The organism is Variovorax sp. Soil_C_39 (genome assembly GCF_057656815.1).
This window is the reverse complement of record NZ_JBDGJQ010000008.1, coordinates 56,137-111,464: the sequence shown is the minus strand read 5'-3', so window position 1 is coordinate 111,464 and position 55,328 is coordinate 56,137. Positions and strand designations below refer to the sequence as shown.

The following is a 55,328-nucleotide window of genomic DNA, read 5'->3' as shown; positions in this document are numbered from 1 at the left end:
CGGCGAGAAGAAGTGCAGGCCCACCACGTCCTGAGGGCGCGAGATGCTGGCGGCGATCTCGTCGATGTCGAGGTACGAGGTGTTGGTGGCGAGCACCGCGCCGGGCTTGCAGACGCGGTCGAGTTCGGCGAAGACCGCCTTCTTGACCGCCATGTCCTCGAACACGGCCTCGACCACGATGTCGGCCTGGGCGAGCGCGTCGTAGCTGGTGGAGCCGTTGAAGCGTGCCATCACCGCCGCCTTGGCTTCGTCGGTCATGCGGCCCTTCTTGATGAGGCCGTCGTAGACCTTCTCGACGTTGGCGCGACCGCGCGCGAGCTGCGTGTCGTCGCGCTCGATCATGGTCACCGGCAGGCCGGCGTCGAGCATGGCCACCGCGATGCCCGCGCCCATGGTGCCGCCGCCAACGATGCCGGCAGCGTCGAGCGCGCGCGGCTTGGCGGCCTTGGTCTCCGGCGCCTTGAGCACTTCGCGTTCGGCGAAGAAGGCGTGGATCAGGCCGGCGCGCTGCGGACTGTCGATGCACTGCATGAACAGCTTGCGCTCGAGCGCCATGCCTTCGTCGAAGGGCAGCGTGAGCGCGGCCTCGACGGCTTCGATGATCTTCATCGGCGAGAACAGGCCGCGGCTCTTCTTGGCGGTGTCGGCGCGCGCGGCGTCGAGCGCGGTGCGGCTGGCGTCCTTGTCGACCAGGCCGGCGGCCTCGCGCGTGCGGCGCACCGGCGCGTTCGCGGCGGCCAGTTCCTTCGCATAGGCCAAGCCCTCGGCGCGCGCATCGGCGTCGTTGCCGAGCTTGTCGACCAGGCCGAGCGACAGCGCTTCCTTCGCGCCCGCATGGCGGCCGCTGAGCATCAGGTCGAGCGCGGGCTTCACGCCGATGAGGCGCGGCGCGCGCTGCGTGCCGCCCGAGCCCGGCAGCAGGCCGAGCGCCACTTCGGGCAGGCCCAGCTTGGCGCTGGGCGAGGCGATGCGGTAGTGCGCCGCCAGCGCCACTTCGAGCCCGCCGCCGAGCGCGGCGCCGTGGATGGCGGCCACCACCGGCTTGCTGCAGTTCTCGATCGCCAGGCACACCTCGGGCAGCGAGGGCGGCTGCGGCGTCTTGCCGAATTCGCGGATGTCGGCGCCCGCGATGAAGTTGCGGCCCGCGCCCACGAGCAGCACGGCCTTGGCGGCGCTGTCGGCCTCGGCCGCCGCGATCGCGGCCACCAGGCCGCGGCGTACGTCCACGCCGAGCGCATTGACGGGCGGGTTGTCGATGGTCACGACAAACACATCGCCCTCGCATGCGAAGGTGACGGGACCGGAAGGCGTGGAGGGGCTGGAGGGGGTTTGATTGGCCATTTGCTTTGTCTCTCGCGTGGCGGGCCCGCAGTGCGAAGCCCGAGGCTCTGGGGTGAACCCCGCATTCTTGGTCGGGTGCGGGGCTTTGACAATTGCATAGTCCATTGACAGACTGTCAAAGAATTTTTGACAAAATCGGCGCCATGGACCTTCAATCGCTGTCCCTGCTGGTCGAAATCATCGACGCGGGCAACCTCAGCGCCGCGGCGCGGCGGCTCAAGATGAGCCGCGCCAACGTCAGCTACCACCTCAACCAGCTCGAGCGGTCGGTCGGCGCGCAGCTCGTGCGCCGCACCACGCGCCGGGCCGAGCCGACCGAGATCGGGCTGCGGCTCTACCAGCACGGCATCGTGATCCAGGGCGAGCTGCTGGCCGCGCGCGAATCGGTCACCACGCTCGGCCAGGGGCTGCAGGGCCGCGTGCGGCTCAGCGTGCCGAGCGGCTACGGCCAGCTCGTGATGGCCGGCTGGCTGATCGACTTCAAGCGGCAGTACCCGGGCATCGTGCTCGACGTGGTGTTCGAGAACCGCATCGAGGACCTGCTGCGCGACGAGGTCGACATCGCGATCCGCGTGGTGCCCGAGCCGCCGCAGAACCTGGTGGCGCGCGACCTGGGCGCGGTGCGCTACGTGGCCTGCGCCTCGCGCGGCTATGCGGCGGAACATGCGCTGCCGCAGCAGCTCGACGAACTGCAGAGCGCCCCCGTGGTGACGGCGGCCGTCGTCGGGCGGCAGCTGCGCGTGTCGGCCTACCAGAGCCAGGAGCTGGGCGAAGTGCGGCGCGAAGTGGTGCTCGAGCCGACGCTGATCTCGGAAAACTTCCTGTTCCTGCGCCAGGCCATCCTGGCGGGCCTCGGCATCGGGCTGGTTCCCGACTACGTGGTGGCCGACGACATGCGCCGGGGCGACGTGGTCACCACGCTCGACGACTGGCGCCTGTCGCTCTTCGGCACGCAGATGTTCATGCTCTACATGCCGAACCGGCAGCACACGCGCGCGATCCGGACCTTCATCGACTTCATCCTCGCGTGCGTGCGGGTGCCAGGCGAGGACGCGCCGGCTCAGTCGCAGCGATAGGTCACCTCGGCGCCCGGCGCGCGGGCCGCCGCCTCGGGGTCGAGGTAGCGCATGGGCGCGCCGAAGTTGCGGCAATAGGCCTCGGCGTCCTGGGTGGAGGGCGACTTGAAAACGCCGTCGGCGAGGAAGACCACGCGCGGCGCGGTGCGCGGGGAGGCGCATCCCGCGGCAAGCAGCGCGGCAGCCAGTGCGAGCACGGAGAAGGAAGAGAGGCGGCGCATCGGACACGGCGCATCGCTGCGCATCGGGTGGAAAGAGCCCTGGACTGTAGCGGGCCGCGTGGCGAGCGACCCTGCGCGCAGCCGGTCTTTGTCAACGCCGGCGCCTCGGTGCTGTATATTCATACAGTCTTTTGACGCCCCAAGCCGCCGTGGAACTCCAGCGCAAACTCGCCATCCTTGCCGATGCCGCCAAATACGACGCCTCCTGCGCGTCGAGCGGTTCGCAGCCGCGCGACTCGGTCGGCGGACGCGGCATCGGCTCGACAGAGGGCATGGGCATCTGCCACAGCTACGCGCCCGACGGCCGCTGCATCTCGCTGCTCAAGGTGCTGCTGACCAACCACTGCCAGTACGACTGCCTCTACTGCGTCAACCGCGCCTCGAGCAACGTGCCTCGCGCGCGCTTTCGCATCGACGAGGTGGTGCAGCTCACGCTCGACTTCTACCGGCGCAACTGCATCGAGGGCCTTTTTCTGTCGAGCGGCATCGTCAAGTCGCCCGACCACACGATGGAGCAGGTGGTCGAGGTGGCGCGGGCGCTGCGCGAGGACCACGACTTTCGCGGCTACATCCACCTGAAGACCATTCCCGACGCAAGCGACGAACTTATCGCGCGGGCCGGCCGCTATGCCGACCGGCTCAGCATCAACGTGGAAATGCCGACCACCGAGGGGCTTCAGGCGCTCGCACCCGAGAAGGACGAGAGCGCCATCCGCCGATCGATGGCGCGGCTGCGGCTTGCGATCGACCACACGCGCGAAGAAGCGCGCCGCGTGGTGCCGATTCGCGTGCTGCCCGGCGCCGCCCCCGTGGCCGCCAAGCCGCCGCCCTTCGCGCCCGCGGGGCAGAGCACCCAGATGATCGTGGGCGCCGATGCCACAGACGACCGCGGCATCCTCGCGACCAGCGCCACGCTGTACGGCGCCTACCGGCTGCGCCGCGTCTACTACTCGGCCTTCAGCCCCATTCCCGATGCGGCGCGCGCGCTGCCGCTCACCGCCCCACCGCTCTTGCGCGAGCACCGGCTCTACCAGGCCGACTGGCTGATGCGCTTCTACGGCTTCGGCCACGAGGAGATCGTGGCGGCGCCCGACGGCCTGTTGCGGCTCGACGTCGATCCCAAGATGGCCTGGGCGCTCGCGCATGCCGAGCGCTTCCCGGTCGACCTGAACCAGGCACCGCGCGAGATGCTGCTGCGCGTGCCCGGGCTCGGCGTCAAGGCCGTCGACCGATTGATGCAGGCACGTCGGGTGCGACGCGTGCGTGCCGAAGACCTGCGGCGGCTCCATGTGCCCGCGCGCAAGGTGCTGCCGTTCGTGGTGGCCGACGGGCATCGGCCGGCGCGCGGCGCTCTCGCGGCGCCGCCGCGCACCGCGGTGCAGGCATCGCTGTTCTAGGGGTCGTGCGATGCAGGCGCTGCTCGACGATCCGGTCGACCTCGACGCATTCCGCCGCAGCGCCCGGCAACTGCTGGCCGCTGGCGTGCCGCCGGGCGAAGTCGAATGGCGTGTGCGCGACGCGGCCGGCGGCGATGGCGGCGGCGGCGCAAGCCAAGGCCTGTTCGGCGAGGCAGACACCATGCTGCCCGCGCCGCCCGCCGTGCCTTCGCATCCCGTGCCGGCCGCCTTCGTCGCACTCTGCGCCGACGTGGTCCTGCACCGCGACGACCAGCGCTTTGCCTTGCTCTACCGCCTGCTCTGGCGCCTCGCGCACGAACCCGCGCTGCGGCACGATCCACTCGACGCCGACATGATGCGAGCCCAGCGCATGGCCCGGTCGGTGCGGCGCGACATCCACAAGATGCGCGCCTTCGTGCGCTTCACGCGCGTGGCCGATGAGGTCGACGGGCTCGACCGGCATGTGGCGTGGTTCGAGCCCGAGCACCGCATCGTCGAGGCCAATGCGCCGTTCTTCGCGCGCCGCTTCGCGCAGATGCGCTGGGCCATCCTCACGCCCGACCGCTGCGTCGCGTGGGACGGTGCCGCGCTGGCCTTCCGGCCCGGCGCCGACCGGCGCGAAAAGCCCGCGCCCGACGCCGGCGAGCAGCTCTGGCTCACCTACTACGCGCACATCTTCAACCCCGCGCGGCTCAAGCTCGCGGCCATGCGCAACGAGATGCCGCGCCGCTACTGGCACAACCTGCCCGAGGCCGCGCTGATCCAGCCGCTGGCCGACGCCGCCGCGGCGCGCAGCCAGGCCATGATCGATGCACCGGCCACGCCCGTGCGTCGCATCCGCGCGCCCATCGCGCTGCACCTGCGCCCCGCGGAAGGCGTGGCGCCCGCGAGCCTGGCCGAACTGCAGGCCGCCGCGCACGGCTGCCGCGCCTGTCCGATCGGCGCGCTCGCCACGCAGGCCGTGTGCGGTGAAGGCCCGCTCGCGCCGCACCACATGCTGGTCGGCGAGCAGCCCGGCGACCAGGAAGACTTGGCGGGCCGGCCGTTCGTCGGGCCGGCCGGGCAGCTGCTCGACCGCGCGATGGCGCAGATCGGCTGGCCGCGCGACAGCGTGTACCTGGCCAATGCGGTGAAGCACTTCAAGTACGAGCTGCGCGGCAAGCGCCGCATCCACAAGACCGCCGGCCAGCGCGAGGCCGAAGCCTGCGCCCACTGGCTCGACCACGAGGTCGCGCTGGTGAAGCCGCAGGCGCTGGTCGCGCTCGGTGCCGCTGCGGCGCGTGCGCTGCTCGGGCGCCCGGTGGCGGTGCAGGCCGAACGCGGCATCTGGCTGCACGAACGCGCCGACGGCCGGCCGGTGTTCGTCACGCTGCATCCCTCGGCGCTGCTGCGGCTCGCGGACGGCGAGCGCGCCGCCGCGTATGCGCGCTGGCGCGACGAGCTGGCCGCCGCGCGCGGCACGGTTTCTGCTGCAATGGCGGCATGACGCCCGCCCATGCTTTGCTTGCCATCCGGCCGCTGACCGCCGAAGCCTTCTCGCCCTTCGGCACGGTGATTGCCGCCCCGACCGGCGAAGGCCGGCCCATCAACGGCGGCAGCGCGCAGCGCTTCGACCTCGTGGACGACCTGCAGCTCGACGCCGGCGGCGGCCGGCCGATGCTCGCGCTGTTCCGCGCGCAGGCACGGCGCTTTCCGCACGAGATCGTTGAACTGGAGCGCCATGCGCTCGGCAGCCAGGCCTTCGTGCCGCTCGGCATGCGGCGTTTCGTGATCGTGGTCGCACGTGCAGGTGCAGCGCCCACGTCGGCGGCCGATCTTTCGGCCTTCGTCACCGACGGGCTGCAGGGTGTGCTGCTCGCGCCCGGCACCTGGCACCATGCGCTGCTGGCGCTGGACGCGGGCGATTTCGTGGTGCTGGAGCGCCGCGCCGATGCGCCCGACTGCGCGCTTTGCCGCCTGGCCGCGCCGGCGGTGGTTCAGCCGGACTGAGAAGCTGTGAACGAACCGGCCATGCCCGCTCAGCCCGCCCAGACACGCCCGCTCGTCGTTGCAAATGCTCGCCGTAGCCCGAGCTACGACTGCGCTTTGCGCCTCGATCGGACGCGCCTGGACGACCTGCTCGGGCACGTCCAGTTCATTCACAGCTTCTGAGACGCTGCCGCGAGGCGCTCGGCCAGCGCGACCAGCGAGCGGTCCGAGCCTGCGGGGCCGAGCAGCGAAAGGCCCAGCGGCGCGCCGTCGCGCTGCGCGAGCGGCATCGACAGCTGCGGAAAGCCGCTGAGGCCCGCGATGCAGAGCATCCGGATCGAGCGGTCGCGGTAGTCCTCCAGGCCGGCCTCGGCCTCGCTGCGCAGTGGCGCGATGTCGGGCATCGTCGGCATCAGCAGCACGCCGTCATGGCCGAGCAGCTCGGCGAGGTGGCTGCGGAAGGCGCTGCGAAACGCACGGCCGGCGACGATCTGCGCATCGGTCACGCCGCGCGACCAGGCAAAGCGCTCCGCCACGCCGGGGCCGAGTGGCGGCGCATGGCGCTCGATCAGCGGCCCGTCGGTGAGCCATGCCTCATGGCCCTGCACGTAGCGAAAATTCCAGTACATCGCATCGAAGGAATCGAGCGCGACGTCGACATGTTGCGCGTCGCCGAGCACGGCCTGCACGCGCGCGGCGGCATCGGCCAGCGCCGCGGCCGCGGCCGGCACCGCGAGCGACCAGACATCGTCGGGACGCAGCAGCCGCACGCGCGCCGGCAGGGCCACCGCATCGGCGCCCAGCAGCACGTCGGCCACGCGCGCGAAGGTGGCGGCGTCGCGCGCGAACCAGCCGCAGGTGTCCAGGCTCGGCGCGAGGTCCATCACCCCCTCGAGGCTCACGCGCCCGTGCGTCGGCCGCAGGCCGTAGAGGCCGCAGTGGTTGGCCGGCGCGCGCACCGAACCGCCGGTGTCGGTGCCCAGCGCGAAGTCGCACAGGCCCCACGACACCGCCGAGGCCGAGCCTGACGACGAGCCGCCCGTGATGCGATCCTTCGCGGCGCCGTTGATCGGCGCACCGAAATGCGCGTTGTTGCCGTTCATCGAGAACGCGAGCTCGTCGGTCACGGTCTTGCCGACGAAGCGCGCGCCCGCGTCGAGCAGCTTTTGCACCGCGGGCGCGGTGCGTGTCTTGATGCCCGACATCGCGAGCACGATCGGGCTGCCGCCGCCGGTGGGATGGCCGGCCACGTCGAACAGGTCCTTGGCCGCGAAGCTCAGGTCGGCGAGCGCGCCGGTGGCCGCATGCGGCACCGGAACGTCGGGGTAGGGAACGAAGGCGTGGGCGGGGTCGTGCAATGGCATGGTGGTGCAGGTCGGCAGGGTCAGGCTACCAGGGTGGGGGCGATGGCGGCGGCAGCCTCGGTGCAGATGCAGCGCGCGCGGTGGTTCGGTGCCAGCTCGATGGCGGGCGGCTGTGCAATGCGGCAGGCCTCGGCGGCGAGGCTGCAGCGCTCGGCAAAGGCGCAGCCAGACGGCAGCGCGGAAAGGTCGGGCGGGGCGCCGCCGATGGTCTCTAGCCGCGCGCCGCGCGCGAGCGCGCCATGGGCCCGGCTCTTGAGCAGCGCGATGGTGTACGGGTGGCGCGGTGAACGGATCAACGCGCGCGCGCTCCCTTCCTCGACGATGCGGCCTGCATACATCACGGCGATGCGGTCGGCCACCTCGACGGCCGCGCCGATGTCGTGCGTGACGAAGATCACCGACAGGCCGAGGTCGCGCTGCAGCTCGCGCAGCAGCAGCAGGATCTGGATCTGCACCGTGGCGTCGAGCGCGGTGGTCGGCTCGTCGGCCAGCAGCAGTTGCGGGTTGCAGGCCAGCGCCAACGCGATCATCGCGCGCTGGCGCATGCCGCCCGACATCTCGTGCGGATAGGCCGCCAGGCGGCGCGCGGGGCTCGGGATGCGCACGCGCTCGAACAGCGCGAGCGCGCGCCGCTGCGCCTCGGCCGCACTGACGCCCTTCTCATGGCGCCGGATCGATTCGACGATCTGCGCACCGACCGAATACACCGGGTCGAGCGCCAGCAGCGGCTCCTGGAAGATCATCGACGCGACCTTGCCGCGGAAGCCGTCGAGCTCGCGCGTGGACATCGCCAGCACGTCGCGCCCGGCCACCTGCACCTGGCCGCCGATGCGCGTGCGGCGCTCGGGGTGCAGCCGCAGCAGCGTGCGCAAGGTCACGCTCTTGCCCGAGCCCGATTCGCCGATCAGCGCGACCACTTCGCCGCGGCCCACGTCCAGGCTCACGCCGCTTGCGGCATGCACGGGCTTGCGCCCGCCGGTGAAGGTGACGCTCAGGTCGCGCAGGCGGACCATCGGTTCGGTGACGGGTGGCGGGGCGTGGTTCATGCGGCCAACCTCTGTGCGTGGGTTTGCGCGGGCTGCGCCATCGGGTGTCCGCTGCCCGGTTCGTGAACCAGGCAGCTCACCGCATGCCGTGCGCCGGTGGCGATGCGCTCGGGCACCACCTGGCTGCACACCGGCGCCGCGAGCGCACAGCGCGGATGGAAGCGGCAGCCGCTCGGCGGATCGATCGGGTTCGGCGGGTCGCCCGCGAGCGCGGCGGTCTCGGTGCGGTGGTCGGGGTCCATCGAGGGCATCGACGACAGCAGTGCGCGCGTGTAGGGGTGCGCCGGCGCGTCGTAGAGCGTCTCGGACGGGCCGATCTCGGCGACCTGGCCGAGGTACATCACCATCACGCGGTCGCTCACGTAGCGCACCACGTTCAGGTCGTGGCTGATGAAGACGTAGGTCAGGCCGAACTCGGCCTTCAGGTCGAGCAGCAGGTTGATGACCTGGGCCTCGACCGACTTGTCGAGCGCCGAGACCGCCTCGTCGAGGATCACCATGCGCGGCTGCAGCGCCAGCGCACGCGCGATGTTGACGCGCTGGCGCTGGCCGCCCGACAGCTCGTGCGGATAGCGCTCGGCAAAGCGCCGCGGATCGAGGCCGACGCGCGCGAGCAGGTCGCGTGCGCGCGCCACCGCGTCGCGCCGCGGCAGGCCGTGCACCTGCGGCCCGAAGGCGACGGAGTCCTCGATGGTGAGGCGCGGATTGAGCGAGGCGTAGCTGTCCTGGAACACCATCTGCACCTGGCGCCTGAATTCCTTCAGCGGCAGGTCGCGGCCGCCGACCTCGCGGCCGTCGAACACCACCTCGCCGCGCGTCGGCGCGATGAGCTGCATCAAGAGGCGCGCCGTGGTCGACTTGCCGCAGCCCGATTCGCCGACCACGCCCAGCGTCTCGCCCTTGTGCACCTCGAAGTCCACGCCGTCCACGGCGCGCACCACGCCGCCGCCGCGGCCGAGCGCGTCCTTCTTGAGCGGGAAGTGCTTGACCAGGCCCGAGATGCTGAGCAGCGGCTGCGCCGGGCCGCCGACGTCGTTCAATGGATTCATGCTCACCCCTTGTTGTCCATCGCCGAGCGCAATCCGTCGGACAGCAGGTTGAAGGAGATCGAGGTGACGAAGATCATCAGCCCGGGCAGGGCCGCCACCCACGGCTGCACGTAGATCGCGGTGCGCAGCGTGTTGAGCATCAGCCCCCACTCGGGCTCGGGCGGCTTCACGCCCAGGCCCAGGAACGACAGGCCCGAGGCCAGGATCATCGACACGGCGATCAGGCTCGTGGCGTAGACGAAGATCGGTCCGAGCACATTGCCGAGCACGTGCACCCGCACGATGGTGAAGGGGTTCGCGCCCGAGGCGCGCGCCGCCTCCACGTAGTCGCGCGTGCGCACCTGCGTCGTCACGCTCTCGGCCACGCGCGCGATCTGCGGAATGAACACCACCGTCAGCGAGATCAGCGAATTGACCACGCCCGCGCCCAGCGTGCCCGACAGCGCGATCGCGAGCAGCACCGACGGGAAGGCGTAGAACACGTCGATCGTGCGCATGATCAGCGTGTTGGTGAGACCGCCCGCGTAGCCCGCGACGATGCCGATCACCGTGCCGAGCACGAAGGCGCAGAACACCGGCGTGATGCCGATGAACAGCGACAGCCGGGCGCCCACGATCAGGCGCGAGAGCATGTCGCGCCCCTGTTCGTCGCTGCCGAGCAGCAGCCCCTCGGTGCCGATCGGCTTGAGCCGCTTGAGCATCGAGGAGGCATACGGGTCGGCCGGCGCGAGCCAGGGGCCGAACACCGCCAGCCCGATCAGCAGCAGCACCACCAGCGCGGCACCCATGGCGACCGGATCGCGCACGAAGCGCAGCACCACCGAAGTCCAGTAGCCGCGCGAGCGCTGCGGCGGCAGGGGCTCGGCGGCGATGAGGGGAGCGAGAAGGGCGGACATGGCGATGGGTCTTCAGGCCCGCGCAATGCGCGGATCGAGCAGGGTCTGCAGCACGTCGACCAGCAGGTTGAGCACCACGAAGAACAGCGCGAGCACCAGGATGGTTCCCTGCAGCAGCGGCAGGTCGCGCTGGAAGATGGCGGAGTTCAGCAGAAAACCGGTGCCGGGCCAGGAGAACACCGTCTCGATGAGGATCGAGCCGCCGAGCAGGTAGCCGAGCTGCAGGCCCATCACCGCCAGCGCGGTAGGCGCGGCGTTCTTGACCATGTGGCGGAACACGCCGAAGTGCGTGAGGCCCTTGGCGCGCAGGCCGATGATGAACTCCTGGTCGAGGATCTCGGCCACCAGCGCGCGCACCGTGCGCGCGATGATGCCCATCGGGATCACCGACATCGTGAGCGCCGGCAGCACCAGAAACTGCAGGTGCGCCCAGTCCCAGGCCCAGTCGCTCGAGCCGCCCGGGCCGGCGCCCGTGGCGGGCAGCCACATGAGCTGCGACGAGAACACGATGACCATCACCATGCCGAGCCAGTAGTGGGGCACGCTCACGCCGAGCACCGAGAACATCGAGGCTGCGCGGTCGATCCACGAGCCGCGGAAGTAGCCCGCCACGAAGCCGAAGAGCGAACCCAGCACGAAGCCGATGAAGGTGGCCACCACCGCGAGGCGCAGCGTGTTGCCGACGGCGGTGAACACCTCGCCGGCCACCGCGCGGTTGCTTGCGATCGACATGCCCAGGTCGCCGTGCAGCGCGCGCCAGAGCCACATCGCGAACTGCTCGGGCAGCGAGCGGTTGAAGCCGTAGAGCTCGCGCAACTGCGCCTGCAGCTCGGCCGACGCGTCGGGCGGCAGGATCGACACCAGCGGGTCGCCCGGCGCGATGTGCACCAGCAGGAAGCACACCAGCGCCACGCCGACCATGATCGGCAGGGCGTAGACGATGCGGCGCAGCAGGTAGGCGAGCATCGCGCGCTCAGTCCATGGTCATCGTGGCGATGTCGATGAACCAGCTTTTCGGCTGCACCACGTTCTTGACCTTCGCCGACATGGCGCGTGGGCCCACGTCGTGCGCGATCCAGACGAAGGGCGCGTCGTCGACCACGTGCGCATGCAGCTTTGCCAGTGCCGCGTCGCGCGCCTTGTCGTCGAAGCTGGTGCGCGCATCGGCCACGAGCTTGTCGACCTCGGCATTGCCGTAGTAGCCCCAGTTGTTCGACACCGGCGGGAACGCCTTGGTGCTCACGAAGCGCACCATCGCGAAGAACGGGTCCATGGCGGCGAAGCTCACGTTGGTGGCATTGGCGCCGTTGGCCGACGGGTCCTTAGCGCCCTTGCGCCAGTTGGTGAAGAGCGTGTTCCATTCGATCACGTCGAATTCCACGTCGAAGAAGCACTGCTTGAGCGACTGCTGCGCGTACTCGTTCATCGGCAGCGGCTGCATCTGGCCCGAGCCCGAGGCCGAGATCTGCACCTTCACCTTGATCGGCTTGGCGGCCGAATAGCCGGCCTGCGTCATCAGTGCCTGCGCGGCCTTCACGTCGTAGCGGATGTCGAACTTGGGGTTGCCCCACCACGGATGGCCGGGCGGCACGGTGCCCTTGGGCTCGGCCATCATGCCGCCGAGCAGCTGCTTCATGCCGCCGCGGTCGACGCACAGGTTGGCCGCCTGGCGCACGCGCTTGTCGAGCCAGGGCGAGCCTTCGGCGAACGACAGCTGCCAGGGCCACACGTGCGGCTGCGCATTCGAATAGATCTTGAAGCCGCGCTGCGTGATCTGCGGCATCGCGTCGGGCGCGGGCGCCTCGATCCAGTCGACCTGCCCGCCCAGCAGCGCGGCAGTGCGCGCGTTGGCCTCGGGCATCGGCAGCATGACGACCTTGTCGATCTTGGGCACGCGCTTCGCGTCCCAGTAGGACTTGTTGGCGGCCAGTTCGAGCCGCTCGCGCGCCACGAAGCGCGTGACCCGGAACGGGCCCGAGCCGGCCGGGTCGGCGGCGAAGGCCGTCCACGCGGCCCTGGCCTTGTCGGCCGGCGCGGCGCCGCTGGCGGCGTCGAACTTCTTCTGCCAATGGGCCGGGGAGGCCATGAACAGGTTCGACAGGTTGATCGGCAGGAAGGCATCGGGTTCGCTGGTGGTCAGCTCGACCGTCATGTCGTCGATCTTGCGTGCGGTGCGCAGCGTCGGCATGCGAGAAGCGGTCACGCCGACCTGGCTCGCGTCGAACTGCGGCGCGTCCTTGTCGAGCACCTTCTGCACGTTCCAGACCACGGCATCGGCGTTGAAGGCCGAGCCGTCGTGGAACTTGACGCCGGGACGCAGCTTGAACACCCACCGCGTCTTGTCCTTCGCGTCGACGGCCCACGATGTGGCCAGGCCGGGGATCAGCACGCTCGGCGCATCGGCCTTCGACAGGTCCCAGTGCGTGAGCGCGTCGTAGATCGGGATGCCGGTGAATCGGTTGCCCTCGAAGCCCTGGTCGGGCTGGCCCAGCGTGCGCGGAATGTCGGCCGCGGTCATCGCGATGCGCAAGGTCTTCTCCTGCGCCAGCGCCGGCGCGGCGGTGAGGGCCAGAACGGCGAGCGCCGCGCAGGCGACGAGGGACTTCGACAGGACGATCGGGGCGGGGGCGGCACGCTTCACATGGAACTCCGTGGGGTGGGGACGGACATCACAAGCACGACGTGTGCCAGCACGTGCCGCGGGCGGGCCGATGCGACAATTGCGCTCCCATGACCGACACCCTCACCCTCACCCGCCCCGACGACTGGCACCTTCATGTGCGCGACGGCGCCGCCCTCGAAGCCGTGGTGCCGCACAGCGCCCGCCAGGTCGGCCGCGCGCTGATCATGCCCAACCTGCGCCCGCCCGTGACGACCGCCGCGCAGGCCGTGGCATACCGCGACCGCATCCGCGCGGCTGTGCCCGCGGGCGCCGCCTTCGAGCCCGTGATGTCGCTCTACCTGACCGACAAGCTGCCGCCCGAAGAGATCGCCCAGGCCGCCGCGGCCGGCGTGCGCGCGCTCAAGCTCTACCCGGCCGGTGCGACCACCAACAGCGATGCCGGCGTGACCGACATCCGCCACACCACCAAGACGCTCGAGGCGATGCAGAAGCATGGCCTGCTGCTGCTGGTGCACGGCGAAGTGACCGACCCGGCGGTCGACCTGTTCGACCGCGAGGCCGTCTTCATCGACCGCGTGATGATCCCGCTGCGGCGCGACTTTCCCGAACTCAAGGTGGTGTTCGAGCACCTCACCACGAAGGAGGGCGCGCACTACGTGCGCGATGCGGGGCGCTTCACGGCGGCCACCATCACGGCGCACCACCTGCTCTACAACCGCAACGCGATCTTCACCGGCGGCATCCGCCCCCACTACTACTGCCTGCCGGTGCTCAAGCGCGAGACGCACCGCGTCGCGCTGGTCGAAGCCGCCACCAGCGGCAGCGACCGCTTCTTCCTCGGTACCGACAGCGCACCGCATCCGGCGCACTTGAAGGAGCATGCGCTCGGCTGCGCCGGTTGCTATACCGCGCTGACCGCCATCGAGCTCTATGCCGAGGCTTTCGACAACGTAGGCGCGCTCGACAAGCTCGAGGGCTTCGCGAGCTTCCACGGCGCCGACTTCTACGGCCTGCCGCGCAACAGCGACACCATCACGCTGAAGCGCGAAACCTGGACCGTGCCCGAGACCGTGCCCTACGGCGAGGCCACGCTGAAGCCGCTGCGCGGCGGCGAGACCGTGGCTTGGAGGCTCGCATGACGCCCCCGCTGCGGGTGATGCTGCTGATCGATGCCGACAACGTCTCGGCCGACGTCATCGAGCAGGCCGTGCAGCGCACGCTGGCCGAGTACGGCGCGGTGCATGTGCGCCGCGCCTACTGCAATGCCGAGACGGCACTCAAGCAGCAGGCGCTCTTCAAGCGGCTGTCGGTGCGCCCGATGGTCAATCTCTCGGCCGGCAAGAACAGCACCGACATCGCACTCGCGGTCGACGCGATCGACCTTGCGATGGCCGAGCGGCCCGACGTGGCGGTGCTGGTGTCGTCCGATTCCGATTTCGCGCCGCTCGTGATCCGGCTGCGCGAGAAGGGCTGCCGCGTCTGCGGCCTCGGCCAGCAGGGCAAGACGGGCGAAGAAACGGTGGCGGTCTACGACGACTTCACCGACCTGCAGCACCAGGGTGCACCGGTTGCGCCGCGCGCCGCGCCGGCCCGCAAGGCGGCGGCGAAGCGTGCGCCTGCTGCCAAGTCCGCCGCCGCGCCGGCAGCGAAGGTTGCTGCTGCCAAGGCGCCCGCCAAGACGGCGCGCAAGGTCGCCAAGGCCGTCGCGCCCAAGCCGGTGCCGAGGCCGCCGGTGTCCGAGGCCGCCGAGTTCATCCTGCGGGCCGCGCCGGCGCTGCTCAGCGGTGTCGACGTGCCGCTCAACGACGTGGCCCAGGCGCTGCGTGCCGCCGGGCTGCTCGGCAAACATGGCAGCTCGCTCAAGCTGTTCGACAAGCTGCCCGCGGAGTTTGCCGTTCTGCAGCACCCCGACCGCATCCGCTGGACCGGGGCCGCCGCGCCTTGATGAGCCCGGCGGCGATCGACTGGTCGCAGCCCTGGCTGGCGCCCTATCGCGCCATCGGCGAGGCAGCGGCGCAGACCGCCGCGGCCGGCGTCCCGGTCGCCGACGCACTGCAGCAGTTCGCCACGCCGGGCCGCACGCCCGCCTTCGTCGTGCAATCGGCGCTGCCGCCGGGCCAGGCCTACGAAGCCCACATCTTCGAAACCCGCACCGTTCCCACGCGCGACAACCTCCACGACTTCTTCAACGGGCTGGTCTGGCTGGCCTTTCCCGAAACCAAGCGCCGGCTCAACGCACTGCAGGCGGCCGAGATCGCCCGCACCGGCATCGGCGCCACGCGCGGCCCGCTGCGCGACGCATTGACGCTGTTCGACGAGAACGGTGCGCTGCTCGATGCGCCCGCGCCGCTCTGGGACGCGCTGCTGTCGCGCGACTGGCCCACGCTTTTCGTCGCGCGGCGCGCGCTGTGGTCGGAGGCGCGGCTCGTGGTGTTCGGCCATGCGCTGCTCGAGAAGCTCGTCGCGCCGCGCAAGGCGGCCACGGCGCATGTGCTGTGCGTGCCGCCGGGGCTGGCCGCGCGCGCCGGGCTGGTGCAGGACGCGGCGCTCGCGCACAGCCTCGATGCGCAGTGGCTGGCGCGCAAGCCGTTCGCGCCGCTGCCGGTGCTGGGCGTACCGGGCTGGTGTGCCGACAACGCAGCCGCCGATTTCTACGACGATCCGAAGGTCTTCCGGCAGGGTCAGTAGAACTTTTGCTCCTATCATCGCTCTACCCGCAGCCCGCGGTGCACGCCGTCCGCCAGAACAACCACAAGAATTCGACGGCCGATCCTGCATGGCTTGAAGAGGGCCGCGGGGCCCTCATCTAGGCGGTAGCGTTCCCCCACGGAGAATCCAACTTGAAACGTATTGTTCTGTTCGTCCTGACCAACGTGATGGTCGTCGCGGTGCTCGGCATCGTCGCGAGCCTGCTCGGCGTCAACCGCTATCTCACGGCCAACGGGCTCAACCTCACGGCGCTGCTCGGCTTCGCGCTGATCATGGGCTTTGGCGGCGCGATCATCTCGCTCTTGATCAGCAAGCCCATGGCCAAGTGGACGACCAAGCTGCACATGATCGACAACCCCCAGACGCCCGACGAGGCCTGGATCGTCGGCACGGTGCGCAAATTCGCCGACAAGGCCGGCATCGGCATGCCCGAGGTCGGCATCTTCGAGGGCGAGCCCAACGCCTTCGCCACCGGCGCGTTCAAGAACTCGTCGCTGGTCGCGGTGTCCACCGGCCTGCTACAGGGCATGACGCGCGAAGAGGTCGAGGCCGTCATCGGCCACGAGGTGGCGCACATCGCCAACGGCGACATGGTCACGATGACGCTGATCCAGGGCGTGATGAACACCTTCGTGGTGTTCCTCTCGCGCGTGATCGGCTATGCGGTCGACAGCTTCCTGCGCCGCGGCGACGACCGTTCGTCGGGCCCCGGCATCGGCTACTACGTGAGCACCATCGTGCTCGACATCTTGCTGGGCTTCGCCGCCGCCATCGTGGTGGCCTGGTTCTCGCGCCAGCGCGAGTTCCGCGCCGACGCCGGTGCCGCCGCGCTCATGGGCAACCGCCAGCCGATGATGAATGCGCTCGCGCGCCTGGGCGGCCTGCCGGCCGGCGAACTGCCCAAGGCCGTCGAGGCCATGGGCATCACGGGCAGCATGGGCAAGCTGTTCGCCACGCACCCGCCGATCGAGGAGCGCATCGCGGCGCTGCAGAACGCGCGCGGCTGAACTGACTGCCCGGCCAACGAAGAAAGCCGCCACGGTTGCCCGTGGCGGCTTTTTTTCTTTCTTTTTGGCGCTGCCGCGTCAGTACGAGCGCAGCGAGATGCCCCAGCGCCCGGCCACGCGCGTGGCGATCCACAAATTGCGATGCGTGCTGAGCACTGCGCCGGACGCATCCTCGCGCGTGTAGACCACGACGAAATGCACCTTGTCGGCGCTGGCGAGCACCGCGTCCTTCGACTGGTAGCGCGTGCGGCGCCACCCCGCGGCCTGGAGCTTCTCGAAGAAGTCGGCTGGATGGTGGCCAGGCGCCTGCCATTCGAGCCGGTCCGCGCCAGAGAGCATGAGGTGCGGAAAGTGCAACTCGCCGTCCATGCCCGCGGTGTCGCAGGCATTGAAGCGCTCGGTGAAGCGGTCGAGACACAGGGCGGCTTCGCGGACCGCCTCGGCTTCGGCCTCGCCGGCAGAGGCCGCCGGCGCCACGAAGCGTGCGAAGTCGGTCATCGAGTTTGCCGTAGCGCTTGGCGCGTGCCGGTCAGGCGGCCGCGGGCGCCGCGGGCTGTCGCTCGGCGCGTGCGCGTGCGAGCGTGGCGGCCACTTCCTTGGCGTCCATGCCGTACATCTCGGCGAACGCCTGTTCGCTGTCGCGCCCACTTGCCTCGAAGGCACGCAGCAGCGCCTCGCGCTTGGCGGCCTGGCGCCCCAGTTCGGCCAGCGCCTCGTCGAGCACGGCATTGGTGTCCTCGTCGCGCGAGCGCACCAGCACGGCATAGGCCTCGCGGTCGAGGCCCGAGGCTTCCACTGCGCGGGCGATGCGGGCCACCAGCTGCGGGCGCAGGTCTTCGCCGGGGTTGCGCTGCGCGCGACGGCGGTGCAGCTCGAGGATGGCGTGATGCACATGCTCGGGCGCGACCGGCTCCACCACGTTGCCGTCGAGGTCGTGGCGCGGATGGCCCGCGGCCACGGCCTCGAGATAGCGCGTGGAGCGCGCATGCAGGCCGAGCCCGACCTTCAACTCGTCCTTCTTGAACACGTCGGCATGCTTGTCGAGCAGGTCCTGGAACACGCCGAGCTTGAGCGGCAGGAAGCGCGCGCCGAACAGGTTCGGATAGAGCTCGAACAGCTTCTCGAGCGCCGGATGCACCTTGCGGCCGCGCGACGCCTGCTGCTGCTGCGGCGGCTGCTGCTTCTGCTGCTGGTTTTGCGGCTGCCCGGACTGCCCGGGATTGCGCCTCTTTCTCTGTTGCTGGCGCGGCTGCTTCTGCGCCGCGCTGCCGTCGGCTTCCGCCGGCTGCTGGACTTCCTGGATCTGTTCTTCTTGGGGCGTGGCGGTGTCGGTCATCGGTCGGTGGTCAGGTTGTCGGCGGCACAAAAAATAGGGTCCCGCGCATTCAGCGCGGGCGGAACATCTTGAAGAGATTGTCGGCGCTGATCTCGAAATAGTCGGCCGGCCCGCCGCCGCGCAGGATCGGCTGGGCCGCGGCGGTGTCGTAGATGCCGTTCTTCAGCAGGTGCCGTGCGATGTGCACGCCCACCACTTCGCCGAGGACGAGCCAGGTGGGCACCGGCACGCCGTCGACGCCTTCGAGCTGCAGCAGCTGGGTGAGCCTGCATTCGAACGACACCGGGCTTTCGGCCACGCGCGGCACCGCGATGGTGCGCGATGCCGCGGGCGTGAGGCCGGCGAGTTCGAACTCGTTCACTTCGGGCGGCACGGCGGCGCAGGAGCGGTTCATCTGCTCGGCCAGCGGCCGCGTGGCCAGGTTCCAGCCGAACTCGCGCGTCTGGCGGATGTTGTGCAGGCTGTCCTTGGCGCCGATGCTCGCGAAGCCCACGATCGGCGGCGTGTAGTTGAAGGCGTTGAAGAAGCTGTAGGGCGCGAGGTTGAGCACGCCGTTGTCGTCCTGTGACGAGATCCATCCGATCGGCCGCGGACCGACCATGGCATTGAACGGGTCGTGCGGCAGGCCGTGGCCCTTGGCCGGCTCGTAGAAATGGAAGTCGTCGCGCGTCATGGTGGCGGTGGTGCTCAGGTTCCGGTCGCGCTGCGCGCCACGGCTTCGGCCACCTTGATGCCGTCGACGCCGGCCGAGAGGATGCCGCCGGCGTAGCTCGCGCCTTCGCCGGCCGGGTAGAGGCCGCGCACGTTGAGGCTCTGGAAGTCGTCGCCGCGCGTGATGCGGATCGGAGACGAGGTGCGCGTCTCGACGCCCGTGAGCACCGCATCGTGCAGGTCGAAGCCCTTGATCTTGCGGCCGAAGGCGGGAAAGGCCTCGCGCATCGCCTCGATGGCATAGGGCGGCAGCGCCTGGTGCAGGTCGGTGGGCGTGACGCCGGGTTTGTACGACGGGGTCACGCTGCCGAGCGCGGTCGACGGCCGGCCGGCGACGAAGTCGCCCACCAGCTGGCCTGGTGCGCGGTAGTCGCCACCGCCGAGCACGAAGGCATTCGATTCGAGTTCGCGCTGCAATGCGATGCCGGCGAGCGCATCGCCGGGCACCTCGGGCGTCCAGCCCGGGAAGTCGCGCGGCTCGATGCCCACGACGATGCCCGCGTTGGCGTTGCGCTCGTTGCGCGAATACTGGCTCATGCCGTTGGTAACCACGCGGCCCGGCTCGCTGGTGGCCGCCACCACGGTGCCGCCGGGGCACATGCAGAAGCTGTAGACCGAGCGGCCATTGCTCGCGTGGTGCACCAGCTTGTAGTCGGCCGCGCCGAGCAGCGGATGCCCCGCATGGCGACCCCAGCGCGCGCGGTCGATGAGGCCCTGCGGGTGTTCGACGCGAAAGCCGATCGAGAACGGCTTGGCATCGATGTGCACGCCGCGCGCGTGCAGCATCTCGAAGGTGTCGCGCGAACTGTGGCCGAGCGCCATCACCACATGGTCGGCGCGCAGTTCGCTGCGCTGGCCGGTGGTCTGGTCGAGCACGGTCAGGCCGCGGAGCTGACCGCTCTCGATGTGCACGTCGGTCACGCGCTGCTCGAAGCGGATCTCGCCGCCGAGCGCCACGATCTGCTCGCGGATGTTCTCGACCACCTTCACGAGCTTGAAGGTGCCGATGTGCGGATGCGCGACGTAGAGGATCTCGGGTGGCGCACCGGCCTTCACGAACTCTTCCATCACCTTGCGCCCGAGGAAGCGCGGGTCCTTGATCTGGCTGTAGAGCTTGCCGTCCGAAAAGGTGCCGGCACCGCCTTCGCCGAACTGCACGTTCGACTCGGGGTTCAGCACGCTCTTGCGCCACAGGCCCCAGGTGTCGCGGGTGCGCTGGCGCACCGTCTTGCCGCGCTCGAGCACGATCGGGCGGAAGCCCATCTTCGCGAGCATCAGCGCGGCAAAGATGCCGCAGGGGCCGAAGCCGATCACCACCGGCCGCGGCGCGCCCTCGGGCGCATGCACCGGCGGCGTGTAGCGCATGTCGGGCGCGCTCTGGATGTGCGGGTTGCCGGCGTGGCGCGCGAGCACGGCGGCTTCGCCTGCCGGGTCGGCCAGCTGTACGTCGCAGATGTAGACCGTGCGCAGGTCGGCCTTGCGCGCATCGAAGCTGCGCTTGTAGACCGTGTGCGAGGCGATGGCCGCGGGTTCGACGCCGAGCGTGCCGGCGACCAGCGCGGGCAGTGCGTCGTCGGCATGGCCGAGCGGGAGTTTGAGTTCGGAGATTCTCAGCATGGCGTGGGGCTTGTGTTTATCAAGCAGACCGCGGATTTTAGGGGGTCGCGCCCCGGCGGGCGCCGACCGGGGGATTCAGGCCGGGAGGAAGCCTTCGACCGAGAGGTAGCGCTCGCCGGTGTCGTAGTTGAAGCCCAGCACCACCGCATCGGGTGCGAGCGAGGGCAGCTTCTGCGCGATGGCCGCGAGCGTCGCGCCCGAGGAGATGCCCACGAGCATGCCTTCCTCGACCGCGCAGCGGCGCGCCATTTCGCGTGCCGGCTCGGCATCGACCTGCAGCACGCCGTCGAGCACCGAGGTGTCGAGGTTGTTCGGGATGAAGCCCGCGCCGATGCCCTGGATCGGATGCGGCGAGGGCTGGCCGCCCGAGATCACCGGCGATGCCACGGGCTCGACCGCGAACACCTGCAGCTTCGGCCACTTCTTCTTGAGCACCTTTGCCACGCCGGTGATGTGGCCACCCGTGCCCACGCCGGTGATCAGCACGTCGATGCCCTCGGGGAAGTCGGCCGCGATCTCTTCGGCCGTGGTGCGCATGTGCACCTCGACATTGGCAGGATTGTTGAACTGCTGCGGCATCCAGGCGCCGGGCGTGCCGGCGACGATTTCCTCGGCCCGCGCGATCGAGGCCTTCATGCCGCCCGCGCGCGGCGTCAGGTCGAAGGTGGCGCCGTAGGCCAGCATCAGGCGGCGGCGCTCCAGCGACATGCTGTCGGGCATCACGAGCACCAGCTTGTAGCCCTTGACAGCCGCGACCATCGCAAGGCCGATGCCGGTGTTGCCCGAGGTCGGCTCGACGATCGTGCCGCCGGGCTTCAGCGCGCCGGATTTCTCGGCTTCTTCCACCATCGCGAGCGCGATGCGGTCCTTGATCGAGCCGCCGGGATTGGCGCGCTCGGACTTGATCCACACCTGCTGCTTCGCCTCGCCGAACAGGCGCTGGATGCGGATGTGCGGCGTGTTGCCGATGGTCTGGAGGATGTTCTGGGCCTTCATTGCTGGATCTCCTTGGAGTAGGACCTGGTGTCGGTTTGGGGACGGTCGACCGCCATTGTGGAACGGTCGGCGGGCGCTGCGAAGGCATGGAGCGATAATCCTTGTGTGAAGCACGCCAGACCGCCGCTGGTGCAAGTGCCGAAAGGCCGCACTGGAGGAACGTCCGGACTGCACAGGACAGCGCAGGAGTTAACGACTCTCCACCGTGAGGTGAGGATCAGAGCAACAGAGACGAGCCGATTCAGTTCGGGTGAAACGGGCAATCTCTGCGCGCAGCAACACCAAGTAGGCCAGTATCGAGGTGGTTCCGCTGAGCTGGCGGGTAGGTGGCATCGAGCCGTCTGGTGACAGGCGGCCCAGAGTAATGGCGGTCACGCCGAGGGCTTCGCAAGAGGCCTTCGGCGCACAGAATCCGGCTTATCGGCGGGCTTCACACTTTCTTTCGCACGGGCGCTCCGAAACGGCGCCCGCGCCCCCTCAGCGGGTGAAGAGCCAGCCGCCCTTGGGCTGGCGCGCCAGTTCGTGGCGCCGCACGGCGCGCTCCTCGCCGTCGTCGCCCACGTAGACGACCTCGAAGCGCAGCCGCTTCGGCGACACCATCTTCCAGTTCTGCATCCGCTTGACGGTCACGCAGGCCGTCCTGTCGTGGTATTGCATGCCCGCCATCGGCCCGCCCTGGAAGCCGGTGCCGTCGAACAGCCGGCCGGGCGCAGCAAAGGGGTTGAGCACGGCGCCGTTGCGCGCGGTGATGCAGCCTTCGGTGCGCACGAACGATTCGATGGTCGGTGCGGCGCTGCGCACCACGCGGGCCACCGCCGGGCTCGGCGGGCTGGCGGCGATCACCTCGCGGATGCGTTCGACCTGCGCCTCGGTGATCGGCGCCAGGCCGCTGGGCGACACCACCGGCGGCGGGGCGGACGACGGCGGATCGCTCGGCGGCAGCAGCGGTGCCAGCAGCGGGGCCAGGTAGCTGCAGCCCGCCAACGCCAGCGGCACGGTGCAGGCAAGTGCGGCGCGTCCGGAACCGAACTTCATCCTTGTCTCCTTGGTTGAACGTGTCCTGTCGTCGATGGCGCGCGCGGCCCGCCTTCAGAAGCGCTCGTGCGGCGTGAGATAGCGCCACTGGCCCGGCAGCAGCCCCGCCAGCGGCACACGGCCGATGCGGATGCGCCGCATCGCGAGGATGCGCAGCCCGGCCTGGTCGCACAGGTGCGCGATCTGCCCGGGCCGCGGGCCCTTGATGGCAAAGCGCAGACCGGTCTGGTCGGGTGCCTGGCGGCCGATGCTCACGCGCGCGGTCGAGCGCTCGAAGCGCGCGAGCTGCTCGGGCGAGACCGCGCCCGCCACGTCGACCATCACCTCGTGCTCGAGGATGCCGGCGTCCTCTTGCAGCTTGCGCTCGATGCGCCATTCCTGCGTGTAGACCACGAGCCCGCTCGCGCCGCTTTCGAGCGGCGTCATGCAGCGCTGCGCGCGCGCGTGCGCGGGCAGGAAGCGCAGGCCCGCGCGCTCGGGCTCGTGGTGGTTGGCCGCCACGAGCAACTGGTGCGCGTTGTCGGTCGGCATGCCCGCGGGCTTGTGCAGCAGCAGCGTGACCGCCACCACCGGCTCGGGCTTGGCGCCGGCTTCGATCTCGACCTGCTGGTGCGGCTGCACGCGCGACTGCGGCAGCAGCGCCGGCACGCCGTCGACGCGCACCGCGCCGTTCTCGATCAAGAGCTCGGCCTCGCGGCGCGAGCAGCCCGCGAGCGCGGCCACGCGCTTGGCAAGGCGGATACCTTCGTCTTCGTTGCGAGCACCCTTCATGGTGCTGCCGCCGCCGTGCGTTGGCGGATGCGCGCCACATGCGCGGCCAGCGAGCGGGCTGCCACCGGCCACAGGCGTTCGGGCACGTCGTCGTAGGCCAGCGGCAGCCAGTCGTCGGGCGTGCCGTCGGGCAGCTTCTCCATCGCCTGCGCGATCTTGGCCTCTCGCTTCAGCCGGTGCGCCTTGAGCTGCGCGATGGCGCGGCGCGCGCTGCCGATCACGTAGCCGTGCGCGGGCAGGATGAAGTCGATGCCGCCGGCCTCGCAGGCTGCGTCGAGCTGGTCGAGCGAATCGAGGTAGGCGTTCATGTCGCCGTCGGGCGGATCGACCACCGTGGTGCTGCCGTTGAGGATGTGGTCGCCCGAGAACAGCAGCCCGTCTTCTTCGAGCACCAGGCACAGGTGGTTCGCGGCATGGCCCGGCGTGTGGACCGCGCGCAGCGTGTGGGTCACGGCCTCGCCCGTGGCCGAGCTGCCCGACAGCACCAGGCGTTCGCCGTCGGCCAGTTCGCGTTCGGCCACGAAACGCGCCGAGGCGCGCGCGGTGGCTGCCGACGACAGGCCGACGATCGGCGGCCGGGCCTGGCACAGCGCCTGCAGCGGCGCGGCGCCCGGCGAGTGGTCGGCATGCGAATGGGTGCAGACGATCATGCGCACGTCGCCGTGCGTGGCGCGCCACAGGCGCTCGATGTGCGCCGCATCGTTCGGGCCGGGGTCGATCACGATGTAGCCCGTGGCCGCCTCGCCGACGATGTAGCTGTTGGTGCCCGGCCCGGTCATCGCGCTCGGGTTGCCAGCGGTCAGGCGCTGCACGTTGGCGAGCAGCGGCACCGGTCGCTCGTTCTGCCAGTCGAGCGCGTGCAGCAGCTGGCCGTCGGGGCACACCAGCGCGAGTTCGCCGTAGGGCGATTCGTGTTCCATGTAGCGCGTGTCCAGCCCGCCGAGCAGGCCGGCGCGCGGGCAGCTGGTCCACAGCGGCCGCTCGGTGCCGCCCTGTGGACCGCAGGCTTCGAGCACCGCATCGACGCTCGCGTAGGCCGCCAGCCGCTGCAGCGTGCGCACGGTCGGAAAGATCATGAAGAAGCTGCCGGCGTCGTGCCGCGCGAGCGCGTCGGCCGGGCGCACCCAGCAGGGCTCGAACTGCTCGCTCTCGTCGGCAGAGGGCGTCTGGCCCTCGGGCATGCGGGCGACCAGGAAAGGCACATCGAAGCGCCGCGGCAGGTCGCGGTCGGTAACCCAGTGCGCCAACGTGAACACCTGGTCGCTCGCGAGCACCAGGCCCCGCTCGGCGCATTGTGCGACGAAGGAAATCGGAGAGGTGGTGCTGCGGTCCATGGCGGCGATGTCCGCGGCGTTTGCGGGCCGGCCGTCGGCATGGCGCGCGAGCAGCACGCCGAGCTCCTCGAAGCCTTCGCGGATGGCCGCGACGGCCTGGGTGAGCTGCAGGTCGGTCTGCGTCGGGCGCCGCGAGGCGATGAGCCCGGCGGCCGCGTCGGCCGGGTCGATCTGCCCGCCCGGGAACACATAGGCTCCCGGTGCGAAGCTGGCGGTGGCGGAGCGGCGTGTCATCAGCACTTCGATGCCGGCCTCGGAATCGCGCAGCAGCAGCACGGTGGCGGCGGCGCGCACGGGCGCGGGCTCGCGTGCGGGGTGGAGTTGTTGTGTGGGGCGAACCATGCGGCGATTATGGAGAGATGCCGCAGCGCGCGTGCGGAGTGCATAAGCTCATGCCGCATCCGGCATGAGCCGCGCGCCACAATTCCGCTTTGCACCGCCCGCCTCGAGGAAAGACAGCCATGATCCATTTTCCCTTCTCGCGCCTGTTGTCCATCGCCCTGTTCGCCACCGCATCGGCCCCCGCGCTGGCCCAGGCCCCCACCGACTGGCCGCAGCAGCCGGTCACGCTGATCATGGGCTTCCCGGCCGGTTCGGGCGTCGACGTGGTGGCCCGCGCGATCCAGGAACCGCTGGCCAGGCAGCTAGGCAAGCAGGTCGTCATCGACTACAAGTCGGGCGCGGCCGGCAACATCGCGAGCGAGTACGTCGCCCATGCCAAGCCCGACGGCTACACGCTCTCGTTCGGCACCGCGGCCACGCACGGCAGCAATGCCGCGCTCTACAAGAAGCTGCCGTTCGACGTGGAAGCCGACTTCGTGCCGGTGGCGCCGGTGCTCGACGTGTCGAACGTGCTCACCATCAATGCCGACGTGATGAACGTGCGCACGTTGAAGGAGTTCGTCGAGCTCGTCAAGGCCAACCCCGGCAAGTACAACTATGCGTCCACCGGCAACGGCGCGGGCACGCACATGGCCTTTGCCGAGTTCAATTCGCGCCTCGGCCTGGACATGGTGCACGTGCCCTACAAGGGCGGGCCCGAGGCCATCACCTCGGTGGTGCGCGGCGAGACCTGCTGCATCATGAACCAGGTGCAGACGGTGCTGCCGCACTACAAGGCCGGCAAGGTGCGCCTCCTGGGCGTGACCACGGCCAAGCCGGTGACGGCAGTGAAAGAGGTGCCCACCATCGCTTCCAGCGGCCTTGCGGGCACCCGGGGCTTCGACAGCTCGATCTGGTTCGGCATCTTCGCACCCAAGGGCACCGAGGCGCGCATCGTCGACAAGCTCAATGCCGCGGTGAAGGCCGTGCTCGAGCAGCCCGAGATCCGCGAGCGCTTCGAGGCCCAGGGCAACACGGTGCGCATCGAGTCGCCCGCGCAGTTCAAGAAGACGGTGCACGACAACCGCGTGAAGTGGGCCGAGGTGGCCAAGGCGGCGAACATCAGCATCGATTGAGGCGGGGCTCGGCGGCGGGGCGGTTGCGCCGCGCGGGCAGCGTCATCGCCATGACGCCGGCCACGGTGCAGGCCAGCCCGAGCCATGCGGTGGGCGCGAGCCGCTCGCCCAGGAAGACGACACCGATCGCCACGCCGACCGGCACCCGCAGATAGGCCTGCGCGGCCGTGGCCATCGGCCCCAGCGTGCGGATGAGCCGGAAATAGATCGTGAAGGCCACGGCCGTCGACAGCACCGCCAGTGCGAGCACCGCGAGCACCGACGCGGCGGACGGCACCAGCGTCCAGGGGCGATCGATCGCCAGGCTGGCGGGCAGCAGCATCACCGAGCCGCACAGCAGCGAGCCCGCCGCGGGCACCATCGGGTCGAAGCCCTTGAACACGCGGCCGAACATGGCCGCGCCGCCGTAGCAGATGGCGGCCACCACCAATGCGACCTGCGCGAGCAGCGCGCGCCCGATCCCGCCCAGGGCCTCCGCACCCACGACCAAGCAGATGCCTGCGAGCCCGGCGCCCACGCCCAGCAGACGGCGCAGCGTCGGCGGTTCGGTGCCGCGCAGGCCGAGGCCCAGCAGGAAGATGAAGATCGGCGAGGTCGAGTTGAGGATGGTCGCAAGCCCCGCGTCGACGCTGCGCTCGGCCCAGGCGATGAGCGTGAAGGGCAGCACGCTGTTCAGCACGGCCTGCAGCATGAAGCGGCGCCAGATGGCGGCGTCGCGCGGCAGCCGCACCCCGCGCAGCCGCAGCACCGCGAGCAGCAGCAGCCCCGCCACCAGCGTGCGCGCGGCGATCAGCGTGATGGGCGGGATCGTGGCCACGCCGACCTTGATGAAGGTGTACGAGGCGCCCCAGAGCACGGCAAGCAGCGCGAGAAGCGCCCATTCGGTGGGCAGGTGGGGCAGTGTCTTTTTCATGGTGCACCGATGGTCGCCACCCGGCGCGGCGCACGCTTCGCTCCAGGCCGAAGCGTGCGCGCCGCATGCACCGGGTTGCGCGCGGGTATCCTCGAATTCCCTTCGATGCCGTGAAAGAACCGATCGCCATGCCCTCGCTCCTGCTGCGCCGCGTGCGTCCCGCCGGCCTTGCGCCCGATGTTCCCGTCGATGTGCTCGTGCAGGATGGCCGCATCGCGGCGGTGGGCCCAGCCCTGGCCGCGCCGGCCGGCACGCCCGTCGAGGACGGCGGCGGCGCCTTGCTGCTGCCCGGCCTCGTCGAAAGCCACACCCACCTCGACAAGACGCTCTGGGGCATGGACTGGTACCGCAACGAAGTGGGGCCCCAGCTCACCGACCGGATCGAGAACGAGCGCGCCTTCCGGCATGCGAGCGGGCACGACGCCGCCGTGCAGTCTCTGGTGCTGGCCAAGGCCTTTCTCGCGCTCGGCACCACGCGGCTGCGCACGCACGTCGACATCGACACGCAGGCCGGCCTGCGCCACCTCGACGGCACGCTGCGCACGCGCGAGGCGATGCGCGCGGTGCAGCAGATCCAGGTGGTCGCGTTTCCGCAGTCGGGCCTGCTCGGGCGGCCGGGCACGGCCGAACTGCTCGACCAGGCGCTGGCGCGCGGTGCCGACGTGCTCGGCGGGCTCGACCCGTGCGCCATCGATGGCGACCCGGTGCGTTCGCTCGACCTGTTGTTCGGCCTGGCCGAGAAGCACCAGCGCCCGCTCGACGTCCACCTGCACGAGCCCGGCGCCATGGGTGCGTTCTCGCTCGACCTGATCCTGCAGCGCACGGCCGCGCTCGGCATGCAGGGCAGGGTGGCGATCAGCCACGGCTTCTGCCTGGGCGACATCGCCGAGCGCGAGCGCGACGCGCTGCTCGCGCGCATGGCCGCGCTGGGCGTGGCGTTGATCACCAGCGCATCGCCGTCGCGCACCGTGCCGCCGCTCATCGCCTGCCGGCAGGCCGGCGTGACGGTTTGTGGCGGCAACGACGGCATCCGCGACACCTGGTCGCCCTACGGCAGCCCCGACATGCTGGAGCGCGCGATGTTCATCGGCATGCGCTACAACCTGCGCCGCGACGACGAGATTGATGTCGCGCTCGACACCGTCACGCATGCCGGCGCGCGCGGCTGCGGCTTTGCGCACTACGGCCTCGAAGCCGGCTGCCGCGCCGACCTGGTGCTGGTCGATGCCCAGACCGCCCCGCACGCGGTGGTCGCGCGGCCGCTGCGCAGGCTCGTGGTGGCGGGCGGGCGCATCGTGGCGCGCGATGGCGTGCTCGAGGCCGGCGTGGCCGCGCTCTGACCCTCACGGCGGCATGCGCGACGGACTGACCGCCTTCCATTGGTGCGGCGATGCGATCCGCAGCCGCAGCGTGAGCGACGCCGTGCATGTCGGCACGCTCGACGTGCCCGCCCCGCCCGCGCGACTCGTGGCCGACTGGGAACGCGAGATCGCGACGCGCCTCTTTCTCGAGCCCGGCGACGTCGAGCCCCTGCCGCTGGCGCGCGCGCGCATGCGCTGGCCCGACCATGGCCGCTCGGTGCAGGCGATGGCCGACTGGCTCGCCGCGCTCGGCATGCCCGGCGTGCTCGACGGCAGCGCGCTGGCGCTCATGGCCTGCCGCGGCGCCCGGTACCACCACGACGCCGAGCAGTACGGCAGCGCCGTCTTCTGCAACCTCTTCATGAGCGACGACAAGGGGCTCGACGTGCACTTTCCCGACGTCGGCCTGCGCGTGCCGCTGGCCAGGGGCACCGCGCTGGTCTTCGACACCGCGCAGCCCCACGCCGTGGTCCGGCGTGGCAGCAGCGGCTTCGATGCTGCGCACTTCGCGGCGGGGAGTGACGTGACGCAGTGCTTTCTGAGCTGGGAGCTGCCCGTGGCGAACCCCGATGTCGCGCGCGCGCTGCGCATCGCGTTCGACACCGATCCTGCGGCCGCGGCGCAGTTCGACGAAGCGCAGGTCCGGCAGAACGGCGCCCGCGTTCACGTGTGCCCGGCCACGGGCCGCTGGCTCACAGCAGCGGGCTGAACCACGCGTGCGGGCGCAGGCATTGACCCCTGCCGAGGCGGGTGAACTAAGGCATGCACTCGATGCGTTCGATGATGCTGTCGCGTGAGCACGGCGCGACGCGGACGACTACCTTTGTTGCAGATCTTGCGCGGCGCGCGGCACGGCCCAGTACATCGATGGATTGAACGGGATTCCACGCGTAGACGCTCCCAGGGCGCCGCCAGAGACTCCGCTTCCCTGAGTGGGGGAGCCATTTTCAAAGGAGTTGGCACATGGAAAAAGACAAGCAGTTCACCATCCTCTCGTTCGTCGGCGGCGGCATACGAGGCTTGATGTCGGTCACGATTCTCGAGAAGCTCTACAAGCGATTTCCGGGTCTTATCGAGCACACCGACCTGATTGCCGGATGCTCGACCGGCTCGATCATCACGAGCGAGCTTCTCGCGGGAAAGAAGCCGCAGGACCTGATCGATTTCTTCACCGATCCCAAGGGCGAACTCGGCTTCTACAACGCCATGAGCACCAATCCCAAAGCGCCCGCCTATTCGATCCAGAAGGTCTACGACTCGCAGTTCCTGCTGCACGGCCCGCTGAAGGTGGACGAACTGCAGCGTAAGAAGGCATTGTTCGTGACCTTCAATGTCGGCAAGCTCGAAACCTCCTCCGAGGGCGTCATGACGCCCGTTCCCTGGCAGCCCGTGATGTACACCAACATGATCCCGGGCCACGGCGACGTGGAGATCGCCAAGGCCGCGACCTCGAGCGGCGCCATGCCGGGGCAGCTCGGCTCGTACGAGGGCAACGTCGACGGCGCCTTCTTCAACCACGATCCGACGGTCGCGGCCATCTCGCTGGCCGTGCGCGCCGGGCACAAGCTCGAGAACATCGTGGCGATCACCATCGGCACCGGGCTGATGTACGACTGGATCGCAAGCGACACCGGCGACTGGGGCGCCGACCAGTGGATGAACGGCGTCGCCGATCCGTTCAACAGCACGCCACCCTTTCTCATGAACCAGTCCAAGCCCGGGCCGATCCTCGACATGTGCCTCAACGGCACCTCGACCGAGCTCATGCCGATGCTGGCCGGCATGCTGCTTGGCGACCGCTATGTGAACATCAACCCGCGGCTGCCGTTCTTCATTCCCGAGAACACGACCTACCAGCAGGCCATCGACCTGCTGCAGGAAAAGGGCCGAACCGCCGACACGGCGCGCGCCGAGGCATTGATCGAAGCGTACTGGTGGGACCACCTGCCCGACGGCCCCGTCGAGCAGGTGGCCAGCTCCGGCACCGGGAAGAAGGGCGCTGCTGCAGCAACGGCTGTGCCCCGGGCGGCGTCGGCCGGCAGCTCGGCGAGCACGCTGAACCTCGGGCCGTACTGCATCCAGCACATGAGCGGCAACCAGTACGTACTCGACGTCGACAATGGCAGCACCGACAAGGGCACGCCAGTGATCGGCTTCGGCGCCAAGCCCACGGGAACCGAGAACCAGCAATGGCGCTTCGTTCCGGCAGGGCCCGAGGCACCGGGCTGGTGGTACCTGCAGACGATGATGGGCACCGACTACGTCATGACGCTGCAGCCGCACGCCACGAGCGGGTCGGGGCCCATCGTGATGCAGCCCATCTCGGCGGCCGACGCCGACACGCAGCTGTGGAGCCTGCAGCCGACCGAAGAGCTGGGCTACTGGTACATCCAGAGCAAGTACGGCGCGAGCAACAAGCAGGCGTCCGCGGTCATTGAGCTCGATGGCGATGCCTCGGCCGCGCCGGCGCTCGCCAATCCGATCAGCTTCACCGGATTCGAGACGCAGGCCTGGGGCTTCAAGCCGGTCTAGCGGCAGCCGTCAGGCGGCACAGCGCCGGCGCGCGCCTCTTCAATCCCACGCCGGCGACAGCCCGGCCGGATCGGTCAGGCGCTCGCCGCGCTCGAGCGCCGCGATCTGCGCCATCTCCGGGTCCGTCAGGCGAAGCTGCCGCGCCGCGAGGTTGCTTTCGAGGTTCGCGCGCTTCGTCGAAGACGGGATCACCGCATGGCCGAGCTGCATCGCCCACGCCAGCACCACCTGCGCGGTGGTGGCATTGCCGTGCGCCTTCGCGATCGCCCCGATCACCGGGTCGCCGAGCACCTTGCCGTAGGCCAGCGTCATGTACGAGGTGATGTGGATGCCCTGGCTCTGGGCGAAAGCGGCCACCCTGCGGTTCTGCAGGTAGGGATGCAGTTCGATCTGGTTGGTGGCGATCTCCTTGGCGCCCACGGCCGCAATGGCTTCCTTCATGAGCGCGATGTTGAAGTTCGACACGCCGATCAGCCGCGTGAGTCCCTGCGCCCTGGCCTCGGCCAGCGCGCCCATGAACTCGGCCACGGGCACCGCATGGCCCGGAGAGGGCCAGTGGATCAGCGTGAGGTCGACCTGCTCGGTGCGCAGCTTTGCGAGGCTCTGCTTCAGGCTCGGGATCAGCTTGTCGTTGGCGTAGTTGTCGGTCCAGATCTTGGTGGTGATGAAGAGGTCGCCGCGCGGCACACCGCTTTCCGCGATGGCCTGTCCCACCTCGGCCTCGTTGCCGTAGATCTGCGCGGTGTCGATCGCGCGGTAGCCCAGGTCGAGCCCGTTCTTCACCGAGTCGATCACCACCTGTCCCTTGAGGCGGAAGGTGCCGAGGCCGAAGGCGGGAACCGACGTGCTGTCGGCGGCGTTGGAGGTCTTGGGGTTGGTGGTCGTCATGGTCGCGTTCCTTTGTGCGTTGGAATCAATCAGGAAAGAAAAAAGAAGAAGAGGAATCAGTGGCCCACCGCCACCGGGCCTGCTGCTGCGCGCACCGGAATGCCGGCACGGCGGTCGAGCGTTCCGCTCCATTGCGTGAGCGCCAGCGACACCAGCACCACCAGTGCGCCGATCCATGGCGTGTGCATCAGCCCCAGGTGGGTCACGATCAGCCCGCCGGCCCAGGCCGCACCCGCAATGCCCAGGTTGAAGGCCGCGATGTTCAGGCCCGAGGCCACGTCCACCGCCTGCGGCGTGAAGCGTTCGGCCTGCTTCACCACGTACACCTGCAGCCCCGGCACGTTGCCGAATGCGACCGCGCCCCACATCAGCACCGCGGCCAGCGCGAGCCACTTGTGCGGCGCCGCGAAGTTGAAGACCAGCAGCACTGCGGCGAGCAGCGCGAAGATGATCTTCAGCGCCGGGATCGGCCCCATGCGGTCGGCCAGCCGGCCGCCCCAGATGTTGCCCAGCGCCACCGACACACCGTACACCAGCATCACCCAGCCGACCGCGCCGGCGCTGAATCCCGACACCTCGGTAAGGATCGGCGCGAGGAACGTGAACGGAATGAACGAGCCGCCATAGCCGATCGCCGTCTTGGCATACACCAGCAGCAGCCGCGGCTCCGCCAGCACCCTGGCCTGCTGCGCCAGCGAAGCCGGTGGCGTGTGGCGGATGTTGCCGGGCACGAAGATCCAGCTGCCCACGAAGGCGAGCACGCCGAGCGCCGAGACCGCCAGGAAGGTTTCGCGCCAGCCGAAGTGCTGCCCGATGAAGGTGCCCAGCGGCACGCCCGTGACCAGCGCCACCGTGAGGCCCGTGAACATGACGGCGATCGCGCTCGCGGCCTTGTCCTTCGGCACCAGGCCGGTCGCGATGGTCGAGCCGATCGAGAAGAAGACCCCATGCGCCAGGCCCGTGAGCACGCGCGCAGCGATCAGCGATTCATAGCCCGGCGCCTGCCACGCAAGCAGGTTGCCCACGGTGAACAGCGCCATCAGCCCGAGCAGCAGCGCCTTGCGCGGCAGCCGGCCCGTGAGCGCGGTGAGCACCGGCGCGCCGATGGCCACGCCCAGTGCATAGAGGCTGACCAGCAGGCCGGCCGACGGAAGGCCGATGCCGAGGTCGGCAGCGACGGTGGGGAGCAGGCCGACGATGACGAACTCGGTCGTCCCGATGGCGAAGGCGCTCAGGGTGAGCGCGAAAAGGGCAATGGGCATGAGGCACTCTTTCTGTGACAAGGAGGAGTGTGTGACGTTTGTCTTTGCAGAATAAGCAGGTTCCAGGCAGAAGATACTTGCCTGAAACTCAAGAATCGCGTCGCGCTACGATGCCGTTGCACTTGCAGACACGAAAGAACGGCAGGCCGATGCAGAACACCCGACAGCAACCCCCCACTGGTTTCCATTCCGCGAGCGGGCGCCGCACGGCGAAGTCCCTGACCGGCGCGGCGCTCCTTTTTGCAACCGTGTTCCTCGCGGCTTGCCAGACCCAACCCGAATTCCGACCGCTCACCTCCGAAGTCCCGCCGCCGCCGACCTTCGTGACCGTGCCCGCCGACCCTGGATGCCAGGCCACCCAGGCGAGCTACGCGCTCGGCCGTCCAGTCGCGCAGCCGCTGCTCGAGGAACTGCTCTCGCGCACCGGATCGAGCACCGTGCGAACGTCCGCCCCCGGCGAGCCACTGCCGGCGCCGGCCGATCCGAAGCGGCTCAATGTCGACGTCGATGCGCAGGGCCGCATCGCCGGCGCGCGCTGCGGCTGAATCGGATAATGCCGCGATGACCTCCATCGCGCTCGACTGCTACTACAGCCTCTCGTCCCCGTGGGCCTACCTCGGCGGGCCCCAATTGCAGGACATCGTGCGCCGCCACCATGTGCGGCTCGCGCTCAAGCCCTACGACTTCCAGGCGGTGGTGCCGCAGACCGGCGGCATTCCGCTGAAGACGCGGCCCGAGCCGCGCCGCACGTACCACGCGCTCGAACTGGCGCGCTGGCGCGACTTCCTCGGCATGCCGCTCAGCCTCGAGCCGGCCTACTACCCGAAGGGCGCGGCGGTCGACCCGAACTGGAACAAGTACCCGGGCTGGATGGTGATCGCCGCTCAACTGCAGGGGCTCGATGCGCAGCCGCTCTCGCATGCGCTGCTGCGCGCGCTGTGGGCCGAGGAGCGCGACACCTCGCAGGCCGAGGTTCGCATTGCGGTGGCGAACGAAAACGGCTACGACGGTGCCTCGCTACAGGCGCAGGAGCAGTCGGCCGAAGTGCTCGCGGTGTACCGCGCGAACAGCGCCGAAGCCGTCGAGGCGGGCGTGTTCGGCGCGCCGACCTTCATCCTGAACGGCGAGCGCTTCTGGGGCCAGGACCGCCTGGCATTCCTCGACCGGGCGCTCGACCGCCTGCGCGCGCAGCAGCGGGGCTGATCAGCCCGCCAGCACCGACCGCGGCAGCAACGCAGGCACGAGCGTGCGGTTCAGCCGTTCGCGCCACCAGCGCAGCGCCTGCCCTTCGGCGCCGGTCTTCCATGCGAGCCAGAACGCCTCGGGTGCGCGCGGTTCCTCGGTCGGCAGCTCGACCAGCGTGCCGCGCGCCAGTTCGCCCGCGATGCAGGCGCGTGGAAGGAAGCCGTGGCCCAGGCCGGCGGCCTGGCAGGCAATCTTCGTGGCCATGGAGGGCACGGTGATGCGCGGCTGCCCGGCGAGCAGGCCGACGGTGCGGTCCGACAGCGTGCGCGCGCTGTCGCCCACGACGATCGCATTGCACTCGATCAGGTCGCCGCGCTGCAGCGGGCGCTTGAGCCGCGTGAGCGGATGGCTCGGTGCCACGCAGAACGCAAACTCGAGGCTTCCCACCATCGCCGCCTGGTAGCCACCGCCCGCGGGGCCCTCGCCCGCGGCGATGACGAGGTCGGCGCGGCCTTCGCGCAGCGCCTCCCAGGTGCCGGTGAGGGCCTCGCAACCCACGCGCAGCCGCGTGCCGCAGCGCAGCGCCTCGAAGGCGTGGATGTCGCCGATGAGCGATGGCGTGGGAATGATCGAATCGTGCACCAGCCGCAGCTCCGACTCGAAGCCGGTGGCGATCTGCCGCATGCGCGATTCGAGATCGCTCGCGGCATTCAGCAGCCAGCGGCCCTCCTTGAGCATCTCTTCGCCCGCGGCCGTGAGATGGACGCGCGGGCCGTGGCGCTCGAACAGCCGCATGCCGAGCTGCTCTTCGAGCTTGCCCACGGCGTACGAGATGGTGGACGGCACCTTGTTGAGCCGCGCGGCGGCGGCGGCGAAGGAGCCATGGCGCGCAATGGCGTCGACGACTTCGATGGCTTCGAGGCTGAGCTTGAGCACGCGGGGTCCTCCGAAAATCAATGTTCGAAAAATTCGAACAATGACGCTGAAAAGTTTCGCCAATCGCCGGCAAAAAGGCATCGATGATCGAACCTATGCCAAGGGAAATGTTCCCGAAGCGCATTGTGAATCGAATCGAACCTTTGTCCAACTTCTGGAGTATTTGCATGCCGTCCATCCAAGCCACCCCCACCGCCGGCGCCACGCTGCTGACCCCCGACGACCACACGCTGGTGATGATCGACTTCCAGTCGCAGATGGCCTTTGCCACGCATTCGATCGATGCGGTGACGCTGCGCAACAACGCGGCGCTGGTGGCGCAGGCGGCGGCCGGCTTCAAGGTGCCGACCATCCTCACGACGGTGGCCGAGAAGAGCTTCTCGGGCCCGATGTTCGGCGAGATCGGCGCGGCCTTTCCGGGCCAGAAGATGCTCGACCGCACCTCGATGAACACCTGGGAAGACGCGGCCGTGATCGCTCGCGTGAACGAGATCGGCAAGCCGCGCATCGTGCTGGCGGGCCTGTGGACCAGCGTGTGCATCGTGGGCCCGGCGCTGTCGGCGCTGGACCAGGGTTTCGAGGTGTACGTGATCGCCGACGCCTGCGGCGACGTTTCGGCCGAGGCGCACAACCGCGCGATGGACCGCATGGTGCAGGCCGGTGCACGGCCGATGACCTCGCTGCAATACCTGCTCGAACTGCAGCGCGACTGGGCGCGCGGCGAGACCTACGAACTCACGACCGGCATCGCCAAAAAGGTGGGCGGCGCCTACGGCATCGGCATCGACTACGCCAAGGCCATGTTCGGCGCCCACGAAGGCTAATGCGGCGAAGCACGTCAAAACGAAAGCACCGGCCATGAAGCCCTACATCGTCTCCCTTGCGCTGGGCCTCCTGGTCGGCGTGATCTACGCGCTGTTCCAAGTGCGCTCGCCGGCGCCGCCGGTGATCGCGCTGGTCGGCCTGCTCGGCATCCTCGTGGGCGAGCAGCTGCCGCCGCTGGTGCGCAGCCTGATGGCCCCGCCGACTGCGGCCAGTTCGTGGCTGCACCACCAGGTCAAGCCGCACGTGTTCGGCGAGCTGCCCCAGTGCCTGCCGACCGACCCCGCACAGAAAGCGAAGGACACCCGCCATGGCTGATGAGAACGCCGCGCCCGACCTGATCCTGCACAACGGCCGCTTCACCACGCTCGACCGTTCCAACCCGGGCGCCGACGCGGTGGCCATCCAGGACGGCCGCTTCGTCCGCGTGGGCCGCGCCGAAGACGTGCTGCCGCTCGCGGCGAGCCGCACCCGCGTGATCGACCTGCAGGGCCGGCGCGTGCTGCCGGGCCTGATCGACAACCACCTGCACATCATCCGTGGTGGCCTCAACTACAACATGGAGCTGCGCTGGGACGGCGTGAAGAGCCTGGCCGATGCGATGGGCATGCTGCGGCGGCAGGTGGCAGTCACGCCGGCGCCGCAATGGGTGCGCGTGGTGGGCGGCTTCACCGAGCACCAGTTCGCCGAGAAGCGGCTGCCGACCATCGCCGAACTGAATGCGGTGGCGCCCGACACGCCGGTGTTCATCCTGCACCTGTACGATCGCGCGCTGCTCAATGCGGCCGCGCTGCGCGCCGTGGGCTACACCCGGGACACGCCCGCGCCGCCCGGCGGCGAGATCGTGCGCGACGGCCACGGCAACCCGACCGGCCTGCTGCTGGCCAAGCCGAACGCGGCCATCCTCTATGCCACGCTCGCCAAGGGGCCGAAGCTGCCCTTCGACTACCAGCTCAATTCCACGCGCCACTTCATGCGCGAACTCAACCGCCTGGGCGTGACCGGCGCGATCGACGCGGGCGGCGGCAACCAGAACTATCCCGACGACTACGCAGTGATCCAGAAGCTGGCCGACGACGGCCAGCTCACCATCCGCCTGGCCTACAACCTGTTCACGCAGAAGGCCAAGGCAGAGAAGCAGGATTTCCTGAACTGGACCGCGAAGGCCACGTACAAGCAGGGCGACGACTACTTCCGCCACAACGGCGCGGGCGAGATGCTGGTGTTCTCGGCGGCCGACTTCGAGGACTTCCGCGAGCCGCGCCCCGAGCTGGCGCCCGAGATGGAAGGCGAACTCGAAGGCGTGGTGCGCATCCTCGCGCAGAACCGCTGGCCGTGGCGCATGCACGCCACCTACGACGAGACGATCGAGCGCGCGCTCGACGTGTTCGAGAAGGTCGACAAGGACACGCCGCTCGCGGGCCTGAACTGGTTCTTCGACCATGCCGAGACCATCTCCGAGAAGTCGATGGACCGCATCGCCGCGCTCGGCGGCGGCGTGGCGGTGCAGCACCGCATGGCCTACCAGGGCGAATACTTCGTCGAGCGCTACGGCGCCGGCGCGGCCGAGGCGACGCCACCGGTCAAGAAGATGCTCGAGCGCGGCCTCAAGGTCTCGGCCGGCACCGATGCCACGCGCGTCGCCTCGTACAACCCGTGGGTGTCGCTGTCGTGGCTGGTCACGGGCAAGACCGTGGGCGGCATGCAGCTGTACCCGCAGCGCAACTGCCTCGACCGCGAGCAGGCGCTGCGCATGTGGACCGAGAACGTCACCTGGTTCTCGAACGAGGAGGGCAAAAAGGGCCGCATCGAGGCCGGCCAGCTCGCCGACCTCGTGGTGCCCGACCGCGATTTCTTCGCCTGCGCCGAATCGGACATTGCCGACACCACGGCGCTGCTCACGATGGTGGGCGGCAAGGTGGTCTATGGCGCGGGGCCCTTCGCCGCGCTCGACGAAGGCGCACCGCCGCCCGCCATGCCCGACTGGTCGCCCGCGCGGACCTTCGGCGGCTATGCGGGCTGGGCCGATGCGGCCGAGGGCGCGCCGCTGCAGAACGCACTGCACAGGGCGGCAATGGCCTGCGCCTGCGCCAACGACTGCAACGTGCACGGCCACCGGCATGCAACGGCCTGGAGCAGCAAGCTGCCGATCGCCGACCTCAAGAGCTTCTGGGGCGCGCTCGGCTGCGCCTGCTGGGCGGTGTGATGGCCGAAACCCAAAAAGGCGCCTTCGCGCCACTGCGCCAACCCGTCTTCGCGGTGCTCTGGGCTGCCACGGTGCTCGGCAACATCGGCAGCTTCATGCGCGACGTGGCGAGTTCGTGGCTCGTCACCGACCTGTCGGCGAGCCCGACCGCGGTGGCGCTGATCCAGACGGCGGCGACGCTGCCGGTGTTCCTGCTCGCGATCCCGGCGGGCGTGCTCTCGGACATCCTCGACCGCCGGCGCTTCCTGATCTTCGTGCAGCTCGTGCTCGCGGCGGTCAGCGGCACCTTGCTGGTGCTGTCGCACACCGGCGCGCTCACGGTCGAATACCTGATCGCGCTCACGTTCGTGGGCGGCATCGGCGCCGCGCTGATGGGGCCGACCTGGCAGTCGATCGTGCCCGAGCTGGTGCCGCGCGCCGACCTCAAGGGCGCGGTGGCGCTGAACTCGCTGGGCATCAACATCGCGCGCTCGATCGGGCCGGCCGCAGGCGGGCTGATCCTCGCGAGCTTCGGCGCGGCCGCGACCTACGGGCTCGACGTGCTGAGCTATGTGTTCGTGATCGCGGCGCTTCTCTGGTGGAAGCGGCCGGCGGCGGTGGACAGCGGACTGTCCGAGAACTTCCTCGGCGCCTTCCGCGCCGGCCTGCGCTACACGCGCGCCAGCAAGGAACTGCACGTGGTGCTGCTGCGCGCGGCGGTGTTCTTCGTCTTCGCGAGTTCGGTGTGGGCGCTGCTGCCGCTGGTGGCGCGCCAGATGCTCGGCGGCAGCGCGGGCTTCTATGGCGTGCTGCTCGGCGCCGTGGGCGCGGGCGCGATCGCCGGTGCGCTCGTGATGCCGCGGTTGCGGGCCCGGCTCGATGCCGACGGCATGCTGCTGCTGGCCGCGCTGCTCGCCGCCGCGGTGATGGGCAGCCTGGTGTTCGCGCCGCCGAAGTGGCTCGCGGTGCTGCTCCTGCTGCTGCTCGGCCTGGGCTGGATCATCGCGCTCACCACCCTGAACGGCGTGGCGCAGTCGATCCTGCCGAACTGGGTGCGTGGACGCGGGCTCGCGGTGTACCTCACGGTGTTCAACGGCGCGATGGCCGCCGGCAGCCTGGGCTGGGGCCTGGTCGCGCAGCAGGTCGGCGTGCCTGCCACGCTGGCGGCGGGGGCGGTGGGGCTGGTGATCGCGGGCCTGGTGTTCCACCGCGTGAAGCTGCCCACCGGCGAGGCGGACCTGCAGGCCTCGAACCACTGGCCCGAGCCGCTCCTGGCCGAGCCCGTGGCGAATGACCGCGGGCCGGTGATGGTGCAGGTCGAGTACCGCATCCGCAAGGACGACCGCGCGGCGTTCATGGCCGCCATGAAGCGCCTGTCGCTCGAACGCCGGCGCGACGGCGCCTATGCCTGGGGGCTGCACGAACACACGGGCGATCCCGAGCGGATCATGGAATGGTTCCTCGTGGAGTCGTGGGCCGAGCACCTGCGCCAGCACCACCGCGTGTCGCAGGCCGATGCCGACCTGCAGGCCGAGGCGCTGCGCTTCCACATCGGACCGGCGCGGCCCGAGGTGCACCACTTCCTCGCGCTCTGAAAAAACGGTGCGCTTCCTGCTTCACCTTTCTTTCATTCTTCTCTCGTATCTTTCATCCACTCCCAAAGGAAAAAACCATGACAACACTGACCCTTCGCGACGGCACCGAGCTCTACTACAAGGACTGGGGCACCGGCCAGCCGATCGTCTTCAGCCACGGCTGGCCCCTGAGCGCCGACATGTGGGACGCGCAGATGCTGTTCTTCGCCGAGCGCGGCTACCGCGCCATCGCGTTCGACCGCCGCGGTTTCGGCCGTTCGAGCCAGCCCTGGACCGGCTACGACTACGACACCTTCGCCGACGACATCGCCGAACTGATCGAGAAGCTCGACCTGAACGACGTGATCCTTGCGGGCTTCTCGATGGGCGGCGGCGACGTCACGCGCTACATCGCGCGCAAGGGCAGCGCGCGCGTGGCCAAGCTCGCGCTGATCAGCGCGGTGACGCCGCTCTTCATGAAGACCGCCGACCATCCGGTGGGCCCCGACGCCTCGCTGTTCGCGGGTATCCGCGCCGGGCTGGCCGCCGACCGGCCGCAGTTCCTCGATGACTTCAGCACGCTGTTCTATGGCACCAACCGTCCCGGCGCGACGGTGTCGCAGGGCGTGTTCAAGCAGACGCTGCAGATCGCGCTGCAGGCGTCGATCAAGGCCACGATCGACTGCGTGACGGCCTTCTCCGAGACCGACTTCCGCCCCGACATGGCGAAGATCGACGTGCCCACGCTCGTGATCCACGGCGACGACGACCAGGTGGTGCCGTTCGAGGCCACCGGCAAGCTGGCGGCTGAGATGATCGCGGGCAGCCAGCTCAAGGTGTATCCCGGCGCGCCGCACGCCACCTGCACCACGCATGCGGCGCAGGTCAACGCCGACCTGCTGGCCTTCATCAAGGGCTGAGCCCGCTCCGCTCGGCCCTTGCGGCGCGAGGGGCGGCGCCGATGGCGATAATCCGCCCATGCGAATCCGCTTTACCAAGATGCAGGGGGCCGGCAACGATTTCGTCGTGCTCGACGAGACGCGCGGCACGCTGGGCCTCAGCGCCGCGCAGTACCGCTTTCTGGCCGACCGTCATTTCGGCGTGGGCGCCGACCAGATCCTGACGGTACGCCCGCCGCCGCAGGGTGCCGAGGGCATCGACTTCCAGTACGTGATCCACAACGCCGACGGCGGCGAGGTGGAGCAGTGCGGCAATGGCGCGCGCTGCTTCATGCGCTTCGTGCGCGAACACCAGCTCACCGACAAGGACGAGGTCCGCGTGCAGACGCTGGCCGGCGTGATTGCGCCGCGCATGGGTGCCGACGGCCGCGTCACGGTCGACATGGGCGCGCCGGTGTTCGAGCCCGAGCGCGTGCCCTTCGATATCGCCGGCCTCGATGCGCAGCCCGACGGCGGCTGGCATACCTGGCACCTGGCGCTCGGCACCCATGCCGACAGCGCCATTGTCCCGGTCGCGGTGCTGTCGATGGGCAACCCGCATGCGGTGCAACTGGTCGACGACGTCGACACCGCACCCGTCGCCGTGCAAGGGCCGCAGATCGAGCACCATCCGCGCTTTCCGCAGCGCGTGAATGCCGGCTTCATGCAGGTGCTCGACCGCACGCACATCAGGCTGCGCGTGTTCGAGCGCGGCGCCGGCGAGACGCTGGCCTGCGGCACCGGGGCCTGCGCGGCCGTGGTGGCGGGCATCAGGCTCGGACGGCTCGACGCCCGCGTCGACGTGCAGACGCACGGCGGCATCCTCACCATCGAATGGCACGGCGAGGGCCAGCCGGTCCTCATGACCGGGCCGGCCACCACCGTCTTCGAGGGCGACATCGACGTGCCCGAACTGCCATGACCCAGACCACGAACATCGACAACGCCATGAACCCGATCACCGAAGACGACATCGCGAACTACCTGGCGAACACGCCCGACTTCTTCGAGCGGCATGCGCAGCTGCTGGCGCAGGTGCAGCTCACCAGCCCGCACGGCAACCGCGCCGTGAGCCTGCAGGAGCGCCAGGCCGAGATGCTGCGCGAGAAGATCAAGGCGCTCGAGCATCGGTTGATGGACATGGTGCGCCACGGCACCGAGAACGTGGTGATCGCCGACCGGCTGCAGCGCTGGACCACCGGCCTCCTGACCACGCGAGAGCCGCGCAGCCTGCCCTACCGCATCGCGGTCGACCTGCAGTCGCTGTTCCTGGTGCCGCAGACCGCCATCAAGATGTGGGACTGCGGTGCCGACTACCTCAACGAAGCCTATGCGCAGTGGGTGAGCGACGACGTGAAGGCGCTCGCCACCTCGCTCACCTCGCCCTATTGCGGGCTCAACTCGGGTTTCGAGGCCGCCAACTGGCTGCCCGAGCCGACCGGGGCGGCCTCGATCGCGCTGATCCCGCTGCGGGCGGACGCCGAGTCGCCGGCCTTTGGGCTGCTGGTGCTGGCCTCGCCCGACGCCCAGCGCTTCAATGCCGAGATGGGCACCGACTTCCTCGAGCGCATCGCCCAGCTGGCCTCGGGCGCGCTGTCGCGGCTGCGGCCTTGAGCGGCCGGCGGCGGTCCTGGCGGGCCGCACGGGCGGTGCTGGCCGCCGCGCTGCTTGCCGGATTGCTGGCCTACCTGGCGATCGCGGGCGCCATCTGGCGGCGCGCCGCCGTGGCGCTCGACCATCCGCCCGCGCAAACGGCCGATGCCGCGCTCGTGCTCGGCAACCGCGCCTACCTGCGCGGCAAGCCCAATCCCTGCCTCACCGGCCGCGTCGATGCCGCGATCGCGCTCGCGCGCGAGGGCCGGGTGCGGCAACTGGTGTTCTCGGGCGGCATCGACAAGGAAGACGGGCGCGTCGAGGCCGAAGTGATGGCGCAGCATGCCCAGGCCCAGGGCCATGCCGGGCCGGTGCTGCTGGAGCCGGCCTCGACCTCGACGCGGCTGAACCTTGCGCTCTCTCGTCCGCTGCTGCGGGACGCGGGCGTGCGCAGCGTGATCGTGGTGTCGGAGCCGTACCACCTCTGGCGCGCCGAGCGGCTGGTGCGCGCGAGCGGCTTCGACCGCGAATTCGACGTGCAGTACGCGGCGGCACGCACGCGCTGCTGGCAGCGCTGGGGCATGCTTTTCAAGGGCGCGTTGCGCGAGCCGCTGGCGGTCGTGAACAATGCACTCCATGGCTACCTCCACTGACCTTGCCGACGTACCCGAAAGCGCCGCAACGCGCTGGACCGAGAAGTACCTCGAACATGTGCGCGTGGAGCGCCGACTGGCGGCGCGCACCGTCGAGCTGTACGCCATTCACCTGCAGGCGCTGAAGGCCAACGCCGCCGAAGCCGGCCTCGCCCTCGACCGGGTGCAGACCGCGCACGTGCGGCGCTGGATGGCGCAGCTGCACGGATCGGGGCGCGAGCCGCGCGGCATCGCGCTGGTGCTCTCGTGCTGGCGCAGCTTCTACCGCTGGCTCGGCAACGAAGGGCTGGTGGGTTTCAACCCGGTCAAGGACGTGCATGCACCCAAGGCCGCGCGGCCGCTGCCCAAGGCGCTGGGGGTCGACGATGCGGTGCAGCTCGCCGAGCTCTACGACGCCGAGGCCGATCCGTGGACCGAGGCGCGCGACAGCGCCATCGTCGAGGTGCTCTACGGCTGCGGCCTGCGCGTGAGCGAGCTGACGGGCCTCGACGCACGGGCGAGTGCTACCGCGCGTGGCTGGATCGATCTCGAATCGCGCGAAGCCAATGTGCTCGGCAAGGGCGGCAAGCGGCGGCTGGTGCCGATCGGCGCCAAGGCGGCCGAGGCGGTCGGCGAATGGCTCGCGGTGCGCGGCGACTGCCCGGCGCTCGGGGCTTCGGCGCAGCGCGATCCGGACAGTGCCGCGGCGCTCTTCATCAACAGCCGTGGGGCGCGCATGTCCTCGCAGGCCGTGTGGAAGCTGCTGCGCCAGCGCAGCCTGAAGGCGGGGCTCGCGGCGCCGGTGCATCCGCACATGCTGCGGCATTCGTTCGCAAGCCATGTGCTCCAGTCGAGCAGCGACCTGCGCGCCGTGCAGGAACTGCTGGGCCACGCCAACATCTCGACCACCCAGATCTACACGCGGCTGGATTTCCAGCACCTGGCCAAGGCCTACGACGCGGCGCATCCGCGGGCCCGGGCCAGGGACGACAAAGACGACAACAAGAAAAAACCATGAAAACCCTGCGCCTCAAACCCGGCAAGGAACGCTCGCTGCAGCGCCGCCATCCCTGGATCTTCGAATCGGCGATTGCGCGCGGCGGTGCCGACGCGGGCGAGACGGTGCGCGTCGAATCGCACGAGGGCGCCTTCCTGGCGTGGGCAGCGTTCAGCCCGGTGTCGAAGATCCGCGCGCGGGCCTGGAGCTTCGTGGAAACGCAGCGCATCGATGCGGCCTTCCTGGCGTCGGTGTGCGCACGCGCGGTGGCCGCACGCGGGCTCTTCGACCTGCAGAGCGACGGCGTGCGGCTGGTGCACGGCGAGGCAGATGGCCTGCCGGGCCTGATCGTCGACCGCTACGGCGACACGCTGGTGGCGCAGTTCCTCTCGGCCGGGGTCGAGCGCTGGAAAGCGGCACTGGCCGACGCGCTGCTCGCGGCGACCGGCCTCTCGAAGCTCTACGAACGCTCCGACGCCAGCGGCCGCGAACGCGAGGGCCTGAAGCCCGTCACGGGCTGGCTGCGCGGGGAGGGCGGCACCGAACTCACGATCCGTGAGCATGGCTGGACGCTGTCGCTCGACATCGCAACCGGCCACAAGACCGGCTTCTACCTCGACCAGCGCGACAGCCGGCAGCGCTTTGCCGAACTCGCGCAGCATCGGCGCTTTCGGCGCGTGCTCAATTGCTTTTGCTACACCGGCGGCTTCACGGTGGCGGCGCTCGCGGGGCTGCGCGCGGCCGGCGCGCTCGAGGGCGCCGAACTGGTGTCGGTCGACTCGTCGCTGCCGGCGCTCGAGCGCGCGCGGGCGCACCTGGCACTCAACGGCTTCGGCGACGATGGCGAAGCGCCGGGGCTGAAGGCCGAGTTCCTCGACGCCGACGTGAACAAGGCGCTGCGCGAGTTCATCGAACAGGGGCGCAGCTTCGACGCCATCGTGCTCGATCCGCCCAAGTTCGCACCCACGGTCGCCCATGCCGAACGCGCAGCGCGCGCCTACAAGGACATCAACCGGCTCGCGCTCAAGCTGCTCGAACCGGGCGGCGTGCTGCTCACGTTTTCTTGTTCGGGCGGCATCAGTGCCGATCTGTTCCACAAGATCGTGGCTTCCGCCGGCATCGATGCGCAAGTCGATGGCTACATCAGCGAGCGGCTCGGCGCGGCGCCCGACCACCCGATGACCATCGAATTCCCTGAAGGCGAGTACCTCAAGGGGCTGGTGGTGGTGAGAAAGCGCAACTGAGTGGCATTGGCTAAACTGCCGGCCAGTCCTTCCTTCCCCGTTTTTTCCCGCTTTCGGAGCACACCATGGCCCTCATTCCCGCCACCATCCTCACCGGCTTCCTCGGCTCTGGCAAGACCACGCTGCTCAAGCGCATCCTGACCGAAGCCCACGGCCAGAAGATCGCGGTCATCGAGAACGAGTTCGGCGAGGAGAACATCGACAGCGACATCCTGGTGACCGAATCGAAAGAGCAGATCATTCAGATGAGCAACGGCTGCGTCTGCTGCACGATCCGCGAAGACCTGCGCGAGGCGCTGCAGCTGCTGGCCGCCAAGAAGCGCAAGGGCCTGCTCGACTTCGACCGCGTGGTGATCGAGACCACGGGCCTTGCCGACCCCGGACCGGTGGCGCAGACCTTCTTCATGGACGACGAGATCGCCGAGAGCTACCTGCTCGACTCGATTCTGACGCTGGTCGATGCCAAGCATGCGCCGCAGCAGCTCAACGACCGCCAGGAAGCGCGGCGCCAGGTCGGCTTTGCCGACCAGATCTTCATCAGCAAGAGCGACCTCGTGAGCGCCGAGGAAACCGATGCGCTGATCCACCGCCTGAAGCACATGAACCCGCGCGCGCCGCAGAAGAAGGTGCATTTCGGCGAGGTGCCGCTGGCCGACGTGTTCGACCTGCGCGGCTTCAACTTGAACGCCAAGCTCGACATCGACCCCGATTTCCTCAGCGCCGACGAGCACGACCACGACCACCACGATCACGACCACGCGCATGGCGAGCACTGCGACCATCCCTCGCACAAGCACGAGGGGCACGGCCATCACCACCATGTGGACGACGACGTGAAGAGCTTCGTCTACAGGTCCGACCGGGCCTTCGATCCGGCCCGGCTCGAGGACTTCCTGGGCGCCATCGTCAACATCTACGGCCCGCGCATGCTGCGCTACAAGGGCGTGCTGCACATGAAGGGCACCGAGCGCAAGGTGATCTTCCAGGGCGTGCACCAGCTGATGGGCAGCGATCTCGGCCCCGAATGGGGCAAGGACGAGGCGCGCCAGAGCCGCATGGTGTTCATCGGCATCGAGCTGCCGCGCGAGATCCTCGAGCAGGGTCTCGAGCAGTGCCTGGTGTGACGGGGCTCAGTTCCCCGGGCGGGTGCCCATCGGCTTGCCGTTGAGCTTCAGGCTGCCTTCGCTGAACTCGATGCGGCCCGTGACGTCGGCGCCGTCGCGCTGAACGAAGCCCTTTTCCTCGCCCTGTGCGACCAGCCCGGCCACCAGCTCGGGCGGCGGCATCTGGCCGCTTCCGGCGCCGGCGGCGGCCACCTGCTCGATCCACTGCATGGGCAGCCGCGCACTGGCCTTGAGCACGCCGCGCTTCATCAGCAGCATCTGGCCTGGTGCCGCAAGGTCTTCGTCGGTGACGCCGGCGAGGCCCACCGAATAGCTGAGTTCGCCGCGCTGGCCGTCGATCTCGACGCGCAGTGTGTCGAGCCCGAATTCGGGCCCGTGCCGGGCCATGGCCTTGAGGTCCGGGCCCAGCTGGTCGACGAGCGCCTTCATCGCAGCCTGCGAAGCCTTGGCGCCGCCCTTGCCGCAGCCGTTGACGGCGGCCGACTGCATCCAGGCGTCGGCCAGTTTCCTGTAGCCCGCGGCGTGGATGCGGCGCGCGCCGCTCGCCATCTCGAAGCCGGTGATCTTCGTGCCGCCGACCTGGCCGGTGCCCTTGAGGCTGCCGTTCGAGGCGTAGAGGCCGTCCTGGAGGGTGGCTTCGCCGGCGAGCGCGATGTCCTGCAGCAGCACGGCCGGCAGCGCCTTGCCGGTCGTGCCCGCGGCGCCGAGGCCCTTGGGCGCGGCGAACTCGAGGCGTTCGAGGCGGCCCTCGGTCTTGCCGGTGGCGAGCATCCAGCCCGCGCTCGGGTCCATGTCGGCCTTGCCGGTCAGCCTGCCCATCTTGAGGGTCGCGCCGGTGCGGGCATCGACCACGTCCATGCCCGGCATCGCGAGTTCGTAGCGCACATGGGTGCGCGCGCCGTTCACCTCGATGCGCGCTTGCGCGCCCTGCCAGGCGACGCTGGCCTTGCCTTGCTCGTTCAGCGTGACGGGCGCCACGGTCAGGTCGCTGGTGTAGGCGCCATCGAACGCGACGCGGGTGTGCGCCGTCAGCGGCTTGGCCTTGCCGAAGATCTTCTCGGCCTGGGCCTGGCCCTTCACATCGAACACCAGTTCGCTGTCGATGGTCGCGGCCGCCAGCGTGCCACCGGCCAGCGGGCCATGGCGGATGGTGTCGCGAAAGGTGATGCGCATCGCCTTGAGGGGCATCGGGCCGGCATCTTCTGCGGCCTCCTCGTCGGCCGGCTCGGCAGCGGCCACCGCGGGCACTTGCGCCGCGGCATCGGCGGCGCAGCCGATCTCGAGCGTGACGGTGCTCACGGCGCCCAGGAAACCGCGCTCGTAGCTGCGATCGACCACGCGGAACAACGCGGTCTGCTTCGGCAGTTCGTCCAGGGCGGCGTCGTAGCGCGACCTGATCGTCGAACCGGCCCACCAGGTGGTTCCTCCGTAGGCGAGGGCGATGGCGGCAGCCAGCATGCCCAGAACTGCTTTTTTTCTCAAGATGGCTTCTCTTTTGTAGGAATGACAGGTCGACCGCCCCGACCTTTTTTGTGGTTGGCGGTCTGTGTTGCCCCTCCGGCAACGCCGCGGATGCTACCGGAGCGAGCGGACGTGCATATCCCACTTCCGTTCTAGTTCTCTATACAATCGCGCGCCTGCTCCGGGAGCCGCCTTCGTCCGATCGACGAATCGCGGCGCCGGTACGGGGCGCCGCAGGTTGACGGCGGGCTTTAGGGGGTATAACCCCGGGGTTCGTCACTGCGGGCACTCCGACGACGGAGCCCATGCGGCCTGAATGAAAGGCCGCAGCCGCTCCCCTCGGGAGAGCACCCAGTGAAAGCGCGTTCCAGTTCGTTCAAGGAGCCAGTCACGTGAAGAAACCCGCCGCCAAGGCCACGCCAGCAACCAAGCCCGCCGTCAAGAAAGCGGTGGCTGCCAAGGCGGCTGTACCTGCGGCAAAGAAGGTTTCTTCCGCTGCGAAAGCTCCAGCCACCAAACCGGAAAGCGCTCCCAAGAAGCGAGCAACGCCAGCGGCCGAAGCCGCCACCGTTGCAAAGAAGTCTGCCAAGTCCGCGAGTCCCGCCCCCGCCAAGAGCGCGGCAAAGACCCGGGCCGCGGAACCATCGCCATCCAAAACCGTCGGCCGCTCTGCTGCCGCTCCTTCTGCCTCTTCGATCCCCATGAAAAAAACGGCCGCCGCCTCCGCTTCCTCGTCCGCCACGGCGACTCCTTCGATGCCCACCCAGGCCGCAGCACCCGCACCCGCCAAGGGTGGCCGCGTGTCCCGGCTGTCGCAGCTCACCGTGCCCTCCATGCCGCAATCGGTGGCTTCCACCGCGGCCAAGTCCTCTTTCTCCCAGGCGCCATCGACCGCGCTGGTGCCGCCGCCGCCCGTGTCCGTCAAGAAAGACCCGAAGCTCGCGAACAACTGGAAGACCAAGACGGCCGCCGAACTGACCGACGCCGAAGTGATCGCGATGCCCGACGCCGAGTACATGAACGACAAGCAGATGGCGTTCTTCCGCCTGAAGCTGGTCGAGCTCAAGCGCGGCATCCTCGAGAACGCCGGCGAGACCACCGAGCACCTGCGTGAAGACACGGTGGTTGTGCCCGACCCGGCCGACCGCGCGACGATCGAGGAAGAGCATGCGCTCGAACTGCGCACGCGCGACCGCGAGCGCAAGCTGCTCAAGAAGATCGAGCAGTCGATCCAGCGCATCGACGCCGGCGACTACGGCTATTGCGACGAGACCGGCGAGCCCATCGGCGTCGGTCGGCTGCTGGCGCGGCCGACGGCCACGCTGTCTCTCGAGGCGCAGCAGCGCCGCGAACTCAAGCAGAAGATGTTCGGGGACTGAGCAGCAAGCTGCTCGCCCCGGAACGCCCGCCGATGCCAAAGGAAGAGTCGGGCCGCCTTTTCTCGAAGGTGGCGAAGTTCGTCCGCAACCCGCTCAAGGACTGGTCGGAACTGGACTCGACCGCCGCGGCCGATTCCACGCTGCCCGATGCGGCCTACAGCCGCGAAATGCTCAAGGAGATGATCGAGCGGCGCCAGCGCAACGACTTCGTGCGCCGGCGCGAGTTCGACATGCTGCGCAAGCTGCGCCAGCGCGAAGCGGCCGCCCATGCCTTCGAAGGCACGGTCACGCCGTCGTCCTTCAACATCAACAGCACCACCACGGAAAAGTCCGAGGGGCGCGCGCTCACGCTCAAGAAGATCGACGAGATCGAAGAGCAGATGTCGCAGCAGTGGTGGAAGGGCCGCGGCCCCAATGGCGAGGTGCTGGTCAATCCGCCGCCCGACGGCGGCGCCGAGACCCTGCCGCCGCCGCAGGATCCGGCCGAGCTGGCGAGGCTGCTCGCGCCCACGGTGCCTGCGCCGCCGCCCGAGGCTGCGCCTGTTGCCTTGCCCCCGGTCGTGGCACCGCCGCCGTCCGCGCTGCCGGCGCACGACGACGCGCTTGAGGAGGCCGTGATTCGCTTCTCGCACGGCGACGACGCGGGCGCCGAAGCCATCCTGCTGCAGGCGCTGTCCGCCGACAGCGCCGCGGGCGACGGCAGCCATGCCCAGGCGGCATTCGAGCGCGACGATGCGCGCTGGCGGGCGCTGTTCGACCTGTACCGTGCCACCGGCGAGGCCGCGCGCTTTGCCGCAGCCCGCATGCGCTACGCGCAGCGCATGAAGCGCATGGGCCCCGACTGGGTGCCGCTCGACGAGCTGGCGCGCAACGTCAGGGCCGTGGCCGCGAGCGAGTTTGCCGAACTGGCGCCCGCGGGCGCCGACTGGGTCTGCCCGGCGCGCCTGGCGCGTGAAGGGCTGATGCAGCTCACGCGGGCCTTGTCGCAGGCCGGTGCGGTCTGGACGCTCGACTGGCGGGCGTTGAGCGCCATCGAGGCCGATGCCGCCGCGCCACTGCGCGTGCTGTTCAATCACTGGGCCGATTCGCCGGTGCAGTTGCGTTTCGTCGGTGCGGCGAAGCTGCAGGCCGTGCTCGCCGAGGCCGCACCCGGCAACGAGCGCCGGACGTCTGACCTCTGGTGGCAACTGCACATGGCCGCGCTGCGCATGATGAACATGCCCGACGACTTCGAGCTGGTGGCGCTCAACTACTGCATCACCTATGAAGTCTCGCCACCGGCGTGGCAAGACCCGAAGGGCACCTGCGTGCTGCTGGCCCCGCCGGCCGTGACGTCGCCGAGTTCGGTGTGGTCGCTGCTTTCCAGCGGCGAATCCGAGAGCTTTCCGTCGACCGACAGCGGCTTTGCGGCGCTGGCCGGCGACCTGCGCGGCGAGGCGCATTCGAGCCTCCAGCGGCTCGATGCGGAACTGCACGGCAGCACCGCGCCCACGATCTCGTGCGCCGCCCTGCTGCGCATGGACCTGAGCGCGGCCGGCACGCTGCTGGCCTGGGTGCGGGCGCGCGATGCACGCGGCGAGCGGGTCCAGTTCGTAGACGCCCACCGGCTCGTCGCGGGCCTGTTCGACCTGGTCGGGATCGCCGACCATGCCACCGTCGCCATCCGCAAAAACTGAGTTCCGGGCCTGAAGCGGTGCGGGGCTTGCATTGGTCGGCCGCGTCCCCAATTGGCTTCGATGGAACAGTTTCACGGCACCACCATCGTGAGCGTGCGCCGCAAGACTCCCCAGGGCGACCAGGTCGCCATTGGCGGGGACGGGCAGGTCACACTCGGCAACATCGTCATCAAGGGCACCGCGCGCAAAGTGCGGCGGCTCTACCACGGCAAGGTGCTCGCGGGCTTTGCCGGCGCCACGGCCGACGCCTTCACGCTCTTCGAGCGCTTCGAGGCCAAGCTCGAGAAGCACCAGGGACACCTGACGCGCGCCGCGGTCGAGCTCACCAAAGACTGGCGCACCGACCGCGTGCTGCGCAAGCTCGAGGCCATGCTGGCCGTCGCCGACGCCACCACCTCGCTGATCATCACCGGCAACGGCGACGTGCTGGAGCCGCAGGACGGCGTGATCGCCATCGGCTCAGGCGGCGCGTTCGCGCAGTCGGCCGCCAAGGCGCTGATCGAGAACACCGAGCTCACGGCAGAGCAAATTGTTAAGAAATCGCTGGAGATCGCCGGCGAAATCTGCATTTACACGAACATGAACCACACGGTGGAAGCGCTCTGACCATGTCCATGACGCCCCAGGAAATCGTCTCCGAGCTCGACAACCACATCGTCGGCCAGCCGGCGGCCAAGCGCGCCGTCGCGATTGCGCTGCGCAACCGCTGGCGCCGCCAGCAGGTCGAGGAGAAGCTGCGCGTGGAGATCACGCCCAAGAACATCCTCATGATCGGCCCCACCGGCGTGGGCAAGACCGAGATCGCACGCCGCCTCGCGCGGCTCGCGGATGCGCCCTTCATCAAGGTGGAGGCCACCAAGTTCACCGAGGTGGGCTATGTCGGCAAGGACGTCGACTCGATCATCCGCGACCTGGCCGAGATCGCCGTCAAACAGACGCGCGAAGCCGAGAGCGCCAAGGTGCGCGCGCGCGCCGAGGACGCGGCCGAGGAGCGCATCCTCGACGTGCTGCTGCCGCCCGCGCGCGGCGCCGACGGTGCCACGCCGCAGCTGGAGGGCCCGAACCCCACGCGCCAGGCCTTCCGCAAGAAGCTGCGCGAGCACCAGCTCGACGACAAGGAGATCGAGATCGACCTGGCCGAGGCGCGCGCGCCGCTCGAGATCATGGGCCCGGCGGGCATGGAGGAAATGACCGAGCAGCTGCGCGGCATGTTCGGCCAGCTCGGGGGCGGCAAGCGCAAGACGCGCAAGCTCAAGATCGCCGAGGCGATGCGCCTGCTGATCGACGAGGAGGCCGCCAAGCTCGTCAACGAGGACGAGATCCGCGCGCAGGCCATCACCAACGCCGAGCAGAACGGCATTGTCTTCATCGACGAGATCGACAAGGTCGCCACGCGCAGCGAGGCGCAGGGCTCCGACGTGTCGCGCCAGGGCGTGCAGCGCGACCTGCTGCCGCTGGTCGAAGGCACGGCCGTAACCACCAAGTACGGCGTGGTGCGCACCGATCACATGCTGTTCATCGCGAGCGGCGCGTTCCACCTGAGCAAGCCGAGCGACCTGATCCCCGAACTGCAGGGGCGCTTCCCGATCCGCGTGGAACTGCAGTCGCTTTCGGTGGCCGATTTCGAGAGCATCCTCACGCAGACCCGCGCCTCCCTCGTGAAGCAGTACCAGGCGCTGCTTGCCACCGAAGGCGTGACGCTCGACTTCACGACCGAAGGCGTGACCCGGCTCGCGACCATCGCTTTCGAGGTCAACGAGCGCACCGAGAACATCGGCGCACGCCGCCTTTCGACCGTGATGGAGCGGCTTCTGGATGAGGTAAGCTTCGACGCGGCCCGTATCGAAGGTCAGACGATCCACATCGATGCCGCCTATGTCGACCAGCGCCTGGCTGCGCTGAGCCAAGACGAAGATCTTTCCCGCTTCATTCTCTGAAGCCGCCTCGCGGCCCCTGTAACGGGGCCGCGCTTCACGCATCACATTCACTGCGTGAGCTAAGTGCTTAATTCTCAACGAAATTCACCGGTTTCCCTGTTTGGAAACCGGTGCTAAGTCGTTGATTCCATTACAAAAAAAGCCTCGACCGCCCGTTGCGCCTGAAGTGTTTCCTGCTACAGTGCAAAAAAGTGCAGTTAAGTGGGAAAAAGTGCGGGTGGTGCCTCTTCCAGGTGCCACGGTGCTCCCAAACAGGGGTTCTCGGTCGTGTTTCAAGGCGCTTCATCGCTCAGTCTGGATGCCAAGGGGCGGCTCTCCGTGCCGACCCGGCATCGTGACGTCCTGAGCGCCACGGCGAACGGCCAGCTCACGATCACCAAGCATCCGCACGGCTGCCTGATGGTGTTCCCCCGTCCCGAATGGGAGAAGTTCCGCGAGCGCATCGCCGCGCTGCCAATGTCGGCGCAGTGGTGGAAGCGCGTCTTCCTCGGCAATGCGATGGACGTCGAGATGGACGGCACCGGCCGCATCCTCGTCTCGCCCGAACTGCGCGCGGCCACCGGCATCACGCGCGAAACGCTGCTGCTGGGCATGGGCAACCACTTCGAGCTCTGGGACAAGGCCACGTACGAGGCCAAGGAGGCCGAGGCCACCCAGGGCGATATGCCCGATGTGTTCCAGGACTTCGCGTTCTGAGGGCTCCCGTGAACACACCATGGACCCATACGACCGTCTTGCTGGACGAAGCGGTGCAAGCCCTTCTTTCAGGCGCCGCCGCGGCCGCCGGCACCTACGTGGATGCGACCTTCGGGCGCGGAGGGCATGCGCGCGCGATCCTCGCGCGGCTCGCGCCGGAAGGCAGGCTGATCGCATTCGACAAGGATGCAGAAGCGGTGGCCGAAGCAGCGCGCATCTCCGATGCGCGTTTTTCCATCCGCCACCAGGGATTCCGCGCGCTGGGCGAATTGCCCGAGGCCAGCATCGCGGGTGTGCTGATGGACTTGGGCGTGAGTTCGCCGCAAATCGACAACCCGGTGCGCGGCTTCAGTTTTCGTTTCGACGGCCCGCTCGACATGCGCATGGACACCACGCGCGGCGAGAGCGTGGCCGAATGGCTGGCAACGGCCGAACTTCAGCAGATTGCAGAGGTAATCCGTGACTATGGCGAAGAACGGTTTGCTGTTCAGATTGCAAAGGCGATTGTTGCTCGCCGACAAGAACGGGGCGCAATTTCAACCACCACCGAACTGGCCGAGCTCGTGGCTGGCACGGTCAAAACCCGCGAGCAGGGCCAGAACCCTGCAACGCGCACATTTCAGGCTTTTCGGATTTTCATCAACGCCGAGCTTGAAGAGCTGCAACAGGCGCTAGAGGCGAGCCTCTCGGTGCTGCAGCCCGGTGGCCGGCTCGCGGTGATCAGCTTCCACTCGCTCGAAGACCGCATCGTGAAGCAATTCATCGCACGGCATTCGAAGGAGATCTACGACCGCCGTGCGCCGTTTGCCGCACCCCGGGCGATGAAGCTGCGCGCGCTCGAGCGCATCAAGCCCTCGGCCGAAGAGGTGAGCGGCAACCCGCGCTCGCGCAGCGCGATCCTGCGCGTGGCCGAACGCACCGAGCTCCCATGACGCGCCCCCACGCTCATCGCTTCGCGTATCGCTGCCCCCCAAGGGGGCGCTCAGTGCCCTTCGGGCGGCCGGGCGGGCACTGACATGGCCCGCCTCAACCTGCTCCTGCTGCTCGCCGTGGTCGCCTCGGCGCTGTTCCTCGTGCACACGCAGTACCAGTCGCGCCAGCTCTACACCGAGCTCCACCGGGCCCAGCAGGAGGCGCGGCGGCTCGAGCTCGACCATGACCGCCTGCAGGTGGAGAAGCGTGCGCAGGCCACGCCGCTGCGCGTGGAGAAGCTCGCCAAGGAGCAGCTCCAGATGCGCACCACCACGCCGGCCATCACGCAGTACGTGCGGCCCGACGGCACGGTGATCCCGGCCGTGGTGGCGCCGCCGCCCGCGCCGCCCGAGCCCCGCCCGGGCGCGAGGGGTGCGCGATGAGCCGTCGCAGCGTCCGCTACACCACCAGTCCCTTGCTCGCGAGCAAGACGCCGGTCTGGCGCAGCAAGTTCATCGTCGCGAGCATCGCGTTCGGCTTCCTCGTGCTGGCGGGCCGCGCCGCGTACGTGCAGGTGTTCAACAACAGCTTCTTCCAGCGCCAGGGCGAGGTCCGCTTCGCCCGCACGCTCGAGCTGCCGGCCAACCGTGGCCGCATCCTCGACCGCAATGGCCTGATCCTCGCGTCGAGCGTGGTGGCGCCAAGCATCTGGGCCATTCCGGAAGACATCGAGCGCGACGATCCCGAGGTGCGTGCCAAGCTCCGCCAGGTGGCCAAGCTGCTCGAGATGTCGCAGAAGGAGTTCGACAAGAAGCTCGAGGACGAGGACAAGACCTTCGTCTGGATCAAGCGCCAGGTCGACGCGCCGATCGCCAAGCAGATCGCCGCTCTCGACATCAAGGGGCTGTACCAGCGCAAGGCGTACAAGCGCGAATATCCCGAAGGCGAGGCCGCGGCGCACGTGGTGGGCTTCACGAACGTCGAGGACAACGGCCAGGAAGGCATCGAGCTGGCCTTCAACAAGGAGCTCGCCGGCAAGGAGGGCTCGCGCCGCGTCATCAAGGACCGCCTGGGCCGCGTGGTCGAGGGCGTGGGCGAGCAGGTGCCGCCGGTCGACGGCAAGGACA

General features: G+C 69.3%; 54 protein-coding genes and 1 other RNA gene (2 of these 55 only partly in view). 34 read left to right on the top strand and 21 right to left on the bottom strand.

Annotation, left to right across the window (positions count from 1 at the left end):
* Nucleotides 1-1,341: the 5' portion of a 3-hydroxyacyl-CoA dehydrogenase NAD-binding domain-containing protein gene (locus AC3A6J_RS20170; protein ID WP_487861758.1), read on the bottom strand. The gene continues 795 nt to the left of window position 1, outside the view; only the first 1,341 of its 2,136 coding nucleotides appear in the window; it begins with the start codon at nt 1,339-1,341; its stop codon lies off the left edge, out of view.
* A 143-nt stretch (nt 1,342-1,484) separates the two neighbouring features.
* Between AC3A6J_RS20170 and AC3A6J_RS20165 the strand changes: the two genes are divergently transcribed.
* Nucleotides 1,485-2,417 carry a LysR family transcriptional regulator gene (locus AC3A6J_RS20165; RefSeq protein WP_487861757.1) on the top strand — a complete coding sequence of 311 codons (933 nt, stop codon included), beginning with the start codon at nt 1,485-1,487 and terminating at the stop codon, nt 2,415-2,417.
* On the opposite strand, the gene AC3A6J_RS20160 is transcribed toward AC3A6J_RS20165, so the two are convergent.
* Nucleotides 2,402-2,614: a hypothetical protein gene (locus AC3A6J_RS20160; protein ID WP_487861756.1), complete on the bottom strand. Its 213-nt coding sequence runs from the start codon at nt 2,612-2,614 to the stop codon at nt 2,402-2,404. The genes AC3A6J_RS20165 and AC3A6J_RS20160 overlap by 16 nt on opposite strands.
* 173 nt (nt 2,615-2,787) lie before the next feature.
* Between AC3A6J_RS20160 and AC3A6J_RS20155 the strand changes: the two genes are divergently transcribed.
* The 3 genes from AC3A6J_RS20155 to AC3A6J_RS20145 are packed head-to-tail and all read left to right on the top strand — an operon-like array spanning nt 2,788 to nt 6,024.
* Nucleotides 2,788-4,035 (top strand): putative DNA modification/repair radical SAM protein, encoded by a 1,248-nt coding sequence (locus AC3A6J_RS20155; RefSeq protein WP_487861893.1) that lies wholly within the window; start codon nt 2,788-2,790, stop codon nt 4,033-4,035.
* A gap of 10 nt (nt 4,036-4,045) precedes the next feature.
* Entirely contained in the window at nt 4,046-5,521 is a 1,476-nt protein-coding gene (locus AC3A6J_RS20150; protein ID WP_487861755.1) for a UdgX family uracil-DNA binding protein, read from the top strand.
* Nucleotides 5,518-6,024 (top strand): ureidoglycolate lyase, encoded by a 507-nt coding sequence (locus AC3A6J_RS20145; RefSeq protein WP_487861754.1) that lies wholly within the window; start codon nt 5,518-5,520, stop codon nt 6,022-6,024. Before AC3A6J_RS20150 ends, AC3A6J_RS20145 begins: the two co-directional genes overlap by 4 nt.
* A 149-nt stretch (nt 6,025-6,173) precedes the next feature.
* Here AC3A6J_RS20145 and AC3A6J_RS20140 read toward each other — a convergent pair whose 3' ends face one another.
* Genes AC3A6J_RS20140 through AC3A6J_RS20115 form a run of 6 tightly spaced genes read right to left on the bottom strand, consistent with a single transcriptional unit; the run spans nt 6,174 to nt 12,999 of the window.
* A complete protein-coding gene (locus tag AC3A6J_RS20140) occupies nt 6,174-7,367 on the bottom strand; it encodes an amidase (protein ID WP_487861753.1) in 1,194 nt (397 codons plus the stop codon).
* A 20-nt stretch (nt 7,368-7,387) separates the two neighbouring features.
* The gene (locus AC3A6J_RS20135) at nt 7,388-8,380 is read right to left on the bottom strand and encodes an ABC transporter ATP-binding protein (protein ID WP_487861892.1); all 993 of its coding nucleotides are present in this window, start codon (nt 8,378-8,380) and stop codon (nt 7,388-7,390) included.
* Between the two features lie 29 nt (nt 8,381-8,409).
* Nucleotides 8,410-9,462: an ABC transporter ATP-binding protein gene (locus tag AC3A6J_RS20130; RefSeq protein ID WP_487861752.1), complete on the bottom strand. Its 1,053-nt coding sequence runs from the start codon at nt 9,460-9,462 to the stop codon at nt 8,410-8,412.
* Nucleotides 9,463-9,464: 2 nt separating this feature from the next.
* The gene (locus AC3A6J_RS20125) at nt 9,465-10,358 is read right to left on the bottom strand and encodes an ABC transporter permease (protein ID WP_487861751.1); all 894 of its coding nucleotides are present in this window, start codon (nt 10,356-10,358) and stop codon (nt 9,465-9,467) included.
* Nucleotides 10,359-10,370: 12 nt separating this feature from the next.
* Nucleotides 10,371-11,324 (bottom strand): ABC transporter permease, encoded by a 954-nt coding sequence (locus tag AC3A6J_RS20120; RefSeq protein ID WP_487861750.1) that lies wholly within the window; start codon nt 11,322-11,324, stop codon nt 10,371-10,373.
* 7 nt (nt 11,325-11,331) lie between these two features.
* Nucleotides 11,332-12,999, bottom strand: coding sequence for an ABC transporter substrate-binding protein (locus AC3A6J_RS20115; protein ID WP_487861749.1), 1,668 nt, complete (start codon nt 12,997-12,999; stop codon nt 11,332-11,334).
* Nucleotides 13,000-13,088: 89 nt separating this feature from the next.
* Between AC3A6J_RS20115 and pyrC the strand changes: the two genes are divergently transcribed.
* The 4 genes from pyrC (at nt 13,089) to htpX (ending at nt 16,697) form a co-directional block, all read left to right on the top strand.
* Complete coding sequence (gene pyrC / locus AC3A6J_RS20110) at nt 13,089-14,120, top strand: dihydroorotase (RefSeq protein WP_487861748.1); 1,032 nt, start codon at nt 13,089-13,091, stop codon at nt 14,118-14,120.
* Nucleotides 14,117-14,926, top strand: coding sequence for an NYN domain-containing protein (locus tag AC3A6J_RS20105; RefSeq protein ID WP_487861747.1), 810 nt, complete (start codon nt 14,117-14,119; stop codon nt 14,924-14,926). The genes pyrC and AC3A6J_RS20105 overlap by 4 nt, the downstream gene beginning before the upstream one ends.
* The gene (locus AC3A6J_RS20100) at nt 14,926-15,669 is read left to right on the top strand and encodes a DUF3025 domain-containing protein (protein WP_487861746.1); all 744 of its coding nucleotides are present in this window, start codon (nt 14,926-14,928) and stop codon (nt 15,667-15,669) included. Before AC3A6J_RS20105 ends, AC3A6J_RS20100 begins: the two co-directional genes overlap by 1 nt.
* A 152-nt stretch (nt 15,670-15,821) precedes the next feature.
* Nucleotides 15,822-16,697, top strand: coding sequence for a protease HtpX (gene htpX, locus AC3A6J_RS20095; RefSeq protein WP_487861745.1), 876 nt, complete (start codon nt 15,822-15,824; stop codon nt 16,695-16,697).
* A gap of 78 nt (nt 16,698-16,775) precedes the next feature.
* Here the strand turns inward: htpX and AC3A6J_RS20090 are convergent, their stop codons facing one another.
* The 5 genes from AC3A6J_RS20090 to cysK form a co-directional block, all read right to left on the bottom strand.
* Nucleotides 16,776-17,195, bottom strand: coding sequence for a hypothetical protein (locus AC3A6J_RS20090; protein WP_487861744.1), 420 nt, complete (start codon nt 17,193-17,195; stop codon nt 16,776-16,778).
* 31 nt (nt 17,196-17,226) lie between these two features.
* On the bottom strand, nt 17,227-18,033 hold the full coding sequence (locus AC3A6J_RS20085) for a ProQ/FINO family protein (protein ID WP_487861743.1): 807 nt from the start codon (nt 18,031-18,033) through the stop codon (nt 17,227-17,229).
* A 49-nt stretch (nt 18,034-18,082) separates the two neighbouring features.
* A complete protein-coding gene (locus AC3A6J_RS20080) occupies nt 18,083-18,706 on the bottom strand; it encodes a flavin reductase family protein (protein ID WP_487861742.1) in 624 nt (207 codons plus the stop codon).
* 14 nt (nt 18,707-18,720) lie between these two features.
* A complete protein-coding gene (locus AC3A6J_RS20075) occupies nt 18,721-20,361 on the bottom strand; it encodes an NAD(P)/FAD-dependent oxidoreductase (protein ID WP_487861741.1) in 1,641 nt (546 codons plus the stop codon).
* Nucleotides 20,362-20,436: 75 nt separating this feature from the next.
* Complete coding sequence (cysK, locus tag AC3A6J_RS20070; protein WP_487861740.1) at nt 20,437-21,357, bottom strand: cysteine synthase A; 921 nt, start codon at nt 21,355-21,357, stop codon at nt 20,437-20,439.
* Between the two features lie 107 nt (nt 21,358-21,464).
* Here cysK and rnpB point away from each other — a divergent pair.
* Nucleotides 21,465-21,793, top strand: an RNA gene (gene rnpB, locus AC3A6J_RS20065) — RNase P RNA component class A.
* Nucleotides 21,794-21,834: 41 nt separating this feature from the next.
* Here rnpB and AC3A6J_RS20060 read toward each other — a convergent pair.
* The 3 genes from AC3A6J_RS20060 to AC3A6J_RS20050 are packed head-to-tail and all read right to left on the bottom strand — an operon-like array spanning nt 21,835 to nt 24,839.
* Complete coding sequence (locus AC3A6J_RS20060) at nt 21,835-22,392, bottom strand: hypothetical protein (RefSeq protein ID WP_487861739.1); 558 nt, start codon at nt 22,390-22,392, stop codon at nt 21,835-21,837.
* Between the two features lie 54 nt (nt 22,393-22,446).
* A complete protein-coding gene (locus AC3A6J_RS20055; protein ID WP_487861738.1) occupies nt 22,447-23,163 on the bottom strand; it encodes an RNA pseudouridine synthase in 717 nt (238 codons plus the stop codon).
* Nucleotides 23,160-24,839, bottom strand: coding sequence for an MBL fold metallo-hydrolase (locus tag AC3A6J_RS20050; protein WP_487861737.1), 1,680 nt, complete (start codon nt 24,837-24,839; stop codon nt 23,160-23,162). The genes AC3A6J_RS20055 and AC3A6J_RS20050 overlap by 4 nt, the downstream gene beginning before the upstream one ends.
* 119 nt (nt 24,840-24,958) lie before the next feature.
* Here AC3A6J_RS20050 and AC3A6J_RS20045 point away from each other — a divergent pair, with 119 nt between their 5' ends.
* Nucleotides 24,959-25,954 (top strand): Bug family tripartite tricarboxylate transporter substrate binding protein, encoded by a 996-nt coding sequence (locus AC3A6J_RS20045; RefSeq protein WP_487861736.1) that lies wholly within the window; start codon nt 24,959-24,961, stop codon nt 25,952-25,954.
* Here the strand turns inward: AC3A6J_RS20045 and AC3A6J_RS20040 are convergent.
* A complete protein-coding gene (locus AC3A6J_RS20040) occupies nt 25,941-26,867 on the bottom strand; it encodes a DMT family transporter (protein ID WP_487861735.1) in 927 nt (308 codons plus the stop codon). The two genes, AC3A6J_RS20045 and AC3A6J_RS20040, sit on opposite strands and share 14 nt — an antisense overlap.
* 128 nt (nt 26,868-26,995) lie before the next feature.
* Between AC3A6J_RS20040 and AC3A6J_RS20035 the strand changes: the two genes are divergently transcribed.
* The 3 genes from AC3A6J_RS20035 to AC3A6J_RS20025 all read left to right on the top strand — a co-directional run bounded on the left by AC3A6J_RS20035 (nt 26,996) and on the right by AC3A6J_RS20025 (nt 30,760).
* Complete coding sequence (locus AC3A6J_RS20035) at nt 26,996-28,207, top strand: amidohydrolase family protein (RefSeq protein ID WP_487861891.1); 1,212 nt, start codon at nt 26,996-26,998, stop codon at nt 28,205-28,207.
* Between the two features lie 13 nt (nt 28,208-28,220).
* Nucleotides 28,221-28,937, top strand: coding sequence for a hypothetical protein (locus tag AC3A6J_RS20030; protein ID WP_487861734.1), 717 nt, complete (start codon nt 28,221-28,223; stop codon nt 28,935-28,937).
* A gap of 254 nt (nt 28,938-29,191) precedes the next feature.
* Entirely contained in the window at nt 29,192-30,760 is a 1,569-nt protein-coding gene (locus AC3A6J_RS20025; RefSeq protein WP_487861733.1) for a patatin-like phospholipase family protein, read from the top strand.
* A gap of 39 nt (nt 30,761-30,799) precedes the next feature.
* On the opposite strand, the gene dkgB is transcribed toward AC3A6J_RS20025, so the two are convergent.
* On the bottom strand, nt 30,800-31,648 hold the full coding sequence (gene dkgB, locus AC3A6J_RS20020) for a 2,5-didehydrogluconate reductase DkgB (protein WP_487861732.1): 849 nt from the start codon (nt 31,646-31,648) through the stop codon (nt 30,800-30,802).
* Nucleotides 31,649-31,704: 56 nt separating this feature from the next.
* A complete protein-coding gene (locus tag AC3A6J_RS20015; protein WP_487861731.1) occupies nt 31,705-32,910 on the bottom strand; it encodes an MFS transporter in 1,206 nt (401 codons plus the stop codon).
* A gap of 149 nt (nt 32,911-33,059) precedes the next feature.
* Between AC3A6J_RS20015 and AC3A6J_RS20010 the strand changes: the two genes are divergently transcribed.
* Both AC3A6J_RS20010 and AC3A6J_RS20005 read left to right on the top strand, forming a co-directional pair.
* Nucleotides 33,060-33,455 carry an I78 family peptidase inhibitor gene (locus tag AC3A6J_RS20010; RefSeq protein ID WP_487861730.1) on the top strand — a complete coding sequence of 132 codons (396 nt, stop codon included), beginning with the start codon at nt 33,060-33,062 and terminating at the stop codon, nt 33,453-33,455.
* A 16-nt stretch (nt 33,456-33,471) separates the two neighbouring features.
* Complete coding sequence (locus AC3A6J_RS20005; RefSeq protein ID WP_487861729.1) at nt 33,472-34,113, top strand: DsbA family protein; 642 nt, start codon at nt 33,472-33,474, stop codon at nt 34,111-34,113.
* On the opposite strand, the gene AC3A6J_RS20000 is transcribed toward AC3A6J_RS20005, so the two are convergent.
* Entirely contained in the window at nt 34,114-35,031 is a 918-nt protein-coding gene (locus tag AC3A6J_RS20000) for a LysR family transcriptional regulator (RefSeq protein ID WP_487861728.1), read from the bottom strand.
* A gap of 167 nt (nt 35,032-35,198) precedes the next feature.
* Here AC3A6J_RS20000 and AC3A6J_RS19995 point away from each other — a divergent pair, with 167 nt between their 5' ends.
* The 11 genes from AC3A6J_RS19995 (at nt 35,199) to AC3A6J_RS19945 (ending at nt 46,140) form a co-directional block, all read left to right on the top strand.
* Complete coding sequence (locus tag AC3A6J_RS19995) at nt 35,199-35,855, top strand: hydrolase (protein WP_487861727.1); 657 nt, start codon at nt 35,199-35,201, stop codon at nt 35,853-35,855.
* Nucleotides 35,856-35,889: 34 nt separating this feature from the next.
* Nucleotides 35,890-36,171, top strand: a complete 282-nt coding sequence (locus AC3A6J_RS19990; RefSeq protein WP_487861726.1) for a XapX domain-containing protein — start codon at nt 35,890-35,892, stop codon at nt 36,169-36,171.
* Nucleotides 36,164-38,059, top strand: a complete 1,896-nt coding sequence (locus tag AC3A6J_RS19985; RefSeq protein WP_487861725.1) for an amidohydrolase — start codon at nt 36,164-36,166, stop codon at nt 38,057-38,059. Before AC3A6J_RS19990 ends, AC3A6J_RS19985 begins: the two co-directional genes overlap by 8 nt.
* Nucleotides 38,059-39,633 carry an MFS transporter gene (locus tag AC3A6J_RS19980; protein ID WP_487861724.1) on the top strand — a complete coding sequence of 525 codons (1,575 nt, stop codon included), beginning with the start codon at nt 38,059-38,061 and terminating at the stop codon, nt 39,631-39,633. Before AC3A6J_RS19985 ends, AC3A6J_RS19980 begins: the two co-directional genes overlap by 1 nt.
* Nucleotides 39,634-39,710: 77 nt before the next feature.
* Nucleotides 39,711-40,532 carry an alpha/beta fold hydrolase gene (locus AC3A6J_RS19975; protein WP_487861723.1) on the top strand — a complete coding sequence of 274 codons (822 nt, stop codon included), beginning with the start codon at nt 39,711-39,713 and terminating at the stop codon, nt 40,530-40,532.
* 58 nt (nt 40,533-40,590) lie between these two features.
* A complete protein-coding gene (dapF, locus tag AC3A6J_RS19970) occupies nt 40,591-41,472 on the top strand; it encodes a diaminopimelate epimerase (RefSeq protein ID WP_487861722.1) in 882 nt (293 codons plus the stop codon).
* The gene (locus AC3A6J_RS19965) at nt 41,469-42,164 is read left to right on the top strand and encodes a DUF484 family protein (RefSeq protein ID WP_487861721.1); all 696 of its coding nucleotides are present in this window, start codon (nt 41,469-41,471) and stop codon (nt 42,162-42,164) included. Before dapF ends, AC3A6J_RS19965 begins: the two co-directional genes overlap by 4 nt.
* Nucleotides 42,161-42,796: a YdcF family protein gene (locus tag AC3A6J_RS19960; RefSeq protein ID WP_487861720.1), complete on the top strand. Its 636-nt coding sequence runs from the start codon at nt 42,161-42,163 to the stop codon at nt 42,794-42,796. The genes AC3A6J_RS19965 and AC3A6J_RS19960 overlap by 4 nt, the downstream gene beginning before the upstream one ends.
* Nucleotides 42,780-43,793, top strand: a complete 1,014-nt coding sequence (locus AC3A6J_RS19955) for a tyrosine-type recombinase/integrase (RefSeq protein WP_487861719.1) — start codon at nt 42,780-42,782, stop codon at nt 43,791-43,793. Before AC3A6J_RS19960 ends, AC3A6J_RS19955 begins: the two co-directional genes overlap by 17 nt.
* The gene (locus AC3A6J_RS19950) at nt 43,790-45,016 is read left to right on the top strand and encodes a class I SAM-dependent rRNA methyltransferase (RefSeq protein WP_487861718.1); all 1,227 of its coding nucleotides are present in this window, start codon (nt 43,790-43,792) and stop codon (nt 45,014-45,016) included. The genes AC3A6J_RS19955 and AC3A6J_RS19950 overlap by 4 nt, the downstream gene beginning before the upstream one ends.
* A 65-nt stretch (nt 45,017-45,081) precedes the next feature.
* Nucleotides 45,082-46,140 (top strand): CobW family GTP-binding protein, encoded by a 1,059-nt coding sequence (locus AC3A6J_RS19945; protein WP_487861717.1) that lies wholly within the window; start codon nt 45,082-45,084, stop codon nt 46,138-46,140.
* Nucleotides 46,141-46,146: 6 nt separating this feature from the next.
* On the opposite strand, the gene AC3A6J_RS19940 is transcribed toward AC3A6J_RS19945, so the two are convergent.
* A complete protein-coding gene (locus AC3A6J_RS19940; protein WP_487861716.1) occupies nt 46,147-47,598 on the bottom strand; it encodes a YdgA family protein in 1,452 nt (483 codons plus the stop codon).
* 452 nt (nt 47,599-48,050) lie between these two features.
* Between AC3A6J_RS19940 and dksA the strand changes: the two genes are divergently transcribed.
* From dksA to AC3A6J_RS19900, 8 genes are all read left to right on the top strand, one after another.
* Complete coding sequence (gene dksA, locus AC3A6J_RS19935; RefSeq protein ID WP_487861890.1) at nt 48,051-48,980, top strand: RNA polymerase-binding protein DksA; 930 nt, start codon at nt 48,051-48,053, stop codon at nt 48,978-48,980.
* A 32-nt stretch (nt 48,981-49,012) separates the two neighbouring features.
* Entirely contained in the window at nt 49,013-50,656 is a 1,644-nt protein-coding gene (locus AC3A6J_RS19930; RefSeq protein WP_487861715.1) for an STAS domain-containing protein, read from the top strand.
* Between the two features lie 60 nt (nt 50,657-50,716).
* Nucleotides 50,717-51,262 (top strand): ATP-dependent protease subunit HslV, encoded by a 546-nt coding sequence (gene hslV / locus AC3A6J_RS19925; protein WP_487861714.1) that lies wholly within the window; start codon nt 50,717-50,719, stop codon nt 51,260-51,262.
* Nucleotides 51,263-51,264: 2 nt separating this feature from the next.
* Nucleotides 51,265-52,593, top strand: coding sequence for an ATP-dependent protease ATPase subunit HslU (hslU, locus tag AC3A6J_RS19920; protein ID WP_487861713.1), 1,329 nt, complete (start codon nt 51,265-51,267; stop codon nt 52,591-52,593).
* A 267-nt stretch (nt 52,594-52,860) separates the two neighbouring features.
* Nucleotides 52,861-53,289, top strand: a complete 429-nt coding sequence (gene mraZ / locus AC3A6J_RS19915) for a division/cell wall cluster transcriptional repressor MraZ (RefSeq protein WP_281147916.1) — start codon at nt 52,861-52,863, stop codon at nt 53,287-53,289.
* 8 nt (nt 53,290-53,297) lie between these two features.
* Nucleotides 53,298-54,221, top strand: coding sequence for a 16S rRNA (cytosine(1402)-N(4))-methyltransferase RsmH (rsmH, locus tag AC3A6J_RS19910; protein WP_487861712.1), 924 nt, complete (start codon nt 53,298-53,300; stop codon nt 54,219-54,221).
* A gap of 84 nt (nt 54,222-54,305) precedes the next feature.
* Nucleotides 54,306-54,644, top strand: coding sequence for a cell division protein FtsL (gene ftsL / locus AC3A6J_RS19905; protein ID WP_487861711.1), 339 nt, complete (start codon nt 54,306-54,308; stop codon nt 54,642-54,644).
* Nucleotides 54,641-55,328, top strand: the 5' portion of a protein-coding gene (locus AC3A6J_RS19900; RefSeq protein WP_487861710.1) for a peptidoglycan D,D-transpeptidase FtsI family protein. 1,061 nt of this gene lie beyond the right edge of the window; 688 of the gene's 1,749 nt are visible here — the first part of the coding sequence; it begins with the start codon at nt 54,641-54,643; the stop codon falls past the right edge of the window. The genes ftsL and AC3A6J_RS19900 overlap by 4 nt, the downstream gene beginning before the upstream one ends.

Excerpts from the sequence above, each read along its gene's own strand:
- AC3A6J_RS19980 (WP_487861724.1), top strand. The coding sequence starts at position 38,059 with ATGGCCGAAACCCAAAAAGGCGCCTTCGCGCCACTGCGCCAACCCGTC.
- hslV (WP_487861714.1), top strand. The coding sequence starts at position 50,717 with ATGGAACAGTTTCACGGCACCACCATCGTGAGCGTGCGCCGCAAGACT.
- AC3A6J_RS20130 (WP_487861752.1), bottom strand. The coding sequence starts at position 9,462 with ATGAATCCATTGAACGACGTCGGCGGCCCGGCGCAGCCGCTGCTCAGC.
- AC3A6J_RS19950 (WP_487861718.1), top strand. The coding sequence starts at position 43,790 with ATGAAAACCCTGCGCCTCAAACCCGGCAAGGAACGCTCGCTGCAGCGC.
- AC3A6J_RS20005 (WP_487861729.1), top strand. The coding sequence starts at position 33,472 with ATGACCTCCATCGCGCTCGACTGCTACTACAGCCTCTCGTCCCCGTGG.
- AC3A6J_RS19995 (WP_487861727.1), top strand. The coding sequence starts at position 35,199 with ATGCCGTCCATCCAAGCCACCCCCACCGCCGGCGCCACGCTGCTGACC.
- AC3A6J_RS19945 (WP_487861717.1), top strand. The coding sequence starts at position 45,082 with ATGGCCCTCATTCCCGCCACCATCCTCACCGGCTTCCTCGGCTCTGGC.
- AC3A6J_RS19955 (WP_487861719.1), top strand. The coding sequence starts at position 42,780 with ATGGCTACCTCCACTGACCTTGCCGACGTACCCGAAAGCGCCGCAACG.
- AC3A6J_RS20030 (WP_487861734.1), top strand. The coding sequence starts at position 28,221 with ATGCGCGACGGACTGACCGCCTTCCATTGGTGCGGCGATGCGATCCGC.
- dkgB (WP_487861732.1), bottom strand. The coding sequence starts at position 31,648 with ATGACGACCACCAACCCCAAGACCTCCAACGCCGCCGACAGCACGTCG.
- AC3A6J_RS20010 (WP_487861730.1), top strand. The coding sequence starts at position 33,060 with ATGCAGAACACCCGACAGCAACCCCCCACTGGTTTCCATTCCGCGAGC.
- pyrC (WP_487861748.1), top strand. The coding sequence starts at position 13,089 with ATGACCGACACCCTCACCCTCACCCGCCCCGACGACTGGCACCTTCAT.
- AC3A6J_RS20150 (WP_487861755.1), top strand. The coding sequence starts at position 4,046 with ATGCAGGCGCTGCTCGACGATCCGGTCGACCTCGACGCATTCCGCCGC.
- AC3A6J_RS20125 (WP_487861751.1), bottom strand. The coding sequence starts at position 10,358 with ATGTCCGCCCTTCTCGCTCCCCTCATCGCCGCCGAGCCCCTGCCGCCG.
- AC3A6J_RS19990 (WP_487861726.1), top strand. The coding sequence starts at position 35,890 with ATGAAGCCCTACATCGTCTCCCTTGCGCTGGGCCTCCTGGTCGGCGTG.
- AC3A6J_RS20035 (WP_487861891.1), top strand. The coding sequence starts at position 26,996 with ATGCCCTCGCTCCTGCTGCGCCGCGTGCGTCCCGCCGGCCTTGCGCCC.
- AC3A6J_RS20025 (WP_487861733.1), top strand. The coding sequence starts at position 29,192 with ATGGAAAAAGACAAGCAGTTCACCATCCTCTCGTTCGTCGGCGGCGGC.
- hslU (WP_487861713.1), top strand. The coding sequence starts at position 51,265 with ATGTCCATGACGCCCCAGGAAATCGTCTCCGAGCTCGACAACCACATC.
- AC3A6J_RS20055 (WP_487861738.1), bottom strand. The coding sequence starts at position 23,163 with ATGAAGGGTGCTCGCAACGAAGACGAAGGTATCCGCCTTGCCAAGCGC.
- AC3A6J_RS20165 (WP_487861757.1), top strand. The coding sequence starts at position 1,485 with ATGGACCTTCAATCGCTGTCCCTGCTGGTCGAAATCATCGACGCGGGC.
- dapF (WP_487861722.1), top strand. The coding sequence starts at position 40,591 with ATGCGAATCCGCTTTACCAAGATGCAGGGGGCCGGCAACGATTTCGTC.
- cysK (WP_487861740.1), bottom strand. The coding sequence starts at position 21,357 with ATGAAGGCCCAGAACATCCTCCAGACCATCGGCAACACGCCGCACATC.
- AC3A6J_RS19930 (WP_487861715.1), top strand. The coding sequence starts at position 49,013 with ATGCCAAAGGAAGAGTCGGGCCGCCTTTTCTCGAAGGTGGCGAAGTTC.
- AC3A6J_RS20120 (WP_487861750.1), bottom strand. The coding sequence starts at position 11,324 with ATGCTCGCCTACCTGCTGCGCCGCATCGTCTACGCCCTGCCGATCATG.
- AC3A6J_RS20040 (WP_487861735.1), bottom strand. The coding sequence starts at position 26,867 with ATGAAAAAGACACTGCCCCACCTGCCCACCGAATGGGCGCTTCTCGCG.
- AC3A6J_RS20060 (WP_487861739.1), bottom strand. The coding sequence starts at position 22,392 with ATGAAGTTCGGTTCCGGACGCGCCGCACTTGCCTGCACCGTGCCGCTG.
- AC3A6J_RS20100 (WP_487861746.1), top strand. The coding sequence starts at position 14,926 with ATGAGCCCGGCGGCGATCGACTGGTCGCAGCCCTGGCTGGCGCCCTAT.
- AC3A6J_RS20045 (WP_487861736.1), top strand. The coding sequence starts at position 24,959 with ATGATCCATTTTCCCTTCTCGCGCCTGTTGTCCATCGCCCTGTTCGCC.
- AC3A6J_RS20105 (WP_487861747.1), top strand. The coding sequence starts at position 14,117 with ATGACGCCCCCGCTGCGGGTGATGCTGCTGATCGATGCCGACAACGTC.
- AC3A6J_RS20080 (WP_487861742.1), bottom strand. The coding sequence starts at position 18,706 with ATGACGCGCGACGACTTCCATTTCTACGAGCCGGCCAAGGGCCACGGC.
- AC3A6J_RS20075 (WP_487861741.1), bottom strand. The coding sequence starts at position 20,361 with ATGCTGAGAATCTCCGAACTCAAACTCCCGCTCGGCCATGCCGACGAC.
- AC3A6J_RS19940 (WP_487861716.1), bottom strand. The coding sequence starts at position 47,598 with ATGCTGGCTGCCGCCATCGCCCTCGCCTACGGAGGAACCACCTGGTGG.
- AC3A6J_RS20085 (WP_487861743.1), bottom strand. The coding sequence starts at position 18,033 with ATGACCGACACCGCCACGCCCCAAGAAGAACAGATCCAGGAAGTCCAG.
- AC3A6J_RS20015 (WP_487861731.1), bottom strand. The coding sequence starts at position 32,910 with ATGCCCATTGCCCTTTTCGCGCTCACCCTGAGCGCCTTCGCCATCGGG.
- AC3A6J_RS19985 (WP_487861725.1), top strand. The coding sequence starts at position 36,164 with ATGGCTGATGAGAACGCCGCGCCCGACCTGATCCTGCACAACGGCCGC.
- AC3A6J_RS20090 (WP_487861744.1), bottom strand. The coding sequence starts at position 17,195 with ATGACCGACTTCGCACGCTTCGTGGCGCCGGCGGCCTCTGCCGGCGAG.
- ftsL (WP_487861711.1), top strand. The coding sequence starts at position 54,306 with ATGGCCCGCCTCAACCTGCTCCTGCTGCTCGCCGTGGTCGCCTCGGCG.
- AC3A6J_RS20135 (WP_487861892.1), bottom strand. The coding sequence starts at position 8,380 with ATGGTCCGCCTGCGCGACCTGAGCGTCACCTTCACCGGCGGGCGCAAG.
- AC3A6J_RS19965 (WP_487861721.1), top strand. The coding sequence starts at position 41,469 with ATGACCCAGACCACGAACATCGACAACGCCATGAACCCGATCACCGAA.
- AC3A6J_RS20140 (WP_487861753.1), bottom strand. The coding sequence starts at position 7,367 with ATGCCATTGCACGACCCCGCCCACGCCTTCGTTCCCTACCCCGACGTT.
- AC3A6J_RS19975 (WP_487861723.1), top strand. The coding sequence starts at position 39,711 with ATGACAACACTGACCCTTCGCGACGGCACCGAGCTCTACTACAAGGAC.
- AC3A6J_RS20145 (WP_487861754.1), top strand. The coding sequence starts at position 5,518 with ATGACGCCCGCCCATGCTTTGCTTGCCATCCGGCCGCTGACCGCCGAA.
- AC3A6J_RS20050 (WP_487861737.1), bottom strand. The coding sequence starts at position 24,839 with ATGGTTCGCCCCACACAACAACTCCACCCCGCACGCGAGCCCGCGCCC.